Raw genomic sequence first — 57671 nt, 5'->3', positions numbered from 1 at the left:
CCGAATGGTTTCCAGGGCAAGGTTCAGGGTTCAATCGTCGTTTTCATCAATCAAAATGATATCAATGGGTTATTTCAGCGTTTGGTTATCAAAAACAAAGGATTTGCTTATATTTTAGACACAAAAGGTCAATTGATCGCACCTACTTCGGTTGATGAGATTAAAATAGGTACACCAAGCGCGGAAGCGACAGCATCAAGTTCCGGATCTTCCTTTGAAACCATTAATGGGAACAAGATGCTTGTTTCACACGCGCGCTCAGATCAAAACGGCTGGAATTACATCGCCGCTCTTCCGACGAGTGTCGTACTTGCCAAAGCGGACTATATCAAGCGAATGATCGTCATTATAACCATCATCACGTTAATTCTTGGAATCGTTGTTGCCATCCTAATGGCTTACCGCAACAGTAAACCGGTGTCCGAACTGATGGAAAGTAATCGCATGTTGAACACCCGCATGGAGCAGCAGCTGCCACTTATTCAGCTCTCGATGATTGAGCGATTAATGAAAGGTTATTACAAGAACGAAGCGGATAGCAGGGAAGCTCTGTCACAAGCCAAAGTCACACTTCAAGGTGACCGTTTCTACGCGATTGCTATTTCAATCTCGTTGGGAGATGGCTATACGATTGCGCCTAATGGTGCGAAAGGGATTCAGGATTATATTCTGATGCATCTGCATGAGCTTGTTGACGGGTACGATTACTTGATCAGTTTAAATGGTGACAGGGCTGACATGGTTGTTTCACTGGAAGCTTATAAAGCGGAAACGCATGTAGAACGAATTCGATACGATTGGAAAAAAGGAAGAAACGACGTGCTCGCGGATAATGAAATCCGCCTCTCTATCGGAATCGGTCGCATATACAGTCATATGCATGAGGTATGGCGATCACATAATGAAGCCAGGCAAGCCGTGGATTATGCGGTTTTTGGAGGTCAAAATGTCGTCATCTGGTATGAGGACATCGCGCAAGGATCTAACTTTTATTATTATCCATTGGATTTGGAAATGAAATTAGCCCATACGATTAAGAACGGCGATGTGGAATCATTAGAGCAAATTCTCTATCAATTAGAAGAGCAGAATCATACGGAACGACAGCTGAGTGCAACGACTAGGAAGCAGTTGGTAAGTGAAATTCAAGGTACCTTATATAAATTGATGGAACAGCTGCAATTCGGATACGCAACTTATAGTGAGTTGAATGCTAAACTTGAATTTATGCAAAATAATTCCGAACAACATTGGGCGACCGTGAAGTCTGCTCTACAAATCGTATGTCACCATATTAACGATAATAAGAAACAAAAACATCATAAAATGGCAGATGACATGATGGAAATAGTGCATACACAGTATTTGGATGCCAACTTCGGGCTGGCCAATCTCGCTGATCATTTTAAATGTTCGGAGAGTTTTATCTCGGTGCAGTTTAAGGAATATGCAGGAGCAAGCTTCTCTGAATATGTGGAGAAGATGCGCTTGGACAAAGCATGTAATCTGCTCCGCGACACGGAGAAAAGCATTAACGATATTGCCCTTGAGGTCGGATACAATAGTGACAAAAGTTTTAGACGTGCATTCAAGAGAACACTCGGTACGCAGCCGACATCTTATCGAGATTCACTTACATAGAAGTAACAAGTGTAAAGCGCTGATGGCGCTTTTTTTTTTGCGGCGAAGAACATCTGTAAGCGCTACCACCAAGAGTGTGTGATCAAAAAGTATTGTTCCATGCCTAAATGGGGGAATAGCCCTCTATGTAAGCGCTTAAAACACTCGCCGTCACAAGGTTCTTGCTGCATTTGGATTTATGCCATTGTTATTAGGAAATGTGTGGTGCCGCATGAACTGTTCCTTTACGATGTTTCCTTTTGGCGCTACAGTTGAGCCTATAAAGCGCTACCATTACAAACCGAGACATCCTGATATTCAAGAAAGCTGGTGAGGCGATACCTATGAATGCAAGCGATAATGCCACGGTCGTGATGAATGTACCAACCAAGCCGGTGCCAGCAAGAAACGTCTTCTGGCATAGAGTTAAGCAGCAGAAAATCCTGCTGTTGTTATTAATACCAGGGCTCGTATACTTCTTCGTTTTTTCTTATATCCCCATGTACGGTGTCTTAATTGCTTTCAAAAATTTCAAAATGCAAGCAGGGGAATCTTTTTTTAACAGTGTTCTGACCGCTCCGTGGGCTGGAACTCTTGGATTAAACCATTTCAAAACCTTTATACACGGTCCTTATTTTTGGATGCTGCTTCGTAATACATTTTTGCTAGGACTATATGCGATTATTTTTGGATTTCCAATGCCGATCCTTTTTGCATTGTTACTGAACGAGCTTCGCAATCGGTATTACAAAAGTTTTGTGCAGACAGTCAGCTATCTGCCTTATTTTTTATCCATCGTAGCGATTGTCGGAATGATGAAATTGATGCTTGCGCCAGAGACCGGTGTCGTGAATTTGATCCTTGTAAAATTAGGCATGGAACCGATTTACTTTTTCGGTATGCCAAGCTGGTTCAGAACTTTGTTCATTTCATCGCATATTTGGAAAGATCTTGGCATGGGAGCTGTTATTTACTTGGCAGCCTTGTCCAAGGTTGATGCGGAACAGTATGAATCCGCCGTCCTGGATGGGGCAACACGCATCAAGCAAATTTGGCACATCACGCTCCCGGCTATTAAACCAGTCATTGTCATAACGCTCATATTAAGTCTCTCGGGTGTATTAAGCGTGGGTGCGGAGAAGGTCATTTTAATGTACTCCCCGTTAACCTACGACACAGCGGATGTTTTCTCCACTTATGTTTACAGGCAAGGGTTGATTGACATGAATTTTAGCTTCGGTGCAGCTGTCGATTTGTTTAATTCAGTGATTAACGTGATTTTCTTGGTTAGCGCCAACTATTTGGCGAAGAAAGTATCGGGTGAAAGCCTGTGGTAGGCAAGCAATAGGAGAGGAGGGATTCGCATGGTTAAAGACAGGACATTAAGTTCCAAAGTGCTGGACGGCATCGTTCATCTTGTGATGATTATCGTGGTCATTGTGACATTGTTTCCGGTATTAAATATTATTGCAGTTTCGTTCAGCTCCCCGGAGAATATTTCGAACGGTTCGGTCGTTCTGTTCCCAAAAGGTTTTAATTTGAGCGCTTACCGAACGATTTTGTTCGAAGATGTTCATATTCCAAAGTCATTTCTCAATTCCATCTTTATTACGTTTGTGGGTACGATTGCGAATGTCATCATTACAACGATCACAGCATACTCGCTTTCTAAAAAGTATTTGGTGATGCGGGGTTATTTCATCACCTTCGTCGTCATCCCCATGTTTTTCGGTGGTGGCATTATTCCGCTGTTTCTGGTTGTAAAATCACTTGGCATGGTGAATTCCTATTCCTCTTTAATTATTCCGTCCCTGATGAGCTCTTGGTGGTTAATCATTATGATCTCTTTCTTCCGGACATTTCCTGTAGAGATTGAAGAGGCTGCCAAAATCGATGGCTGCAGTGATTTCGGAGCACTTATCCGGATCGTGCTGCCCTTATCAACAGCGGCGGTCGCAACCATTTCCTTGTTTTATGCCGTAGCGCATTGGAACTCATTTTTCTCAGCCATGATGTACTTGAATAATTACAATATGTATCCATTACAGCTCATTCTTAGGGATATCGTGCTGCAGAACTCGCTAGCTGAGCAGCTTGCGGCATCTGGCAACGTAGCGCTGGCGAACGAGGTGCAATCCAGTCTTACACCACAAAGCGTTCAATATGCTACGCTCGTTATTTCCATCGTTCCGATGTTGATTGTATATCCATTCATTCAGAAGTATTTTGTCAAGGGGATCATGATTGGTTCATTAAAAGGCTAGCACATCGATTTCATCGAGAGGGGGTTCTGAAAAGGTTGAGAGTAAGCGGTTTCAGAGCGAATTGTCATTGTTACAAACTTTCATGATGAAAAGGGGTTTTGAGTATGTTGAAAAAGAAATGGATTGTTTCCGCCGTTGTTGTAGGCATGTCTTCCACTGCTCTTTTGTCAGGATGTTCAACAAATGCGAATAAAACAGACGTAGCGGCAACAACCTCGACCGATACTACGAAAGCCGCAACAGATCCGAATAGCATGGACAAAACCGTTAATTTAAAGGTTGTAAGTCAGACGAAATACGCGCCCAATGCGGTGCCGAATGAATACACGAAGCAAACCGAGCAGAAATTCAACATGAAATGGGACTATCAGGCGATACCTCTCTCCGCAGGCATGGATAAGTATAACGTGATGTTTGCTTCAGGAGATTACCCGGATTTCATTCCGAATATGAATAACTGGAGTGCAGTAAAGAAGTGGGCCTCCGCTGGCTATTTGCTTCCTATTGGGGACTATTTCGACAAAATGCCAAACTATCGGAAGCTCTATACGGATGAACAATGGAAAATGCTTCAAGACTTTACGTCTGTGAATGGAAAAATATACATGCTGCCATCGATTACAACGACTTACGATCCGATGGCCTGGATTTATAGAAAAGACGTTTTCGATAAAGCAGGTATTTCTTCTTTTCCGAAAACAACGGACGAATTGATGGCTGCTTTACAGAAAATTAAAGAGTCGAATCCAAGTTTCATCGGAATTGGCATACGCGGTGGCTCAGGCAATACGGGTGTTAAAGCCTTGCTTAACAGCTTCGCTAACACGTTCCGTGTGCCTGCAGACTTCGCCGGATCGACAGGCTGGACCAGCTTCTGGAAAGATCCAGATATGAACAATCAGGTCGTCTTCTCTCCGGCAACGACGAAGCAGCGCGACATGCTGAAATATCTGGCGAAATTATATAAAGCTGGATTGATTCAAAAAGATTTCGCTACTGGCACGGAAGATCAATTCAATCAGAATCGTATAAACGGCAAAGATGTGATCGACTTTCAATGGGTAAGCCAAATCGTGAGCCTGGAGAAGCAAAACAAAAATGCAGATTGGGAATACGCACACACGTATATCGAAGACACGGCCAGCGGCAAAGAGCCTGTTATGTTTAAAGGTCCAGACTTCGCCTTGTTCGGCTCCATTCTAAGCAACAAACTGGCGAATGAGCCAGACAAGTTAAACCGATTGCTGAAGTACTTGGATTGGTCCTCAACGCCAGAAGGTCAACTTTTCAATCAGTTAGGTGTAGAAAACATGACATACGTCATGAAAGACGGCGTTCCTGTGTATAAAGATGATTTGGATCGTAAAAAAGTGCTTGAGCAGTTTGGCTTTGATTACTTCATTACAAAAAGCGATGCTGCTCAAAAAGCAGACCCAACTTATGCGATTACGACGGAAGCTGCACCAGCTTTCAAACAGATGACGACGTTCTTGGCACCATATGCAACGCTTTCGGAAGACGATAGCAATACGGTGAATTCCACGATGACGGGTGTATGGAACGAGGTTTACCAATTCGCGACGAAAGCGGTCATGGGTCTTGTTAATATCGAAGATGACAAAGTGTGGAACGATCACTTGGCCAACCTGAACAAAGTTGGATTAGACAAAGCGTTAGCCATTTATCAAAAATCCATGAAATAGGGAAATTGGCAGGGGCATGCATCCGATAAGAGGCATGCTCCGGCCTCATGTAAGGAGGGCTGGAACGCATGTCGGACAGTCATGAGATGCTTGATCCATTTGCTGAGATTGCACGGAGGGAACACCCTCTTGCCAAAGAGGGGATGTCAGAGACATTGCCCTTAGTTTGTGAGAAAAGATGGATTGGTGCTGCGAACCAAACCGTTAACCGACTGACACCGCCAAGCTTTGAAAGTGAACTGGCTGACTTTCACAATCAGCTATCGAAACTCAGAGAGAAGTACCAACCCTATTTGCAGAATCTTGTCCCACCTAGGGAGCTAATGAGACCCCTACTCGAATTGAAGTCGTTTCATTTTCGGTATAGGGAGGAACAGGATCGTTTATTTACTCGTGTGTTAAGCGGTGAGGGTCCTTGGGAAGAGGTATCGATTCCTGACTTCCGTGGTCCGACGAAAGAAAACGGCCGGTGGACCGGCTATTATCGAACCGAATTCCAGTTTCCTAAGCCAGGTAAAGGCAAGAGATTATTTCTCTTATTTCAGGGAGTGGACTATAAGGCTGTTATTTATGTCAATCAGAAATGCGTTGGGGTTCATGAGGGTTTCTTTGCCCCATTTGAGTTCGATATGACGGATGTTTGGCAAGAGACCAACGTTCTTGTCGTCGAGGTGCACAATGATTACCCAATGATGGGCGTGGGCAGTACACGGCTTGACGGCGATAAGATGTATGCGGCTACTGGACCAGGTTGGGACGATCCTAAGGATGGCTGGCACCACTGTCCATCAGGTGGAGGCATTCATCATCGCGTTACCATCGAAGAACGCTCCGAGCTCTTTGTTCAAGATATTTTCATTCGACCGATCCCGGAGGAACAAGGTTTTGAAGCATGGATTGACGTCGTTAATACAACTAGTAACTTGATTGAACATGCGGAGCTGGGGCTAGATGTGTTCACTCGAAATTTCGAAGGAGAAGGTCTTCGAAATTTGCAATTTTCAATCGCATATGCAGGACCGGGAATGAATAATTACCGCTATAGGATTACTTTTGCGAATTACCGGATGTGGGAATTGAATCACCCCTACCTATATACATTGAGGGCTAGCCTCTCCTATAACGATGAATGTATCGATCAGAAAGATAGAAATTTCGGAATGAGAAGCTTTCATATGGATGAACAGTCGCTTCCAAAAGGGAGGCTTTACTTGAATAATCAACCGATTATTCTCCGTGGAGCGAACGAAATGGGGCATCTGCAGCAGTGCGTTATGCAGGAGAACTGGGACCAGTTAATTGACGATATCTTGATTGCGAAGCTGGCGAATCTTAATTTCTACCGGATCACACAACGTCCTGTGCAAGAAGAGATTTACGACTATATGGATATGCTCGGGATGTTAAATCAGTGCGATCTTCCGGCATTCGGATTCATCCGTCGCAACCAGTTTTCCGAGGCGATTCGTCAATCGGCAGAGATGGAAAGACTCGTCCGCAGTCATCCTTCCGTTGTGATGGTGTCCCTGATCAACGAGCCTTCACGGCCAGCAAAAAGAGGAAAGGGACATCGCCATTTATTCCGGGATGAATTAGAGGCGTTCTTCACTGCAGCCCGAAAAGCCATATATATTGAGAATCCGGACCGTGTTGTGAAAAATGCAGATGGCGATTATGATCCGCCAACCGAGACGGGGTTATCTGATTTTCACTGTTATACCATGTGGTACACGAATCATGCGCTAAACTTTGGTCATTTGTATAAAGGACACTTACCACCGCTCAAAACCGATTGGCTTACTGGGTGTGGCGAATATGGCTCCGAAGGCTTGGATCATCTTGCAGTCATGCTGAACCGTTATCCGAAGGCGTGGCTGCCGGCTCAACTAGATGAAATGTGGATGCCTAACCGGATTGTTGATGCACAAACCTACAGCCTGCACGGTGATTGGTTCCCTGAACAAGACACGATGCAAGATTGGATCCGTGAAAGCCAGTGTCATCAAGCTCAAGTTACGCGTCTGATGACAGATGCCATTCGGAGGCGCTCCGATAACATTATTTCATCCGCGATTCATCTGCTCATTGATGCTTGGCCTTCCGGTTGGATGAAAACGCTAGTCGGTGTGGATCGCATCCCGAAACCAGCGTATTTTGCTTATCGAAGAAGCCTGGTACCTCTCCGCGTCAATCTGAGGAGCGACCGCTGGAGGGCTTATGCCGGGGAGCAGGTGGAAGTGGAAGCATGGCTGCTCAACGATATGGCGCAATCTTACCGCAACTGCAAAGTACGTGTAACTTTCCGTGATGATCAAATGGATTTTGGCTCATTTGAAATAAATGCGCAGGCGAAAGCCGTATCTCCGAGCTATGCGGGTACAGTTCGGCTAACGATGCCTCAAGTGTCGGAGAGGCGTAAGTTATACGCTGACGCCTGTCTACTAGATGAAACAGGCACTCTTCGCAACGAAGAAAGGTTCGAAATCGAAGTGTTTCCATCCTTGGAGCCTTTGCATATAAACGGCGAGGTCGCCTTTTTGGGAACCTTTGCGGAAACCGTACTCACCGAGCTAGGCATAAGCTGCAGACCTTACAAGTCTGATCATTCTTTTCAGACAATTGTGATTTCGTCGCTCGATGCATTTGAAGGCTGTCAGAGTGAAATTGAACAACAGATACATCATGGAGCGCATGCTGTATTTCTGCAGGACGAGAATGCTCGGATGGAGTGGTCTATTGGCGGGCATCATGTTCAGGAATTTGAGATGACGGAGTTGTTTATGGTAGCACATGCTACAGATGGTAACATGCTTGCACAGGCACGCCCTCTTGATTTCTCTTACTGTTATAACGGGGAGACAAATCGTATTGATCCGATTGCGCAGCGTTATTTTCAATTAGAGGGGCTTGAACCTTTGCTTTATACCTACGAGAAGCCATCACGTGCAGAAACCATGAACGGAGGAAAGAAGAAGAGAGCTGTAGTTGGTTTGAAAAAAATAGGCAGCGGCCAGATCATCATTGTTCGGCTGCTCCTGAATGGACGTGTTGGCTTCAATCCGACCATCGATCACTTTATACGGTCATGCCTTAAGTGAGGCATTCGAAGGGAGAACGATTACATGAAAGCAATAGCAATCAGGCCGAATTACGTCATCCCGTGGGAGTTGGAGACAGAATTCTGCCATCACGGAATCCCGATTTCAAACGGGGTGTACGGTGCCTTAATCTGGTTTCAAGAGCAAACCATTATGATAACCGTCAATCGGGCCGATTATTGGGATCATCGTGGAGGTATCGTAAAGACCGATGCCTGCACGTATCCGAATCTCAAGGAACTGCTGACGCAAGGAGACTTTGAAGGCGCTAGACAGTTGTACCCTGTTCAATTGGTGAACGGTAAAGAAAAGCGCCCGACACGACTCCCGATGGGAAGATTCGAACTGAAATTGAAGCCGGGTGTCATGATCGAATCGGCTTCGCTGCATCTACAAACCGCGGAAGCATCAATCGTTTGCCGAATAAACGAAGAGAAGCACGTTATGAAGCTGACGATTTTAATCGATCGGCCCGTCCTTCAGATTTCTGGAAATCGTGAGTTGCTAGATGACATAATTCCGAGGCCATCCTATGAGTTTCCAAAGGTAAAGGCGTATTATGATGATTTTGGAATTAATCCCCATATACCGCTTCGTACGCCAAATGCGGTCGGATGGGTGCAGGAATTGCCAGCAGATCCAGCCTGTGCCGTATTCGCTGAATGGAGTGATTCTGTGCTGAGTATTGCTGCTGAGTTCGGCTCTACGGCTTCCGAAGCCGAAGCAGCAGCTGCCAGGCATGTGGCTGTGACTCGAGGAGTGTTCTATGAGAAGTCTACGGAGGAAACAAAGCAAAGTTGGAAGGAACTCTGGGAGCAGACGGCCGATATTTCACTGCCAGACGAAGAAATTGAGCGAATGTATTACATGGGTATTTATCGGATGCTGGGCAATTCAATGCCTGGCCGTATTGCACCAACACTTCAGGGACCTTGGGCGGAGGAATACCGTATCCCGCCTTGGAGCTGCGATTATCATTTCAACATTAATGTTCAGGAATGCTTATGGCCTGCGTATGGAGCTAATCTGCTTCCGTGTCTGCAACCGCTGTTTACAATGATCGACCAGTGGAAGCCTCTATTAGCCCATAATGCCAAACGTTTTGTTGGTATTGATAATGGGTATATGCTGGGTCACTCTGTCGATGACCGCGGACTTCCTGTAGGAGGGATGTGGACAGGGACGATCGATCAGGCAAATACCTCTTGGGTTGCCCAGATGATGTGGCAATATGCACGGTATGCCGGCGACCAAACGTTTCTACTGGAGGAAGTATATCCCTTTATGAAGGGGGCACTCCGGGTATTTGCGGCGATGATGGAATGGGAAGACGACACTTACTCGCTGCCTATTTCCGTATCCCCCGAGTTCGGCGGTTCGTCCGCTAAAGGGCTAGGCCGCAATTCCACTTTTTTCTTAGTTAACGTTCATTTCCTCTGCGAGAAGTTGATCGAGACTGCGGAAACTTACGGGATCAAGGATGATGAAATAGATATGATCCGCGACATTCGGAGCAAATTACCTGCGTTCACAGCAGGTCCGCGGCAATATCAAGAATTCGGCAATAAGCCAGGCGACGAAATCTATTTATGGGAGGGACAGCCGTTAACGGAATGTCACCGCCATCATTCCCACTTGGCCGGTATTTATCCGTTCGACACGTTGGATATGACGGATGTTTATACCCGAGAAGCCCTTGAAAATGCCTATCGTTCTTGGGTGGATAAAGGAATGGGTCGCTGGGCAGGCTGGTCTTTGCCATGGGCTTCCATACTCCATAACAGACTTGGGAAACCGGATATGGCACTTTTCTCCCTTCATATTTTAAAAGAGATCTACATGATGCCAGGTTATGCAACCGCACATAATGGGAAGTATGCCGGTTTTACGCAATTCGTCGGCGCCGATGTCATGCAAGTGGAGGCAGCGATTGCGACATCTGCTGCTGTGCTTGAGATGTATGTGCAGTGCGTGAGAGGAACAATACGAATATTTACGGGTCTTTCCAAGCGGTTTAAAGAGGCGACATTTTCAGGCATACGTGCGGAAGGAGCTTTCTTACTATCGGGTGTCAAATCGCAGGGTCAAGTTCGTGAGGTAACCGTCTATGCCGAGCGGGACGAGTGGCTGCGGTTGGTCAACCCATTCTCTGGGAAAGTGCTAATTGCTCGGGGAGGCGACAGGTTGGAATCAGAGGAGACTTCGATTGCCATGCGGCTGAATGCTGGAGAAACAGTTGTTTTCACAGCAGCAGCATCCGCATCTGTAAGTGAAACAGTAACGAAAGCATGAATAGGGAGGAATGGATATGAAGACGATTTATCTAGCGATTCAAGATGATGCAGCACCGAGAATTCGGTATGGTGCGCAACTGCTCACCAAGGCACTAGAAGATCAAGGTTATCGTGTTGAAGCATCTAATCCATGGTTAATAACGAACTATCGAGAGAAAGAGGGAACTAAAATATTCATCGGCAACCGTCAGGAGGCCGAGTTTATCCGTACATTGGAAGAGCAGGAAGTCCTCTGTTATCATACGCTGGCTCCTGAGGAAGAAGGCTTTTACTTGGCTACGCTTCCCGGTAACTTGACCGTCATCTCCGGCGGCAGCGATACCGGAACCCTGTATGGATGTCAGGAGTTGGCAGCTATTGTTCGTGAAGAGCAGGTGCTTCCCGATCGTTTGGCCTTTGGCGATGCACCGTCATTTGTATTGCGTGGACCAGCGCTTGGTCTCCAGAAAACAAAGGTAGAGCCTCCACGACGCACCTATGAATATCCGGTTACACCTGCAAGATTCCCTTGGTTTTATGATAAAGCGCTTTGGCTTGATTTCCTTGATATGCTCTTAGAGCAGCGCTGCAATGTCATCTACATCTGGACGGGGCATCCTTTCTCCTCCTTCGTTAAGCTTGACGATTACCCGGAAGCGCTTGAAGTGACCGAAGACGAGTTTCATCTGAACGTAGAAACCTTCCATTGGCTGGCAGAGGAAGGAAATAAACGCGGCATTTGGATCGTTCTTAATTTTTACAACATTCACATCCCGCTGCCGTTTGCTCAGAAGCATGGTCTGGAGCTGCATCAGCCAAAACCGACGCCACTTACTAGGGATTATTACAAAAAGAGTATTTCGGCATTTGTCCGAACATTCCCCAATGTAGGCTTAATGGTTTGCCTAGGAGAGGCGCTTCAGGGACAACTCTATGGAGCAGAATGGTTGACTGAAACCATTCTCGAAGGCGTTAATGATGGATTGAAGGATTTGCAGCTGAAAGAAAAGCCGCCGATCATCATCCGTTCACACGCCATTAATGCGGAAAGCGTTATGGCTGCTGCACTCCCGCATTATCCGAACCTCTATACAGAAGCTAAATTCAACGGAGAGTCCCTGACTACATTTACACCAAGGGGGCGCTGGCAGAACATTCATAACCATCTGAGTTCGCTAGAGACGATTCATATAATCAATGTGCATATTTTGGCCAATTTGGAGCCGTTCCGTTGGGGCAGTCCCTCTTTCATTCAAAAGAGTATGCAGGCCGCTACCTATAGGCTCGGCGCGAACGGTCTTCATTTGTACCCGTTGTTCTTCTGGGATTGGCCGTACTCGCCGGATCAAGCGACACCGCGGTTGCGACAATTCGATCGTGATTGGATTTGGTTTGCCTCTTGGTTTCGATATGCTTGGAATCCAGATAGAGATCCGAAACAGGAGAGACGTTATTGGGTTGATCTTCTTGCGAAGCGTTACGGAAGTAGGGAAGCTGGTGAGTTGATCCTTACGGCGTACGAAGAATCGGGGGAATGTGCGCCCAAAATTCTTCGCCGTTTCGGTATTACCGAGGGAAATCGGCAGACGATGAGTCTAGGTATGACACTCAGTCAACTGACCAACCCTGATCGTTATATGCCTTGGAAAGAGTTGTGGGAATGCCAAGCTCCTCAAGGAGAGCGACTGGAGGATTACGTCTTAAAGGAAATTCAAGGTAAACCACATGTGGGAGAGACGCCAGCGGACATTATCGCGGAAGTCGAGCGTGACACGGAAAAGGCGGTTCAAGCGATTCGGAATGCGGGCAGATCAGTGAGCAGAGATAAGGAAGAGTTCGACCGGATTGCAAATGATGTCGAAGCGATTCGGCTTATGACTTACTCCTACACCTATAAAGTTAGGGCTGCAATCAACATTTTAACTTACAAGCATACGGTCGGAGGACGTTATTTGGAAAGGACCGACTTGCTGGAAAGCGCACAGACACATGCGGAGGAGAGCCTGAGGAATTACCGAGAACTTACGGCTTTGACGGATAAAACGTACTTATACGCGAACAGCATGCAAACGCCTCAGCGTAAGGTGCCTTTCCCGAACGGAGAAACTTATGGCCATTGGAGGGATTGCTTGCCGCTTTATGAGCAAGAGTTTGAGAATTTGACTAACCAGGTACAGCGCCTCAAAGAAGGCCATTTACCAGCAGCGTTAAGGGATGCGGGTGGTAAAATTGAGCCTTATAAAGCTGCGCCATTCATCCTGCATTCCAAGAATGCTGAGACGTATACGATCGAGAAGCAGCAGTATATTTTCAATGACGGCGATGTATTTATTCAGAATTATGCCGAAGAGCTTGCAGGTTTAACAGGTATTCGCTTCAGTCAGCGGGAAGCATCGAAAGAAGGCGTGAATCTTGACATCGAGTTGTCCGAGAAGTCTCTTATCTTAGTTGGTTACTTCAATTCACCGGACTCCCAGTGGCTGAAGGCACCCAATCTGGAGGAGAATACTCATGCAGATGACCGCGGAGGACTGGTGCCGATATTGAAAAACGGCATGAAGGTCTATTTTTATCCAAGCTTAAATATTCATGCTTATACCTATGAAGCTGGCCGGCATACCCTGGTTTTCGGCAAAGGAGCTTACCTGGTTGTAGGCATCATTTCTGGTGAACAAAGACCCGTGGCACGGGATGTGTCTCACGAAGGCGTGAGTCCAGATACGATGGATTGGCTTTATAGCGCAGAGAATACGCAGTCTGAAAGGACAGTCCAACCTACAGGGGGTGTTTAAAAATGAGTGAAAACGAGGGCCACCGACCTAAATTAGGACTCCAAGGACCTGTGCTCGCTTGGCAGGATCCGTGGGCAAAAGAAGCGTCCGATCGATTAATGCGAACAGGAACAGGGATGGTAACGCCATCTCAAGACCCCTTGCCAGACTCGGAATCGTATACGGCTATCCTGAAGGAGCTAGGCACAGAGTTTTATGTGCATCATATGTTCCCAGATTTGTCCGGACAAGCGGAAATGCTAAACGACATGGTCCGATCTGGGATCGAAGTATGTCTGGGAAATGAATATGGCAACATTAATGGCCCGTTCGTCCAAGGAACGAATCGCTATGATGTCCCGGATGAGGCGATAATCACAGCGGCAAGCAGCGGGAAATTAATTGGTCTAGTATATGACGAGCCAGAGCACCTGCAAATCAATGCCGGGCAGTATAGAAAGGATGGATGGTTCCCTCATTGGGGGGAAACAGAGGGTCTGAGCTTGTCTCAATCGGAGCAGCGGGTCATTACTGCTGTTTCCGATCAAGTGAACCATGTGCGTGACTTGCTGAAAGTTAACGGGTTTGACGGGGATTCCGTGCCATTGATCTCGGAGCATGTTTTCCCCGTCATGTTTCATACAATGGCAAGAGCAGGGATGACGCTTTGTCCTAAAATTATGAAGGAATCGTTCCAATCCCTGCAGCTATCGACGGCACTTGGGGCTGCGAAGCAGTATGGACGTTCCATGTGGATTTGTGCCGACTTATGGGGACCTGATATCGGAACCTGGTTTACCCGGACATCCGGTTTTCCGGGACATTCCCCTGAAGAATACGAATCCTCTCTGAAAATGGGTTACTACATGGCCCCTACACACCTGTTCACGGAAAATGTGGATGCCTTGCTTGCTTATAATGGCAGCCAGTTCAGTAAGACCGAATTTGGCGAGATTTGGGAGAGATTCGTGAAGGATTTCGTCCCGAAACATCCGCTTTCATGGCGGCATTCCGATGCTGCTCCGGACATCGTCTTCATCCATTCTGATGACAGCAATTACGGACAGAACGCCCGTTTGTATGGAAACCGCAGCGAGAAGAGTCCTGAGGCAGCAACAAGCATATTTGAAGCGTGGCATCTGCTTAGTCATGGCTCGATGCCATCCCATGGCAGCTGCATGCACATTCCTGGCTATCATTTCCCGCGTCATGAGCTAAAGCTAAGGGTTCCATTTGAGCAGTTTCCGCTAAAGCAAGGCGCAGACTTTATAGCTACGGAAACTATACATCCCTTATTTTATCCGGTTAATAACGTTCTCGTATTTGATGATACCGTGCGAGCTGAGCAGATTGGCGACCCGAAACTAATCCTAGTGGCAGGATCACGAGTGACGGAAGAAACTCTCCAAGCCGTCCGTACAAAAGCAGAAGGCGGCGCGACCGTAATTATAGGAGAGTGGCTGCTAGCCGACAAATGGCGTGATTCCTGCACTTATGGGAATGGTGGTATATGGCTTCCTGTGAATAGCTTCTTGAATGAGAATGCATATGAGACTGCGACGCCTTTCCTTGGGAGCAAGGAGTGCTGGGTTCAGAAATTTGGTCGTACAGAGCTTAGAATGTATAAGAAAGACTCTGGTGGATTCACCTTAGATTTTGAAATCAACAACAGAACTTAGCAGTTAAAAGGAGAGGTTACAATGACCCCATTTTTACCCTACGAGGTACCGGAAAGCAAACGAATTCGCTTGATTATTAATACGGATGCCAAGAACGAAGCGGATGATCAATTTGCAATTGTTCATGCGCTTCTGACTCCGCGATTTGCTAACAAAGGCATCATTGCAGCTCACTTTGGGACAGAACGAACGCAAACCTCAATGGAAGATAGTTATGAAGAATGTGAGAAAATCCTATCTTTGATGGATATGAAGGGGGTTATTCCTCTCTATCGGGGGGCACAGCGGGCAATGACAGATGAAAGGACACCGGCCCTTTCCGAAGGGGCTGAGTTCATCATCCGTGAGGCGATGAAAGAAGATGCGATGCCGCTTTATGTGATCTCGCTAGGAGCTATTACGGATTTGGCGAGCGCTTTATTGATCGAACCGCGAATCGCCGATCGGTTGACGGCCATTTGGATCGGAGGCGGCCAATGGCCGGAAGGAGAGAGGGAATTTAACTTAAGTAATGACATCAATGCTGCCAACGTCGTTATGGCTTCCTCTGTACCACTTTGGGTTGTACCCCGCAATGTGTATTCGACGATTCGCGTCAGCTTGGCGGAATTGGCGCTTAAGGTTCGGCCTTATGGGCCAATAGGCAACTATTTGTTTCAACAAATGGTCGATTTCAACCACGCTGCCGCAGGAAATCCGCGTTTCCCGAAAGGAGAAATGTGGTCCCTAGGGGACTCACCGGCGGTCAGTTTGCTTTTGGATAGTCACGAGTATGCCTACGAAATGAAGCCTGCACCACGTATTACACAGGACATGCGTTATGTCCATTATCAGAAGGAGCGCTTCATTCGTTGGTACAACGAGGTGGATGCCCGATTTACGCTAGAGGATATGTTCGCCAAAATCGCTTTGTACGATGCTTATAGGAAATAATGCTCCATCTAACGACGAAACCCTTCTTTCCTAATTTCGGAAGGGTTTTTTCCTCTTACTTTTTTGAACTGTCTACTGAAAAAAGACAAATCTTTATAACCCAAAGCTTCCGCGACTTCTGAGGCATTCATCCCGTTATAGCGCAGCAGTTGTTCAGCCCGTTCAATGCGAGTCTGGATAATGTATCGTTCTAAGGGAATTCCCATAATTTCCTTGAATTTGAGTGAGAAATAACGGGGGGATAAGTTAGCATTCTCCGCCAAAGATTCAAGGGAATGAGGAATGCCCGGTGTCTGACGAATACGGTGAGCTAACATTCGTATGAGCGAAGTTAAATGATTGGCAGGATGTAAAGCCGGCTGCTCTTCCTCGCGTTTTAACTGCATCAGCATCAATGCCAACAACATTTTTCCCTCTACAGCGGAATCTTTCGTGTTCTCCAACATCGTTTCGACATAACGATTCAGATACGTTTCGAAGACGAGTCGATCCTTCACGGTGTGATAACCGGATGACATAGACGACAGTAATTGTTTATGGTCAGCCAAAGAAAAGTGAATATAGGTGACCGTTAGTGGCTGCTGCGGATCATGAGTTGCAGCCGTCGTGTCTCCCGGCAGAAATACGAAACATGTTCCACCTCCAATCGGATAAGTGATCTTGTTTCGAAGCATCGTGCCTGTACCGTTCCATGCATACCAGAGATCGAAATCTGCCAGTGGCTGCTGCCGGGTATCCCATTTCCATGTCCGCTCGCAGGTGACTTTGCCGAAGTTGCCATTTAAGCCTACTTGAGTGATAAATTCCACGCTCATGTGTCTCCTTTATGTAGAAAAGTACAAACATTTCGTCCTGTAGTGAATTCATTTTACAACGATTTCTCCGTAATATGAAGTTATTCACGATAGGTATAGTACAAATATTTGAAGGAGATGTTTCAATATGCTGCATCCTTTTATGGGGATCGAACATTGGGATCGAGTAGGTTTGTCCGTCGAGGAATCGGCTAAGCGTCTTCAACGCATTGCCTATGCAGATCGGCGCTGCATGAGACTGGAAGCGGGCCACATGACGGCACGGCCTGAATATGAGGTGAAGGGAGCATTAGCTCGTTTCACATGGCAAGATGCCGAATTCTATAACCAGTTCCGCAACCGCTGCAAGCAGCTCCGGATGGGCGTAAGAGCATTTGAGAAGTGCCCAGATGATGCTTTAGATAGGCTGATGACTAAAATATTGGAATCGTCCAATACGCTGAACCTGTTGGTTGCTTTGTTTGAGGTGCTGAAACCCGCGATGATCGAGGCTGTCAATAGGTATCTATCTGAAGCTCAGCCGCTCGTTGATGAACCGACGATACATCTTTTGCAGCATCAGCTCATGGATCGCAAAGGGCAAATGGTGTGGGGCGAGCAGGCGATTGCTCACTTTATGGAATCCGCTAGTAGGGAGGAGAAAGTGAACGCACAGCGCTGGAAGCAGTATATCCAAGCGCTGCTGCATGCAGCTGGAGGTATTGACGGATGTGAGGATAAAGTAACGGTGGATCCGAGTTTAATGGTGAGCACCGAACCCTTTCAGCTTCCTTTCAAGAGCACCAGAGATGACCGGTTCCAGACGTCAGTCGTCAAAATGAAGGGAATGACATTCGAAGACAATGAGGAAGGACGTTTTCTTCAAATGATGCTTTCCCGATACTTCGAGATGTCGCCAGCCGAAGGAGTTGCTTATGTACACTTCTCTACGGAAGGGAAGCCGTGGTCCTTTTACCACGATACCGCGAGACATCTATGGGATGAGGTCAGGCACTGCTGGTTCGGAGAAGCGGCGCTGCGGAGCAAGGGCTATGATGTCCATGCCATTCCGAACTGGACCGGCTGGTATGATATGACAAGTCAATTGTTTAATGACGATGAAGCCTATACCCATTTAACGATTGCCATTGAGAAAGCTGCGATGAAATATCCGCCAGGTAAAAGAGAGGAATGGGAATTCTGCCGGGATGTCGTCCAAGACCCTTTAATGACAACGTTCCAGGATTTCGATTGGGCTGATGAGGTCGTTCATGCGGGATTCGGTCAGAAATGGATTATTGACGAACTGTTTCATGGCGACAATGTGAAAGCTTTGGATGCTGCGGAGGCTACCGTGGCTAAGCGTGCTGTGTACATGGACAGCTTCGACAAGGAAGGGAATGTGCCGCCGCCAAGCCGCTTTGCTGGCAATTATTAAATATAGGCTGCTGATAGACTTCGGAAAGGGTTTCCCTTACGGATTAGATCGGCAGCCTTTATCTTTGATATTCCTTGGGAGTGAAGCCTGTCATCTGCTTAAATATGCGGCTGAAGTAAAACTGATCGAGGTAGCCGACACGTTCGCCAACTTCTTTGATCGTTAAATTGCGGTAATGTGTCAACAAGTATTTGGCCTCATTCATGCGTAGTGTCATCAGGTAGCGGGAGGGAGGTTCTGAGGTATATTTGATAAAAATTTTGCTTAGATAAGAAGCTGTGAAGTTAAAATGCCGGGCAATTTGCTCAAGGCTCAATTCTTTTGTAAAGTTATCGCGCATAAATTCACGCACAAGTTGAACGATATCCTCTGGATTCTGTGCTGTATGCGGGTTCAAGCCCCTTAAATGATCCTCAAACTGAGCCCGCTCATTCTCAATAAGCGTAATAATTCGCGAGAGAACGCGATGCAGCTCTTCCGTTGAAACAGGTTTGAGCAGGTAGTCTTTCACATTGTACTGCATAGCTTCCTTGGCATAGGAGAAATCGGCAAAGCCGCTAGCGATGATTTTGCGGATGCGAGGAAAGTAACTGTCTAGTGACTTGATAAGCTCTAGCCCATCCATAACAGGCATGCGAATATCTGTCACGATGAGATCAGGTTGGTCTTGGTGCACAAGTTCAAGCGCTTCCTTGCCATCTTGCGCTGACCCTATGACTTTTACTGTATCGGAGAGGTTCTCGATTCTCTTAACAAGATTATTTCGGATCAAATCTTCATCTTCTACGACTATGATCTTAACTAACTGCCGTTCCTCCATGACCATGATGTTCGTTGATACCTCCTTGCGTAAGCGTTCCGCCAATGATGACAGTTGCGCCTCGCCCGTTTACAATTCGGAAAATGGTTTCATTACCATACATTAGCTTCATGCGGATATAAATATTTAGCAGTCCCATACCGTTTAGTTGGAGTAAAGGTAGTACGTTCGTCTTGTCGATCTCCTTGATTTTCCGATCCAGATTCGCCAAACTTTCTTCACTAAATCCATCACCGGTATCAGCGACCTCGACTTGCCAATGACTAGCTGAAATTGTCCCTGTTACGCGGATCGTCCATGGAGGCTGATGTTTGGTAGCAAATTTGAGTGCGTTTTCCACTAATGGCTGGATGATAAGCTTTGGTATTCGTAGTTCTGTGAGTTGTTCATCGATGTCAAATTCGAAATGCAGCTTGCGTCCGAAGCGGATTTGGTTGATTTCCAAATATTTTCGGGTATGCAGAACTTCCTCCTTGAGAGCAACCAGAGAACCGTCTGCTGAGAAATAGCGGAGAAAGTCGGACATATTTTCTGTCATGGCGACGATTTCAGTGTTCATATTTTCTTGCGCCATCACTTGGATTGTTGTGAGTGTATTATACAGAAAATGCGGATTCATTTGCGTTTGGAGGGCAATCAGTTTAGCTTGAAGCTCTTGGTGTTGCGACATTAGCAAATCCTCCATGGATTGCTTCAGCCGAGAGCTCATCTTCACGAACGACCAATACAGCTGGTCTAGTTCGTTTAGTCCGCTATTCAGCTGAGGCGTAGCAACACGTTCAGTGCCTAAATCTTCCAGCCGCATGGCTCGCACGGAACGATGAATCTTTTGAATCGGCATCGTAATGCGTTTGGCCGCGAGGAACGAAAGTAAAATAGCAAGCAGCAGAATTATCAGGGCTATAAGCACCGTTCGCTTCGCAAATGTGAAAAGGGGCGAGAGCAATTTGCTTTCAGATACGATAATGACGGTACTGAGCCCAGTAAACTCGGAATAATGCAGCGATAGCAATGCTTTTTCCCCAGTATCCTGATTGTAAAACGATTGGTCTCCAGCAGTTCCATCCGCCCCTCTATACGTCATATAGGGCAAATATCGCTCTTTATCTGCCTTCGTTGGATAGATGATTTCGTTGGCATTATTGTAGACGAGAACTTTGGCTTGGTAGGGATTGCGCTCAGTAAAATCTATGGCACTTTTGAAGATGCGATTGAAGTACTGCTTAACTTCGATAATCCCCATAGGAGTATTGTAGTTATCGTAGAAAAGACGGAACAATGAAATCGAAAACTGCTTCTCGCTAGAGGAGATGAAACGCGACATTTCCTCATCTGGAACGGGAAGGGCTATGTATTTCCCAGCTGCATTATTTAGCACAGCATCAAACCATGGCTTATCTTGGGGGAGATACGTTCGTTCACCATTATCAAAGCCGTTGCCATATACTTTGCTTTTGAAATCATACAAATACAGCTGTTCAACAGGACGCGACGGTCCGATTGCTGCCGTGAGGATGTCTGTTAACTCTTTGGCGTTTTGCACCGAATTCTCAGCGCCAGTCGCATTGACGTTCACAGTTGGATGCGATCGCGAGTCGGTTGAGAGGGAAAGATAACGTTGAAAGTGATTTTTCACCAGGTTGGAGTACATGACATTCAGCGAAACATCGTTTAATTTATGAAACTCAGAATCAATGTTATCTTGCATGGACTGTCCCATGCTCTCCAATGAATCTGTGGCGTTCTTCCGCAAGAGATCAGAGGCCCATAGGTAGAACCAAGCAACCAGTACGGTGAACACGATCACGATGATTAACGAGTAGGTGGAGAATAGAATCGATCGTATGTTGCGGTTTTTAGTCCACATAACCTGCCTCCAAGCGGTCGGTGTAGCTTTGATGCTTTCATTTTCCATCTGGCCGATCAATTTGTCAAAGCTTTTCTTGAAAGCGTATGCAGGTCAAATTTGTGCATAAAAGGAGTCGGATTTCTCCATGTTAGATAGCGTGCTAGGCATCTATAATGAGGGCATATCCGAAATGTAAGCGGATTTATGAGGGTCAGAAACCAAGGGGAGTGGTGTTGTGAAAAAGCCGTTATGGACGTTGGCCGTATCAATTTTTACCGTTGCATTGGTTGGAGGGTGCAGTAGTGGATCCGGACCTAGTGCAACTAGTAGCGCTGCAGCGCCGGCAGTCAAGAGCGATACACCTGCAACTGAGAGCAAAACTCCCGCTAAGAAAGACGTGACGCTAACGTATATTGCCAGCCAAGGTTGGATCAAGGATACGGAAATGCAGCTGGCTAAGAAGTTTGAGAGTGAGACCGGCATACGCATCGATTATCAAATCATTCCAGCTGACCAATATTTCAATGTGCTTAAAACAAAACTTAATGCCAAGGAAGGTCCCGATATATTCGGTGGACAAAGCGGCAAAAGTGAGATCAGTTTAAATTACAACGTAGAGAAGAATGCCGTCGACCTGAGCGATCAGGAATGGACCAAGCGGGAGGATAAGCTAACACTAGAGCAGCTTTCCCTAAACGGTAAAGTGTATGCGCTTACGATTTGGGATACCGGCAACAGCTTTGTCATTGTATACAACAAGAAAATATATGAAAAACTCGGTATCAGCGTGCCCAAGACCTATGAAGAACTGAAGCAAGCCTCTATGAAAATTAAGCAGGCAGGTATAACGCCGATCTATGAACCAATCGCAGACGGTTGGCACCATGTGCTTTGGTTCGCAGAACCAGGACCGCGTTACGACGAAGCTACGCCTAATCTTTACAACGATTTAAATGCAAACAAAAAGAAATTTGTTGATGATCCAACCATGAAAGCTTCTTTGACTCAAATGAAGGAAATGTACGATCTTGGATTTTTTGGCGACAACACGTTCTCTGACACTGGAGCCGATACAGCTAACAAGTTAGCTAGCGGTACATATGCCATGTCCCTGTCTACGCAAAGCACACCAAGTGACGTCACTAAAATTAATCCCGAGCTGAAAGCCGAGGACTTCGGATTCTTCCCAATCCCGCTTGCGGATAACCAATTCTATTACATCAATCCAGGCGGTCCGAGTAAGTTCGTTTATTCCGGTTCGAAACATATTGAAGAGGCGAAGCAGTATCTAGCCTTTCTGGCCAAACCTGAAAATCTGCAATATATGGTCGACAACGACAAGACAGTATCCAATCTGAACTTCTCTGGACTTAAGGATAAGTACACCGATGAGCAGAAGAAGCTATTTACCGCCTATCCAAAGAGAGGAACTGACCTCCAGGATTATGTCAATTATGTTAATCCCCAATGGATGGATATGGGGAAAGATTTGGTTGCGATGTTCAGTAAGTCAATGGAGCCAATGGATGTGTTGAAAAGCATTGATAAACGAAGAGCAGACATGGCTGGGGTAGCCAAAGATCCAGCTTGGGCCAAATAAAGAGATTAGAATTCTATTCGGAGTGGGGAGCTTACCGCTATGAACAATAAGATCTATCCTTCCTATTTCAGTTGGGCTACACTCGGGCTATACTTGGTTTTTTTTATCGTCCCGGGCTTGATGGGCTTCTACTACTCATTCACGGATTGGAATATGTACTCTAGCGAGATTCAGCTGATCGGTTTCGATAATTTCAGTTCGCTATTCTCAGCTGATGAGAAATATATGAAATTTATTATTAATACACTTAATTTTACGCTATCAACGGTGATTCTGAAGACTCTCCTCGGTCTACTATTTGCCATTGCTCTTAATGAGGGCATTCGGATGAAAGGTTTTCACCGAGTGATGATTTTCATGCCTGCGATCGTCCCCATGCTCGTTGTCGGACTTATTTTCAAATCCGTGCTCAATCCTGCTACTGGCCTCCTGAATGAATCACTGCGAGCCATCGGGTTAGATGTTCTAACACAAAAATGGCTCGTCGATGTGAATTGGGCGTTTAAATCCATTATCGCTGTCGATACATGGAAGGGTGTAGGCTACATCATGATCATCCTGCTCGCCGGCTTGCAGTCCATCTCGAAAACCTACTATGAAGCAGCGCAGATCGACGGTGCGAATAGTTGGCAAAAATTCAAATATGTGACGGTGCCTCTTCTGATGCCTGCTCTCGTCGTTACCACAGTGCTCAATTTACTGCATGGTCTCAAAGTATTTGAGGTTGTGTATGTGTTGACTAATGGTGGTCCCGGCTACGCGACCGATGTGCTGTATACGACGATTTTCAAGGAGTTTTCACAAGGTCGGTACGGTGTTGGAACAGCCTTGTCAACCGTTCTGTTCTTGTTTATGACCATTGTCGGTTACTTCGTGATTCGGTTGATGGCCAAAGAGGAGGAGCATAGCGTATGAGAATGAACCCACTTATCTCACTGCTACGAAACGGTTTCGCTTGGGTACTCAGTCTACTTATGTTCATTCCTCTGCTGCTAATCGTCATCAATTCGCTTAAAACGCAACTGGAAGCGAACACCATGAGTATGGCACTCCCGAAAAGCTTGGCATGGAGCAATTATGCTGTCGTTATCGAGCAAGGTAAACTCATACAATCGTTTTTTAATAGCTTGTTATACGCTAGTCTCTCAACTGTGCTAGGTATTGCACTCGCTTCAATTGCAGCTTATGTGTTTGCTAGAAACCGTACGCGAATGAATCGTTTTCTTTATTTGTTCGTGATCATGGGTATCGCGATGCCCGTTAACTTTGTCACATTGACCAAAGTCATGCAAATGACGCATCTCATTAATACGCAGCTTGGCATTATCATTTTACTAGCTGTCGGCTCGATCCCGTTCAGCGTATTTCTCATCTACGGTTTCATTGGCTCTGTACCTAAAGAGTTAGATGAGGCAGGAATCGTGGACGGATGTCCGCCATTCAAGCTGTTTTACGCGATTGTTCTTCCACTTTTAACGCCAGTTATCGTAACAGTCGCTATTTTGAATTTTATGGGCGCTTGGAGCGATTTCGTGCTTCCCTTATATTATTTGAATTCATCGACCAAGTGGCCGATGACGTTAGCCGTTTATAATTTCTATGGACGTTTCCAAGTAAATTGGAATTTAGTTTCGGCGGATATTGTGCTTACAACGCTGCCCGTCATTGTCATTTACCTGATCGGCCAGAAATATATCATTTCTGGGATGACATCTGGATCGGTCAAAGGCTAGCAAGCTGAATTTTGATAAAAAGGAGTTGCGAACATCATGAATAAGCGCACATACAAACTAGGTGTTATCGGACTTGGGGAAGGACGCAGTATTATCTCGGCAGCGCTGCAAAGTGAGCGTTGGGATCTGGTTAATGTTTGCGATATTAATGAAGAGATGTGCAAGCTGCGCAGGGATGAATTCGGGTTTCAGCGATATACCCTGAGCTACGAGGAGATGCTGGGTGATCCGGAGATTGATGTCATTGCCATCTATACACCGGATCAGCTTCACGGTCGGCATATCCAAATGGCATTGGAAGCAGGCAAACATGTCATTGTAACCAAACCAATGCTTCATTCTTTGGAAGAAGCTAGCGGGCTGCTTCGGGTGTGGAAAGCTTCAGGCAAACACGTATTCGTGGGACAGAGCTCCCGATTTTTCGAGCCGATGCTCCACCAACGCGAGGATTTCTTAGCCGGCCGCCATGGCGAAGTGGATACGGTCGAAACCTTCTACATCGCGGATTCCCGCTGGTTTTTGCAGAAAGATTGGAGCAGGCAGCGGGGCTTCAGTTGGTTATATAATTTTATGATACATGCTGTTGATCTGGCCAAATGGTATTTGCCTGAGATCGAAGAAGTGTTCGGTTACGGACATTCCAGTAGAAATAATAAGGAATATGGGTTGACGGCACCAGATACAATGAGATTTGTGATGAAAGATAAGGAAGGGCGTATTGCTCAAGTGGCCGGTTCCTACACTAAGCCTACGCTGCAGCATATGGATCCGGGCATTAGCTGTACACTTAGGGGAACGAAAGGGACGAGTAGAGCGGTCTACTCCAATCTGTTGTATCATACTCATTTTCCGCCAGAGCAGCCTGTGACCCATTCGTTCGAAAAAAAGTTCCCGTACTATTTCCGCTTCGAGGGAACGAGTCATCATGCAGGTGAGTATCAAAACTACATTGAATATTTTGCAGAATGTCTGGATAATGGCGAAACGCCGAAGCCGGATCTGATGGAGGGCATTCACACCTTATCTATATTGACGGCAATGGAAAGAAGCATGGAAAGCGGTACCTCTGTGAAAGCGAACGATGTTTTGAAAGAGTTTGGCTTGGAATCGTGAACGCCGAATAGCATATATAAAGCGTAGACCCTCAGCCCGCAGCTGTGGGTCTATTTTTGGTGCGCCACATACCCAAGGGATACGAACATGACTGGGGATACGGTCATCGTTTAAATCAATTAGTCGCTTTTTCGGAAGATTCACTAATATTCGAATGATTCGTAATTATGTGCAAAATTCGTAGTACTGCTGATTTATTTTCATTAAAAATGCTACTAATATTAAGATTAACGTGAGCTGCATGAACAGACAGCACAAGGAGGAGGGACAACAGGTATGAAGCTAGCAGTAATGGGCGCAGGGGCTATAGGTGCACAACATTTAGAGGCAGCTAGGCATATTGACGGATTAGAACCAGTCGCAGTTGCTGAGATTAATGAATCTCTTGCCATGGAGACGGCTATGAAATATGGAATTAGGGCTTATAGAGATTACCAAGAAATGCTGCAGAAAGAAAAACCAGATATTACAGTCATTGCGCTGCCGCATTTCTTGCACAAGGAAGTTTCTATTCGCTGTGCCGAACATGGATCGCATATTTTACTTGAAAAGCCGATGGCCATAAATACAGCGGAATGTGATGAGATAATTGCTGCTGCTGAGCGTTATGAAGTCAAGCTGATGGTTGGTCATACCCAACACTATTTTGCAGAAAATATGGAGGCTAGACGGATTATTGAGAGTGGTGAGCTAGGAAAGCTTGTCATGATTCATGATACGCGGCACGTAAACTATTATAGAGCAGATCGGCCTGGGTGGTTCTTCGAGAAGAGTAAAGCAGGAGGAGGCATCATGACGAATCTGGGAGCTCATTCGATTGATAAAATTCAATGGATGACACAAAGCAGGATTACCAAGGTGAAGGCATCTGTAAGCTTCCAAGGAGAACGGGGTGATGTTGAAGGCAGTGGAGCTATATTTGTGGAAACCTCCTCAGGTGTTCCGGCCATGATTATGCAATCTGGCTATCCAGGAGTTTCCCGTAATGAAACGGAGTTAATTTTTACAAAGGGGATGCTCAAGCTGGAGACAGGTAGGGGCTTGTCGATAAGCCTTAACGGAACTTATGAGCCAGTACCGCTGAAGCCAACTGAGCAGCCATTGGTCAAGCAATTGTTGGATCTTATGGATGCGATAACAAACAATAGCATGCTGGATTGCTCTGGTGCGTATTCCAAAACTGTCGTCTCTGTCATCGAGAGTGTATATGCATCAAGTGAGACCGGAAACGAGCAGGTAGTAAAGTAAAAGCGAAGAAGCGAGGAGGAAAAAAGATATGAGTGAAAAAATGAGATTTGCTGTCATAGGAGCCGGTGTTATTGCTCCATCTCATGTGAAAGCCATTATGGGTAACTCTCAGGCGGAGCTGGTTGGCATCGCAGATGTAGAAGTGGAAAAGGCTGGGAAAATAGCCGCAGATTTTTCGATTCCACATGTGTATCAGGACTATCAGGAGCTACTGAAGCGTGAAGATATTGATGTTGTTACGGTAGCAGTACCAAGCGGTTATCATGCGGAAGTTGTCATTGCGGCAGCACAAGCAGGCAAACATGTGCTGTGTGAAAAGCCACTTGATATCACTTCAGATAATATGACTCGTATGATAGATGCTTGCCGCAAAGCAAATGTGAAACTCGGCTGCGTATTCCAACGCCGTGTGACTGAGGCGTCTATTGTCGCGAAAAAAGCCATTGAGGCTGGCAGGCTGGGTAAGCTGGTGCTGGGCGATGCTTACCAGAAAAGCTATCGCAGCCCACAGTATTACAAAAGCGCCGGCTGGCGCGGCACTTGGGCTATCGATGGCGGAGGTGCCCTGATGAACCAAGGTGTACATGGCATCGACTTGATTCAATGGCTCATGGGAGATGTCGAGTCCGTCTTTGCTTATTCGTCCGCGTTGGTTCGTGAAATTGAAGTGGAAGATACGGCAGTTGCCGTTGTGAAATACAAGAATGGCGCATTCGGCGTAATTCAGGGAACTACGTCTGTTTACCCAGGGCAGGAGACACGTTTTGAAGTTCATGGTGAGAAAGGCACGATCATATTTGACGATACAGGGTTCAAGCAGTGGAAATTTGCTGATAGTGAGGAAGAAGCACCCAAAGTTGAACCAAGAGTAAGCGCTAAGAATGATCCTTCCGCTATCACCAATGACGGGCACTTTATATTGGTGGATGATTTAATTCAAGCGATTCGTGAAGATCGGGATCCGTTGGTATCGGGAGAAGAAGGAAGGAAAGCTGTTGATTTGATTCTAGCTATTTACGAATCGGCGCGCAGTGGGAAAGAGATTATATTGAAATCGTCCTCAGCTAATATCATTACATAAGTAAACGTAGAGGGGGAGCGGCTTACTAGATGATAAGGAACGAACAAGTTGAAGGTAAGACGTGTCTTACGGGTAGACATTACCGTACAGGAGTGCCGATACACGTAACCATAACCGACGGCCGTATTGAAGAGATTCGCTTGCTACAAGCTGAGCTTCAGGAGCAGCTGCCTTGGATCGGGCCAGGTCTGGTCGATTTGCAAATCAACGGTTACGCCGGAAGGGATTTCAACCAAGCTCCGTTGGCGAAGGAAACGGTAGTGGAGCTGACGCGTGATCTTTGGAAGAAAGGTGTCACCGCCTATTATCCGACGGTAATTACGAACAGTGAGGACAAGATTAGTCAGGTACTCAGCGCCATTTCGGAAGCTTGTCGAGAGGATTCCCTTACCAGCAGCTGCATTCGTGGTATTCATCTGGAAGGGCCGTTCCTCTCCTCGGAGGATGGACCGCGGGGCGCTCATAGTAAATCATATATTACAGCTCCGAATTGGGCTTTGTTCCAGCGCTGGCAGGAAGCTGCGGAAGGCCGTATCGCCTTTGTAACCATGTCTCCGGAATGGCCGGAAGCTGATAGGTTTATTGAGCGCTGTACAGAAAGCGGCGTTACGGTATCTATTGGGCATACCAATGCTTCGCCCGAACAGATCCGTTCAGCGATAACCGCCGGGGCTAGGGTGTCCACGCATCTCGGCAACGCAGCACACCTCATGCTGCCAAGGCATCCGAATTATATTTGGGAGCAGTTGGCGGCAGATGAGCTTTGGGCGTGTATGATCGCCGACGGCTTCCATTTACCAGACTCGGTGTTGAAAGTATTTATGAAGGTAAAGGGTGATAAAGCGATTCTCGTCAGTGATGCTGTCTTCTTGAGTGGACTTGAACCGGGACGCTACACAACGCATATTGGCGGCGAAGTCGTGTTGGCTCCCAGCGGTAAGCTGCATCTGGCTGAAAATGCCAACTTGCTGGCTGGATCCGCACAAATGCTGCTATGGGGCATTCAGCATCTGGTGAAGAAAGGCTTAAGCAGCTTGGCCGATGCATGGGATATGGCATCCATCAGGCCGTCAGAGCTAATGGGCTTGCCGACAGCTAAAGGACTTCAACAAAATGCTCCGGCGGATTTGGTGTTATTTGATTATAAGGACGACCTTTCGCTGAACATTCTGAGCACGTATAAAGAGGGAAAGCTCGTATTGTAAGCACAAGAATAGCCAAAAAGTATAGAAAGGGCTGACTGTAATGACTACTACCCCAAAATCGTTAATTATCGGTATGATCGGACTTGACACTTCTCACTGTACGGCTTTCACTAAGCTATTAAACGAGCAAGATAATGAGTATCATGTTCGCGGGGGGACGGTTACCTATGCTTTTCCCGGCGGATCACCTGATTTTGAACTCAGTTACTCGAGGCTGGAGAGATTCACAAGTGTGATTCGGGATGAGTATGGTGTGCAGTTGCTTGATTCTCCCGAGGCCGTAGCGGAACGTTCCGATGCAGTCCTGCTAACTTCTGTGGACGGACGCGTTCATTTGGAGCAGTTCCGCCGAATTGTTCCCTTTCGCAAGCCGGTGTTCATCGATAAACCGTTTGCCGTTTCGACTGCGGATGCCAACGAAATGATACGGCTGGCGGCCGAATATAACGTGCCGTTGATGAGTGCATCATCGCTGCGTTATGAACAAGGATTGGTTGATGCCCTTTCAGAGGGAACAACAGATATTATTGGCGCTGATTGCTACGGACCAGCGGAGCTTCAGCCAACACAGCCCGGCCTGTTCTGGTACGGGATTCATTCTGCAGAAATGTTGTATCGCATTTTAGGGCAAGGTTGTGTGCAGGTGACAGCTAGCACGAGCGAGCTCCATGAGCTGGTCGTTGGTGTTTGGCAGGATGGTCGAATGGGGACAATCCGGGGCAACCGGCAGGGAAATAAATCGTTTGGGGCCGTCATCCACCGCGCGAATAAAACGGAATTCATCGATGGCGACAAACATCCGAAACCGAAATATGCCGGTCTAGTCGAGGCGGCTGTTGCCATGTTTCAATCAGGAACTCCATCTATTGCTCCTGAAGAAACCGTTGAAATCATTCGCTTCCTGGAAGCTGCGAATGAGAGTAGGGCAACTGGAAAAACGGTAAGGCTCTAACATATTTTCTGCAAAGCATAGAATCTGCACTTTTGAAGGAGCGTATGACTTATGATAGAGGACCGACTTGGCGTCATTAGCGATGAAGTAAGTAATGATTTCATAGAAGCTCTGGATTGGATACAAGCCGAAGGCTTGAAGTATGTGGAAATTCGAATGGTGGATGGCATTAATGTTGCTAATCTCTCTGATGAGCAGGTGGAGCGGGTACGTATGGAAGTCGTTAATCGAGGCTTGTCCATATCTGCGTTGGCTTCACCCTTATTTAAATGTGCACTTGATCCATCTCGGCCTGTTGAAGCGGGGGATAGGTTTGGGCAAGCGGAGGAAAGCGTTGATGCGCATTTTGCCAAGCTTGATCGAACGATAGAGATTGCACAGAAACTCAGGACGAGTCTTATTCGGATATTTTCCTTTTGGAGAGAGAGGGAACCGGTAGAGTATGCAGATGTGGTCGCAGCCCATTTGAGAAAAGCAGCGGACATTGCTGCACAGCACAACGTTACCTTGCTCTTAGAGAATGAAGCCTCCTGCAACGGAGGATATGCCTTCGAAGTAGCTTCGCTAATTCGCGAGGTCAACTCCCCAAGCTTAAAAGCCTTATGGGATCCCGGCAATGAAGCTTTGGGAGAGCACTGGTCTTATCCTCAAGTTTATAACGAAGTCAAAGATCTGCTAGCCCACGTGCATCTGAAGGATGCTTATATCGAGAGCGGCGGCAAGCCCTCCTGCGTGCCGATCGGTTCCGGCAGAGTTCCATTTGTGCAGCAAATTCTTGATTTGGAGCGTGAGGGATACCAAGGACTATATGTCATTGAGACTCACTACATTCCACCTGGCGGCAGTAAAATGGAGGGGACCAAGCAATCGTTAGAGGGAATAAGAAAGCTGTTTAGCCATCCTTCGTTGACAGAAGAGAAGGCTGAGCTGCTTAAAGTGAAGGTATTTGAGAATCGTCAGGCCATGGGAGCTGCAGCTGCCATAGCGGCAGCAACGAAGATCAAAGAGCTGCTGTCTCAAAAGGACAAACTGAGAATCGTTTTTGCAGCAGCCCCTTCTCAGAATGAATTTTTGGCTGAACTCGTGAAGCAAGAAGGCATCGATTGGTCGCGTATCACCGCATTCCATATGGATGAATATATCGGTCTTTCCGATGATGCACCGCAAAAATTCGGCAAGTTTTTATATGACAGGTTGTTCAAGATAGTTAAACCCGGGGAGCTTCACTTGATTCAGAGCTCAACTACAATTGAACAGGAATGCCAACGCTATAGTGATCTAATTGCGGATGCACCCATTGATATTATCTGCCTCGGTATCGGGGAAAACGGTCATATTGCTTTTAATGATCCTCCTGTTGCCGATTTTGCAGACAGCCGCATCATTAAGCCAGTTGAACTGGATGCTGCTTGCCGGCAACAGCAGGTCAACGACGGCTGCTTTCCAGACTTTGCTGCTGTTCCTACCCATGCCCTGACTTTGACCATCCCGACGATGATGTCTGGCACGCACTTATTCTGCATCGTTCCTGGATCTACCAAACGCGCTGCTGTTGAACAAACACTTCACGGACCTATAACTACTTCCTGTCCGGCATCCATCTTGCGCACACATCCGGATTGCACTTTGTATGTGGATCGAGATTCCTATGGACTGCTACAGCCACTACAAGTATCAACACAAGGAGAGGGTCACGCATGATCAGATCTATCGAAGAGTTGGAAGCCAAACTTGCTGAGCCGTCAGAAGCATTAATTCAGGATCTCACTGCGGTGGACGGGGATATTATGCTGCTCGGCATTGGCGGGAAGATGGGGCCAAGCTTAGCTAGACTTGCTATGAACGCGTTGAAGAAAGCAGGTGTGAATAAAACAATATGGGGCGTATCTCGTTTTTCTGAGGCTGGCTTGAAGGAGCAGTTGGAGCAGGAAGGCATCCGCACAATAACGTGCGATTTGTTGGATGATGAGCAATTGCAGGAACTTCCTGATGTGAAAAATATCATCTATATGGCTGGCAATAAATTTGGGACAACGGGACGCGAGCATTTTACTTGGGCAATGAACGCGTACTTGCCAGGACGAGTAGCGGAAAAATTTAAAAACTCCCGCATTGTGGTCTTTTCATCTGGAAATATTTATCCGTTTACCCCAGTGTTCCAAGGCGGTGCAACAGAATCGCAGGCTCCATCTCCACTTGGCGAATACGGTCAATCAACGCTTGGGCGTGAACGTATATTTGAATATTTTTCTCGGAAATATGATATTCCCATGGTCATCTATCGTCTGAATTATGCGATTGATCTTCGTTATGGCGTGCTGCTGGAAGTTGCCAAAGCGGTAAAATCCGGAAAGCCAATCGATGTGACCATGGGGCATGCGAATTGCATTTGGCAGGGAGATGCCAATGAAATTGCACTTAGGAGTCTAAACATCTGCTCAAGTCCTCCGAATATATTAAATGTAACAGGACCGGAAACAATGTCTATGCGCTGGATCGCTCATGAATTCGGTAAACGGCTGGGCGCGCAGCCTGTCATTGTTGGACAGGAAGCTGAGGATGCGCTCTTAAATAACGCTTCAAAAGCCTTTCAATTATTTGGGTATCCGCGAGTGGCGCTACTCCAAATGGTAGATTGGATTGCCGAATGGTTGGCAGGTGATGGCGCAACCTGGAATAAAGAAACTCATTTCCAGGAAAGAGAGGGGAAATTCTAATGCCTTCCCATATACGCAGAGACTTGTCAAAGTCAAAGCTGCAAGCGCTGCATGAAGGACTTGTGATTCCTGCTCATCCTTTAGCCTTGGATGAAAACCTTCAGCTTGATGAACAACACCAGCGTGCATTAACCCGTTATTATATAGCAGCGGGCGCTGGAGGGGTTGCGGTTGGCGTACACTCGACCCAATTTGAAATTCGAAATAAAGACATCAATCTACTGGAACCGGTGCTGCGGATGGCTTCAGAGGAAGTAGACAAGGCGGACTTACAACGTCCCTTTATTAAGGTGGCCGGTATTTGCGGTCCTACGCAGCAGGCGCTAGAAGAGTCAGAGTTGGCGCTTAAGCTAGGGTATGATGCAGGGCTACTTAGTATGGGCGGACTGAGGGATTGGACGGAAGCGGATATTTTAGAGCGAACTAGAGCGGTGGCCGGTCAGATCCCGGTCATCGGCTTCTATCTACAGCCATCGGTAGGCGGGCGTATATTCAGCTTTGATTTTTGGCGGCAGTTTGCCGAAATTCCAGGACTTGTAGCGATCAAAATGGCGCCTTTTAATCGGTACCAAACCATTGATGTTGTGCGGGCCGTATGCTATTCAAGCCGTTGTGATGAGATTGCTTTGTATACGGGCAATGATGATAATATTGTTAACGATTTGTTGACTACCTATCGCTTTCAAGTCAATGGGGTTTCTGTGGAAAAAAGCATTGTCGGTGGTCTGCTAGGACATTGGGCGGTTTGGACACGAAAAGCTGTCGAGCTGCTTGAAGAAATCAAGCAGGCAAGAAATGCTAGACAGATCGACATAGAGTGGCTGACTCGAAATATTGAGGTAACGGAGGCTAATGCTGCGTTTTTTGACTCAGCTCACCATTTTGAAGGCTGCATCCCGGGGATTCATGAAGTTCTGCGCCGTCAAGGACTGTTAAAAGGGACATGGTGCTTGAATCCTAATGAGGTACTAACTCCAGGACAAGCAGAGGAGATTGACCGGATTTACATTGATTATCCGCATCTAAACGATGATGAGTTTGTCACAAAACATTTGAAGCAATGGCTTATGAACAAATAGGTATAGGAAAAGAGGCTGTCCCAAGTCATCCAATGACCGCGGGACAGCCTCTCTTTTGAACTTTTGGGACTGCGTAATCTGTTCGAATAGCTAACTAGTAGGAATCATCGACCTTATAGAAGTACTGTATTTTGTGTAGTGGGTATATTCCCCGCTCATCCAGAAGAGGATGGCTTGCCCGTCATGGTTCCCTCGTGTTAAGTATGGCCGTACCTGGTGGCATGTTGAGTTTGTAGTAATAGATTCTGATGACCAGGTGACTCCAAGATTGGTGGTATACCACCGTTCGATCTCGAACGTCCCATTTACTCCCCGAGATAAATACACGACTGATGGATTAGAGTGATCCAGAATAATTCCGCCTGAATAAAAGGGCTCAGTCTCTACAACGCCGTCAGGGGTTTGAGGGAACCAGCGCCCTGCAGCTGTGATCTCATTCGTCACCCATCGTGCGCCATTCCAGCGGCTGTAGTAGTATCGATGATCCTCCAAAGACTCAAATACCACGTAGGCGATGACGGGATGTCCTTGTTCATCTTCGGATACATCCCAAATCCAGGCATTGTGTTTTGCTTCTGTGCCGTCGAACACGACATCTATTTCGGATAGTTCAATTGGCAAATCTACAAATGGCTTGATTAACGAGCCGTCTGCTCGATAAATAGCTCCTTCCCGATAACGGGCATAATAAATACTATTGTAAGGTTCGATGTTCGGATGCCCGTCGGTACAAGAGAAATGTATCGTGTCTTTCCCATTTGAAGCATAACGGATATAAGGCCGTTGTCCGCTGTCCATGATCAGAGTGCGCGCAGAGGACCATTCACCGAGATCCAAATCAGCGCAGACGCTGAAATTAGGCTTGAAATTGCCTCCACGCCAGAACAAATAGAGTCGATTTTCCTCTGATAGATAGATCGGATTGGGGTAAGTGTAGCCGTAATGCCCATCGGTATTCGCAGGGAGCTGCATCTCCGCTCCGAAAGAGGAGAGGTCCTCCGGCAATCGTGTTGTTCGATAATACATCTTGGACCCATTATGAGCGGAATAAAAAATTGTAATATGTCCCGATTCATCCATGTAAAGAGAGGGGTTGGCGTGATCATCCTGCTGAAGAGCAGAACGAATCAAGATAGAATCAAAGGCACCCAGTAGGTGATCGTAATAGCCAATCCATACATCTCCTGCGCTATTCAACCAGCCGACATACGTTCTACGATGCTGACCCTGGTAGTAGAGTGAACGCGGGTCGGCGAAAAAGCACCATGCCCCGTCTGATGTGAGTTCGTGATTCATGCTTATTTGTGGATTCATCTGCCATTCTCCTTATCTTGATCAAACAGAACGCCATACAGGGAAGAGATAGCTCCCGATAGGGCGTTCTGTGATTCCCATTTTTTACAGAGAAGAATATTATTTGAGTCGATCGTAAGCGGTTTGAGTAATTTTCATCAGTTCGTCTACACCAATCTTCTTAGCTTCGGATACATATTGATCCCACTCATCCATGCTACGTTGACCCAGTATGAATTTGGTGATTTGCTCGTTGCGATGCTTGTCTACGGCAGCTTGCAGCAAGGTAACATTGGACAGCTCGCTTTCAATGTACTGTGGTCTCACATGGTAAACACTGTCATGCTTGCGTGCCAAATCATAGGCATTACGCTGCTCTTGTGTAGCAGGAATGAGATGAGCGTCATAATCAAACCAAGTATAGGTACCGTTAGTCGCTAATCCGGTCTTCTTACGAACATCCGTTATATCCAGATATTCAGGGCGTAATTTCTTTTTCCCATTTTCAGTCGTATATACTTCGTCACCTTTACCCCAGCTTAGAAGTTCTTTACCTTCCTCACTATAGAACCAATCAAAGGCTTGGAGCGCTTCCTTGACTTTCTTGGATTTTGAAGAGAAGGTCATGCCTGTTTCAAGAATGTGGGTATAAGGGTTTACACTAAATCCAGGTACTCCCTCAGGAGGAGGCATGAACGCGAGATTGAAGGTAGGATTCGTCTTTTTCATAGGAATGTTGAACAAATCGAGACGACCAATATAATCGAGTATCATGAACGTTTGGTCATTAGATACAGCATTTTGCCATTGTTGTACGTTGAAAGTCAGCCAGTCCGGAGGAATAAGTCCTTCTTTTTGCATACGTTGGAAAAACTCGATCATTTTCTTGTATTCATTCTCAATAGGACCATAGCGAACCTTGCCCGTTTTCTCATCCTGGAACAAACCATTCATTGTGCCGAACTGTGCAGTGGCAAAGTTAAGGATACCCAGATTAGCTCCGCTTCTGAAGGAGAACGGATAGCTGTTTGGATATAGTTCCTTCAGCTTCTTGCCCACTGTAATAAGTTCCTCATAATTGGTAGGAGGGTTAAGTCCGTGTTTCTTAAAAATATCTTCGCGATACATCCAGATGACACGGTTCGTTTCACCGAAACCTTCATTTGGAAGCATGTACATTTTTCCATCAGCGGCTAAAGCGGCTTTCGCAATGTCTGGATATTTCTTCAGCCATGCTGTTAAATTCGGCATTACATCTTTATAATCCAGAATATTGGTGAGAACGCCTTGCTGCCCGAACTTATCGGCATCCGCCCTAGGGTTGAAGAAGGTAATGTCAGGCATATTACCAGAGGCAACATTCAGATTAATGGTATCTTTCAGTTCACCTGATGGAAGCTGAACATTGAAAGTGGCACCGGTTTTCTCCTCAATCCACTTCCAGACAACCCAGTCCTTGTTATACGGCCAATTCGGGTGAACCTCTAACAACATAGTAAACGTATTTTTGGGCTTTTCTGTCGTGACTGCAGACTTTGTTGAACTGCTTGCGTCAGGTGCTGTTGGTTGGGATTCTGTTCCTGAGCAGCCAACCAACATGGAGGCGCTGATTAAGAGTGTTCCAAGTGTCGTAGTCCATTTCTTCATGCGTTAACCTCTCCTTTTCGTTTTTCTGCTTTCTCCCAGAGCATTAATGCGCTATTGCTCCGTATAGCTACGACTTGACCGCCCCGATCATTACGCCTTTGACAAAATACTTCTGCAGGAAAGGGTAGGCGAAGAGGATGGGAACTGTGGAAACCATGATTGTTGCGAACTTAAGCGGCTCCTCCAGGACAACATTGGCATCGCCAACTGCAGCAATGTCCGCTTGGTTCGTTTGACCGGCTAGGACGATGTTCCGCAAGATGACCTGCAAGGGGAAAAGCTCCTGGTCTCGCAAATATAGCAGCGGCAGCAGGAAATTGTTCCATAATCCTACCGCGTAGAACAAACCAATTGTGGCGAATACCGCTTGCGACAAAGGGACAACGATCCGGAAGAAAACGCCGAAATCGCTGAGTCCGTCCATTTGCCCCGATTCCTCCAGTTCTGCCGGAATATTGGAGAAGAATGTACGCATAATGAGCAAGTTCCATGTGCTTACAGCTCCAGGAAGCACCATTCCCCAGACGGTGTCGATAACGCCAAGTTCTTTTACAACTAGAAATGTGGGGATCATCCCACCGCTGAAGAAGAGGGTAAATATAATAATCATTGTGAACGCACGCCCAAATATCATATTTTTTTTGGCAAGAGCGTAGGCACCTAACGAAGTTATAACAAGTGAAATTGTAGTCCCCAACACGACGTAAATAATGGTATTCCAGTAAGCAGTGCCAATGCGTGGATCCTTTAAAACGACCTTATACATGTCAAGAGTGAAGCCTTTTGGATACCAACTGATTTCTCCTTTGAGCACATGTACGTTACTGCTTAGGGAAACAGCTGCCATGTAAATGAAAGGATACAACGTAACCAACACGACTCCTAGAAGGATGACGATGTTAACGACTGAAAACAAAGTTAGTTTTGAACGTGTCATTTTGAAGAATCCTCCTCCCTCACAAATCGACTAAGCAACTTTGCATAGCAAGATCAAGGTTTACCACAGACTCGTTTGTGATAAACGCCGGCTTAATGCATTCGTGCTATAGATGAAGAAGAAACATACAATTCCAGTGAACATATCTATAGCAGCAGCGTAACTGAAATTACCGCTAACGAGCCCTGTTCGATACACATAGGTGCTTAGAATATCGGCAGTAGAATATGTGGCCGGGTTATACAGCAGGAACACTTTCTCAAATCCTATTTCCAGCACCCGACCGACATTAAGGATGAACAATATGATGATAGTCGTGGAAATTCCCGGCAATGTGACGTTCCAAAGTTTCCTCCAGCGGCTGGCGCCGTCTATATCAGCAGCCTCATAGAGCGAAGGATCAATGGAAGAAAGTGCGGCTAGATAAATGATTGCCTCCCAACCAATATGCTGCCATACCTCCGAACCGACATATATGAAGCGGAACAGCTCAGGTTTAATCATGAAATGGATGGGTTCAAAGCCAAAGGATTGAATCATGTGATTAACAAAACCTTGAGAAGGGGAAAGGAACATAACGACCATTCCTGCAACAACGACATTAGAGATGAAGTGAGGTAAATAACTAACCGTTTGAACAAAACGTTTGAATACCATATTCTTGACCTCATTAAGAAGCAAGGCCAATATAATAGGGGCAGGGAATCCGAAAATAAGTTTATTAATACCAAGTAAAAATGTATTGCGTAATATGATCCAGAAATCCGGACTATTGAAAAACATCTTATAGTACTTAAGTCCAACCCAGTCACTGGCCCATATGCCTTTGTACAAGTTATAATCCTTGAAGGAAATGACAATTCCAAACATGGGTAAATACTTAAATATGAAATAATACAGCAAGCATGGTAAGAACATTAGAAGCAAACTCTTGCTTTTTACGATCTTCCTCCACATAAGCCCAGTTCGACCGGGAACACCCGATAAGGAAGTATCCGGATTTGCTTCAGCTGCGTCTAACTTATGCATTTGTATATCCCCCCCGATCATGAGTGCGACTTGATAGTGTTGGTGTTATTGTTATTTCGAAATTAGCATAGCACCGTTCGTTTAGAATGTAATCCATAATAATTCCGAATTTTCCCCATTTCTATGAAATCCGTAAATTTGTTAAGTTTTCGTGAAAAAGTGAATTTGCAAAATATGCCTTTTGTTCGTATTATTTAAGTGAGACTTATCGTGTATGGATAAGTGCATGGAGATAGGAAAGACCATAAAAAACAGGTATGGAGGGGAGTAGGATACGTTTAATCTCGCAGGTTCAATCTAGAACGTCTTCCTTGCTCATTCGTTTGCTGCTAGGCTTTCTCACTATCATTGTGCTGCTCATGTCTTTTAATTACTTGTCTTTTACGTTTTTCCAGAACAATATTAGAAATGAAATCATTCGTTATAATGCGCAGAACATCAGATTCACCTCAGAGAGATATGAGGAGCATTTCCAACTCGTTCAAAAGCAAATGTATGCACTCTATTTTAACGATGATGTGGATCGTCTCCAGAAGGCCAGCGGAAATGCTCGCTTCGCTCTGCTGGATAGGGTCAAGCAGGAGATTATCAAGGTCGTTGGTAACCCTCTGATCTACGTAGACAATGCCATTATTGTATTCAAAGAAGGGTCACTAACGTTAAGTAGAATTGGAACCAATGACAGGGTATCTATGTTCGAAAAGTTCTATGCCAGCAACGATTATCCGGATTCTTTTTGGCAAAATCAATTCAAAGAAACGTATAGTGCCAAGATGTTTCCCATGTCCAAGTTTTATGAATATTCTTTTCATAAATCAGGCGATGTGACAACCAAAGGATTATTCATCCCCTATGTGCTTAAGCACTGGCAAAATGATGACTTCTACCTGGTTGCGATGATGGATGCTAATCAACTATTCGATGCATTTCATCGTTCTGTCAATGCCAATTTCATTATTTTGGACAAGCAGGGTTTGCCCCTGTTTGCAACGGGAGGATTGGCTAATCGAGAGGAACTTCCAGAACTGCCAGCTGACAAAACCTATTTGCTGCGAGACAATACCTATTACTTTTATCAGATCGGACAGAACAGCGGGTACACGTATCTCAATATCATACCAAGTGCTAGTATTTCCAAGCAGATTTCAAAACTTAATCTGACATTATTATTTTTACTCATACTTACTTTGATAGTGAGTGTTATTATTTCAGTGTTGTTCAGTGTTCGCTTTAACCGCCCGGTTAAGCAATTGGTTTCTTCCTTGCAGATGTCAAGAGGTGAGGATGTTCGATTTAAAAGTAATATTCGCGAGTTTGAGTTAATCGGTCAGAAGATGGATGATATGCTGCAGACAAATGCAAGGATACAGTCGGATCTTGCTCAAAAGAATATCCAGCTCCTATCTTACGGTTACTTGAATAAACTGAAGAAAATATATAGTGGCTCTCCAGGAGCGCTTGATATGATCTCCACGCAGGAATATCGTTTCGTCGTGTATGAGGTTACTTACAAGGATAGGTTCTGGGAGGAAATGAAAGAAGAGCCAGGCCCCCTAACTTACAGCATTTATACCTTTATCAATTATAGCTTGCTACAGGCATTCCCCGCTTCATTAACCATTCAGATAGAGAGTCGACAAATGTTATCCGTCATTAATGAGATTGACGAGTCCCGTATGAATACCTATATGTCAGAGTTGCTGCAGGTCGTAGCTCATGATGCTGATTTCTATTTCCTAACCATTGCGATCTCACCAGCATTTCCTCAGTTGTTTGATTTCACAGAGGCCTATGAGCAGACGGTTAAGCTGTTGCAAGAACGCAAGCTTAACGAGGATACCCAAATTGTACGTCAGCTTGCTGGTCGTCAATCCGTGCATTTGCTTACACCTGCTCAAGAACAGCAATTCGACTGCAATCTGGCTGCAGGTAATACACAGGAGTTGCTTCATCTGCTTGATCGCCAGCTTGCTCTTATGGAACGTAAGTGTGAAACGGTGCTGCAATATCAAGAATTTCTAATTGATATTGTCCAGAAGGTACGTAAAGCGTTCCATGTGTTACGTTTAGATGAACGAGCTATACAACCAGTTATTGCTGGATTGAGCACGAGTCAAAGTTTCTATTCGGGGCGGCATTATCGTAAATTTTTCAGCCAACTGCTTGTTGCAGCCTGCGAGGAGATTCGAAGTAATCAGAAAGCTGAAGATCCTGTCATTGATTTTGTTGTGGACTATGTGAATAAACATTTCGCTCAAGATATTACACTGGATATCGTAGCTGAGCATCTTCATATTACAGGAGGCTATTTGTCCACGTATTTCAAGGAAAAGACGGGGGAGAACTTCATTGATTATATTAATGGCGTACGAATCCGAGTGGCACAGCAAATGCTGCTGGAAACCGATCTGAGAATACAGGATGTCGCTAGCAGTTCAGGCTACCACAACATTAATTCCTTCAACCGGATGTTCAAGAAATTCACGGGGATGCCACCACGTGAATTTCGTAGAGAGAAGCGCACGGATGACGAATTAAGTTAACCTATGGGAGATTGATTGTAGACCCTCAGCCTGAAGCTGTGGGTCTATTTTTTAGCATATTGAAAATTCATTTGCGATATAGTATGAAGTAAGCGATTACATGAATCTATTTAATGGAAGGAGAGCAGGAGAATGGAACGCAACGCTGGACTCGATATCGTACGCAGCACCGCTATTTTACTAGTCTTATTCTGTCACGGACTAGGGTTCTTTTTCATGAAGTACCATGACTTTAACCCGCTCAATTATGTGACGGGATATGTGGCGGTTGAAATGTTTTTTGTATTAAGCGGTTTTTTAATTGGCCGCATTTTGTTACATGACATCGTGGACAACGGTTCTTTATCAGGGCTGAAAAATTTCTATCTCCGTCGTTGGTTCCGGACGCTGCCTCTTTACTATTTTGCACTGCTTACTACCTACTTGTTTTTTAATCACCAAATGGATGCTACGAACCTGATCTTTCTGCAAAACTTCAAAGAACAGGACCTATCCTTTTTGCCGATTTCATGGAGTTTGTCGATAGAAGAGTGGTTCTACCTCCTGATCCCGCTGCCACTCCTTTTCACAGGAAAATTCCGGAATAAATCCGCTGCCTTCTTCGTCATTACGTCTTTCATCCTTATCATCCCGCTCCTTCTTCGCATATATCAAGTATCGCACAGTCAGCCTGTTTGGGATTTCGGGGTGCGTAAGCAAATTCCGCTTCGGCTCGACAGCCTCATGTTTGGGGTTATTCTGGCGGGTATCAAAACGTACCATACCAATGTCTACCATAAATTTATCGCTGGAAAAGCTTCCTTGCTGCTTGCATTAGGTGGGCTCATCTTTTTTAGCGGTTACTTGGTCTACACCGGTATACAAAATCAAACGATGGATCATTCCTGGTTTAACCGGACGCTGCTGTTCACTTTCGTTTCTTTATTTATTGCGATGTTGATCGCCTATCTGGAAGTACATATTCCACGAATGGATCATTTTCCTAAAATACGTACTTTTTTCAGCTTCATCAGTTCCCAAAGCTATGGCTACTATTTGTTTCATTGGAATATATTTGTCTGGTTCAGCCGGGAAAATACGACAACTAGTATCGGCCACAGCTTATATTTACTGGTGTTTGCTCTAATTCTAATGATTTCGTTTACTTATCTGATGCATAGGTATTACGAAGTGCCGATCATGAAGGTAAGGGACCGGTTTACGACAAGAAGAAAAGTGAAATGGATGGATTCAAACCAGGCAGGTTAATGAAAAAGAAAGGCGAACTAGTACATGGAGATGTTCGGGAGATGTTCCTTATTTGGTTAGAAAGTGACATGGCATGTTAAGAATGGAGATGTTCTACATTGCGAGATAACAATGTCAGAGAAGTTAGGATAGCAGATTATCCGGATATTTATGTCTTGAACCAACACTTTAATCCGAATCTATCTGTATTTACAGAAGAGAAAGTAAAAGAGAAGTTAGTCACTCTTACAACGAAAACCAAAGATCTCATTTTTGTTTATGAGCAAAACAACGACGTGATCGGATATATTCATGGAAGTCCTTATGAACTGCTTTTTTCTGACTCCCTAGTAAACGTCCTAGGATTTGTTGTGAAGAAGGAATATCGAAGTCAAGGCATAGGCCGTATTTTAATTGAAAGTCTTGAACAGTGGGCAAAGACTGCCGGATATTCGGGGATAAAACTGCTATCGCATCCATCACGGGTACAGGCTCACAATTTCTACGAACGACGTGGCTACAAGTTTACCAAGGATCAGAAAAATTTCCTTAAGACATTCAGTGAAAACTAAAAAAACAGGCTGCCAACAAATGTGGCAACCTGTCGTTCGATTCATTTAGACAACACCTTGCGCAATCATAGCATCTGCGACTTTAGTGAAACCTGCAATATTGGCGCCTACGACTAGATTACCCGGATGGCCGTATTCATCTGCCGCCATAACAGCGCTTTTGTAAATATTTTTCATAATGGCATGGAGCTTATCGTCTACCTCATGGAATTGCCAGGAATAGCGCATGCTGTTTTGAGACATTTCAAGCGCTGATACGGCAACACCACCAGCATTCGCTGCCTTGGCCGGTCCGAAGAGCACGCCTGCCTGTAAGAATACGTCAATCGCTTCCAAAGTGGATGGCATATTCGCGCCTTCGCCAACCGCTTGTACACCGTTTCTTACAAGGATTTTCGCCGATTCCGCATTAATCTCGTTTTGCGTCGCGCTTGGCAGGGCGATATCGCATGGAATCGTCCAAATGCCGTCACAACCCTCGTGATAAGTTGCAGTTGGATGCTCGTTGACATACTCACTGATCCGCTTTCTATCTTCTTCCTTCAATCGACGTACCGTGTCTAGGTTAATCCCATTTTTATCATAAATATAACCATTGGAGTCGCTGCAAGCAACGACTGTAGCGCCTAGCTGCATGGCCTTTTGCATGGAATAGATGGCCACGTTACCTGAACCGGAAACAACGACAGTACTGCCGTTAAAGCTAAGGCCTTTGGACTGAAGCATTTCATTTACAAAGTAAACGCAACCATACCCAGTCGCTTCTGTACGTCCCAGACTGCCGCCGTAGATGATTCCTTTGCCAGTCAAAACACCAGCCTCATGAGCTCCTCGAATTCGCTTGTATTGACCGAACATGAAGCCGATTTCCCGCGCGCCTACACCAATATCTCCAGCTGGCACATCCGTATCTTGCCCCATATATTTATAAAGCTCTGTCATGAAACTTTGCGTAAAACGCATGATTTCATTATCGGACTTGCCTTTAGGATCGAAATCGGAGCCGCCTTTACCGCCGCCAATTGGCTGTCCTGTAAGGGAGTTTTTGAATGTTTGTTCAAACCCAAGAAACTTGATGATGCTTGCATTAACGGAGGGATGAAACCGCAAGCCACCCTTGTAGGGGCCAATCGCACTGTTAAATTGAACACGAAAACCGCGATTTACATGTGTATTCCCTTGATCATCTACCCAAGGTACGCGGAAAGTAATTAAGCGCTCTGGCTCAACGATCCGTTCAAGGATACCATGTTTCATATATTTCGGATGTTTGGAGAGAACAGGAATCAAGGACTCAAGAATCTCCTTCACTGCTTGATGGAATTCATTCTCATGAGGATTACGTCTTACCACTGTCTCGTATACGCCGTGCACGTATTCTCTTGCAACTGTTTCATTGTCGACCTGTACTATCACAATCTCATCCGCCTTCGCAATCAAGTGTAGTTAAAAAAGTTTATTATAATAGTTTTACCTTATCCTTGGCATTTGAGCAATCAAAATTTACATGTCATGTAAGCTTACTCCGATGAGTCAATGAAGTGCCCATTCAAGGTTAAAAAAAGCCGCGAAGAAATGATTCCTCGCGGGCATTACTATTGTATTTTACGAAATGTCTTGCGAAAGTCACTTGGTCTCACATTCGTTTTGCTGTGGAAGAGGTTCGAAAAATAATGGGGATCGGCATAGCCCAGTTTGTAACCAATTTCACTAATGGTCAATTCAGTGTCTAGCAGCATGTGTTTAGCGGATTCTATCTTTTTGGCGATGACATAGTTATAGATGGTAGTCCCTACTTCTCTTTTAAATAAGCGATTGAGGTGCCTATTAGAAACGCCAATGTGTGTGGAGAGTTGTGCCCCGTCGAAAGGCGAGAGGACACTGTTATCCAGAAATTGTTTGATAGACTGAACTTTTGCTGTTAAAGCATCGCCTTTTTTACGTAAAGACTCAGATAAGCCAACAATGATTCGCATAAGGATGATCTGAAGCTCAGAATGCAGTTCCTGAGCTGATTTATGCGCAGCATTGTCGATAGCCTCTTGAAAAAGTGATTCTAACCCGCTATTCTGAACGACAATATGGGGAAGCAATTGATAAGCTTCAAGCATCTTAAGAATCCAGTTGCCGCTAATGTTAAGCCATATATAACTCCATTGTTCCTCGTTCTTAGGATCAGAGACAACTTCATGGTAGCAGCCCGCAGGGAGGAGGAATACATCTCCCTTGCGAGCTATCGAGCTTTGTGAACCAACCTTAACAGTTCCTTGACCTGAACGAACAAAGCCGAAAACGGTCACCTTCGCAAGCATTCGAATGTTGCAATAATCCGATTCGCAGTAATTCACGCCCAAGAACTGTACGCTCAGTGGAGGAGGTTCTCCTACCTGCGGCAGGTGATAGATAGGGCCTTGCTTCCCGAGGTTATTCAATATCTTCATCCTTGTTAGGCATGCCATACTCGGGGCATCGCCATAGACTCTTTGCCTAGTTCCGCCCATGCATATTTCAACAAAAGCTCCGATTTAAGGGATTGGTATTCGGGAAGATGCCATAAGTTACGGATTTCACCCGGATCTTCTTGTAAATCAAAAACTTCACCATAAGTTTGGTTATAGTACACGGTAATTTTATATCTTTCATCCACATACGTTTTTTGATGAATCGTCGTTGGGGTATGACGAAATTCGCAGATAGCATGATCCCTGGCTTGACTTTTCTGACCGCGCCAAACTTGTGACTGATCTATACCTGTCATATGGTGAGGAATCGTAATGCCGCATAGAGAGAGAAACGTAGGTGCCAAATCTACCAATGACTGAATGGCAGGTGATGTTACTCCAGCAGGAACTTGATCTGGATACCGAACAATAAAAGGAATCTTGATAAGGTCTTCGTAGTGAAAGCCGCCTTTGGCCTGGAGGCCATGTTGACCATAGAAATGCCCATGGTCCGTTGTAAATACCACGATTGTATTGTCCGCAAGTCCTAATTCATCAAGCTTGTCCAGGATATTCCCAATGTATTTGTCCATCAGACTGATCATGCCGTAGTAGGTTGCTACTAGTTGTTTACGGTCATGCTCAGCATATAAATTTGAGTGGGAATGATAGCCGTGTATCCCATAGTCACCCTCTTTCCAAGGTTTGAAATCGGGATTTTCCAATTGCGTTAACTGAAAGTGAGGCGGATTCTGCTCATGCTCACCAGGAGTGACGGTGGGAATGGTCAGATCACTAGGATCATACATTGTATCCCAAGGTTCAGGAGCCAAATAATCCGGGTGAGGGTCAAAGAAACTGGACCAAAGGAAAAAGCTTTGATCTTCTTCTTGATATTGCTCCAGAAGTGCGTTGGTTCTTTCCGCAATCCAGGTATTGTAGTGATATTTCTCCGGAATTGGCCATTTGTGTAGAATGGAGCGATCCATCGTGCCCGTTGGCGGCAAGAAATAGTCACGCCAGTTCAAACAACCTTTTTCTTCCATCCAAATGGCGTAATGTTGGCCGACGTGCGCTTCATTCGTATGATTACGTGCCAGTTCTACATGATCAAAGCCGTAGAATGGTCCGTTATTCTTTTTCCAGAAATCAAGATCTTGTAAGATCGGATAGGATTCGAGAGAGGGATATTGTTCGGTTGAAACTAAAGGTTGAAAATGAGCTTTACCTATCAGCGCAGAATTGTAACCGGCTTCACGGAAATCTTCACCGACCGTATGCACTTTCTCTAACAGCTTCGTGCCCAGTGTCCATGCTCCGTGCTGACTTGGATACATGCCTGTAATGATGGAGGCCCTAGTCGGTGTACAGGTGGGGTTTGGACAATAGGAACGTGTAAATGTCGTTCCTTCTTTCACCAGCCGATCCAGATTGGGTGTCTTAATTTCCGAATTAAAAGCACCTAGTGTATTCCAATGCTGCTGATCACTTGTAATTAACAAAATATTAGGTTTCTTCATCCAATAATACCTCCAAGTATCATACTTATATATTAAGAATAAGGGTAATTTGCAGAATTGGGAATATCACGGTTTCGTATTTATTTAACATTTTGTTAGGTTTGATGAGCTTGAAGTAGTAAAATATAAAGCATAAGATGAGTCAAAGTGCACGAAATGATCTATCAAGACACGAGGAGAAAATACGATGCAGGAATTTACGCATGAATACGCACAGCACTATTATTTGAATCCTAATGAGTTTATCAAGATGAGTGGCTTATGGTGTATCCGCATAGGGCATAACGTGGCCAAACCGAACTATCAGGTCGGTCCGAAAAGAATCGAGTGCTACAGCCTGCATTTCGTGGTTAAGGGTCAACTCCTTCTTCAACATGAAGACAGAGAAGTGATTCTGCAAGCGGATGATATCTGCTGCTTCTTCCCGGATGAATCGTATTCCTACCGCATTAATCAACCAGAGGAGGCCTTAAAGCTTGTTTGGGTAGCATTTCAGGGCCCTCAAGCTCTATCGCTGCTTCATGCGCTAGGATTAACTCAGACAAATCCAATTCTACGTACAAGGTGCAGTAGGGAAGTTTGGGCAAAACTATATGCTCTACTTCAGTTCATTTCAGATCAACCAGATGGAAATGAAGATATAGGATTTTCAGCGGAACTGCAGGAAAAGTTGTATGGTATCTTCGCCGTTCTTATGAAAGAGGGAAGGACTTTAAACGAGGCTAAAAGTAACATAGATGATATCCCTTGGCTGAAGCGTTCGCTTGATTTTATGCTACTGCATGCGATGGAAGGAATCAGCATCAAAGAGGTTGCGGAAGAGGCAGGGGTACATAGATCATACTTCTCTGATATCTTCAAGAAGCGGATAGGCGTATCGCCAAACCGTTACTTATATCGTCTCAAAATGGAAAAGGCTTCAGCGCTAATCTCCTTAAAGGATCGTAGTATAACAGAGGTCGCTTATAGTGTCGGTTATCCGAGTCTATATTCGTTCTCAAGAGCTTTTCGCAATTATTATGGTTATTCTCCTGAAAATAAGCCCTGATATCGATCCATCCTGTACACGAGCGAGTGGATTAATGTCCGTATTCCTCACCTAACGAGCAGCTTTCTATATTAAGAGTTTCTACAAAGCACGATATACTTATCTTATGAACTCGGTGATTATGAAAGGATGGATTCAATGAAAAGCAATTTTATCGTACAGCCTCCACATCCCGAAACGGAATGGGCTGCCTGTACAAGCTATTCTAAGACTGCTGTAAGGATCGAGCGAGTGATCAATGTTTCACTGAAAGATGTGAGTATTTGCAAAGGACCGGATCACTTGTATTATTTGACTGGAACGACGGATGGCAAGGCCGTACAGGTGTGGACTTCGACGGACTTACAGTCATGGACAGAACCAGTAACCATATGGAGCTTGGAGCAAGAGGGTACATGGCAAAAGGAGAGTACAGGCCCAACGGGCATTTGTGCGCCGGAAATACGCTATATAAGAGGGACGTTCTGGGTTGCTTACGGGTTAATTCAAGGCGGTACCGGCTTGCTGAGAAGCACTTCGAATTCCGTAAAAGGGCCTTACGAGGACATGGGCAGGATGACAACGGATGGGCAGGATGCCTCTTTATTTGAGGATGAGGACGGAGCTGTCTATTGGGTTTACAGGAATGGTCAAATTGCTCGTATGAATGAGGAAATGACCAGACTTGCAGAAATTCCTAGAATGGTCGAGGTGCAGCCTTGGAAAGTAGCCGGACGTGAGGATGATCCATCTTACACTATCAATCTGCAAGTTGGGGCGTACGGCGCTTTTTTATACAAACGAGATGAATATTACTATATGTTTTGTGCCGATCATTTTACTCGGATGAACAGCGAGGCTGCGGATACGTTCGTTGCTGTGAGTCAATCGATCTATGGCCCCTATAGCCGGCGGTATTTGGCCCTTCCCCATGGAGGGCAAATAAGTCTATTCGATGGACCTGAACAACAGCTCTATGCCTCCTTTACAGGTAGTGGCAGTTATTCATTGGTTGAGGATTATCCGGCCGTCGTTCCAATGACTTTGGCTAGTCCTGGTTTCATAAGACCGACGGAGGAAGTGGTGCTGGAGAAAGGAGCCGTAGGAATTCTCAAACCTATCGCGGATTTTCCTATCCGAGATCCTCATATAAGCACTGGCCCTGATGGCACCTATTATATGACGGGGACTTCCGATAAGCCGCATCGTAACTTTTGGGACCGGAATAATCAGTTACACGTGTGGAGTTCGTCTGATTTGCAGGAATGGCAGCATGTAGCGAAAGTATGGGATCTATTCGAGAACGGTACATGGGAGAACAACATCTATCAGAACCCGTGTCTCTGGGCACCTGAGATGATTTATTTATATGAGACCTACTGGATCACATATTCACTTCAAGGCGGGGGTACAGGATTAATCAAAAGCGTGTCTGGACTCTCGGAAGGTCCTTATATCGATATGGGCCGCATGACGAATACGGATATTGATTCAAGCTTTTTCCTAGATGAGGATGGCGAAGTGTATTTTGTATGGCAGGACGGGAAGATTGCCCGCATGAAAAAGAATATGACGGGATTCGCGGAAGAACCTCGTAAACTGCTGTGCTCAAACGGAAAGCGCGTCGGGTATGAGGGCGCTTTTATCGTGAAGTACAAAGGGAAGTATATCCTCGGTGCGGCGGAATGGAATGGAGACAAACGGGTAGACGGCACTTATGATTTGATGTATGCCGTAGCAGAGAACATATACGGCCCTTATACCCCTAGACGTGTGGGGGTCCCGCATGGAGGACACGGAACGATGTTCATTGATCGTGACGGCAGACTCTGGTCTACCTTTTTTGGAAACGATCGAACCGCACCTTATCGTACTCGACCGGGAATCGTTCTTCTTGAAGCAGAAGAAGATGGGCAAGGGCTATGCATAGCGCCTTGTTGTGAGTAATATAAAAGCATGAATCAAGCTCGGGCTTCCGGGCAGGGTTCATGTTTTTTTCTAATCTAAGCGCAGTAGAAAGGGGCACTTACCCATGAAGTTTTCCTCCTTGAAGAAGTTAATTTCACCCACGGTAAGCATTCAGGGGAAAATCTTCGTCGCCTTCAGTTTGGTTACACTGCTTGGCATCGTGGCGGTGACGAGCATTGTTTATTTGTTCATGAGAGAAACGGTCAAGAACAATGCGATTACATCCGTTACGGAAAGCATTCGTCAGGCAGATGAATCCCTGAATCTCCGATTAGAAGAAGTTAGCCGATTAAATACAGTGGTAGCTACCAATAAAACTGTGCTGGACACCCTGCTTAGCAAGACGGAGGAACCAAGCTATGAGTGGTTCCAAGAACAAAAACGGATCGAGGAGTTTTTATCCGCCCTAATTGCCTATAAGCCGTACATATCGCGTGTAGCCGTTATTGGCTTGAACGAGAAGGTATTTTTCGTTGGCTCTCCATGGCTCGACAAGAACATTTTATTCACACCGATGATGGACGCTTTGCTTCAAAATGGATCAGGCCATGCCTATTTTCATCAAACCGGCTTTAACAATTCCATTGTGACAGGTCGCGAACTGCGCTATAACCGGAATTTAATCGGTATGGTCATGTTCGATCTGAATGATGAGATCGTTAAGAAAATATATGATGTGAAACCTACTTCGGATAGTATGTTATATGTCGTAGACAGGAAGAACGAGTTCATCTATCAACCAAGTACAAGCGTTCTTGATGAAGAAACGATTATTAAGCTGAATGAGGAGCTTGGCGGTACAGACGGTTCGGTTGAGAAGATCATTAACCAAACCTCATATCTAGTCGTCATGCGGAAATCGGAGTATACGGGATGGTCCACACTAGCGCTCGTTCCAATGAAATCGCTTTTAACAGAAACAGCCCGGATTCGTAAAATTTTAGCCACTGTAGCCATTATTGTGTTTATCATCATAGTCATAGCCACCTTACAGGTGTCTTCTAGAATGACGAGGAATATTCGCAGATTGAGATCGATGATGATGCATGTCATGGAAGGCAATATGTCGCTGCCAACGGTGGAAATTCATTCCAAGGATGAAATCGGTCAGTTATATCAAGTTTTCAAGAGTATGGTGGAACAATTAAAACGGTCCCTTGAGGGTATCGTGACCAAAGAGAAAGAGAAGCGTGAAGCGGAATTGGCTGTTTTGCAGGCGCAAATTCGCCCTCATTTTCTATATAACACACTGAATACGGTTAAATATTTAGCTAAGCTAAACGGGGTGCCGAACATTGTTGAGGTATCCGAATCTTTGATTGAGCTTATGCGCGGTGTACTTGGAAATACAAATGAATTTCTCACCCTGCAAGAAGAATTACAGTATGTACGTAGTTACGTAACCATTGAAAAATATAAATATGTGGAACCTGTCCATTTGAATATTGAAGTTGAAAATGAGGAGCTTTTACAGCTTAGCGTGTTGAAGCTGATGCTGCAGCCTCTTGTGGAAAATGCCATTATTCACGGGCTTTCAGGCTCTGAGTGTGAAGGAGAAGTGCTGATTCACATCTACGTGGAAAGTAAGGAATTGAGAATCGATGTTCGGGATAACGGCAGAGGCATGTCGAAAGATCAGATCAATGCGCTCTTCGAAGCAAACACAAATACACGCTTCAGCGGCATGGGAGTACGCAATGTGCACGAGCGTATCGTTGGCCTTTTCGGGGAACCTTACGGTGTCTTTCTAGATAGTGAACCAGATGCGTATACGACTGTGCAGATCAGATTTCCATTAATAACTCGACTTGAAGAGGAGGGGGATACACATGTTTGAGGTATTATTGGTTGACGATGAAGCCTTGGCACGTAACGATGTTAAGGGGATGTTGAACTGGGAAAAGCATGGTTTCACCATTTGCGGAGAAGCGCAGAACGGGGTTATAGCCCTCTCAATGATGGAGCAGCATCCTCCACACATTGCGATTCTGGATGTGAGTATGCCAACGATGAATGGGGTAGAGCTCAGTCGTAGGATCAAAGACAAATTTCCAAAAGTTAAAATGATCATGTTGAGCAGCTTTGACGATTTCGATTATGTTCGCACTTGTCTCATGAATGGGGCCATGGATTATTTGCTCAAACATCGTTTGAACGCGAGCGCACTCTTGGCACTTCTGGATCAAGCAGTCGTGGAGCTGCAGAGCGAAGCAAGGGAGCATAAAGCTCGCAGCGCTCAAACCCAAATCATCGAGAGCCTAAGTCCGGTTATTCTTCGCGAACATGTGGCGAATTTGGCTAGAGATGTGGAGGGCGCCGAAGAATCGCTGCTGACATATGCAAAAGACAATGATCTCTACACGCATTCCGTCAATTATGGAACTGCAGCCGTTCAGATCGTACCCTTCTTATTATTGACGGAGTTATTGAATGACGTTCAAAAAAATAGGTTCGTGCAGCAAGTTACAGATGTGATGCAAATGGCAATAGGGGATGTACAGAAACGAACGGTAGGATATGTAGGGGAGGGACGATTTATTATCCTGTTTTCATCGGAGGAGCGAAGCGAGCTCGCCGTATCAACCCAAATTAATCAAGCCATGAGCGCACTTGCTCATTCTCTTGAGAAATTCCTTAACTTAAAATGTGTCTACATCGTTGGCCCGCGAAGTGGAAGTTTAAAACAGCTTGCCGCCAGTTATCGCAAGGCTGATCAAGATATAAATGATAGGTTATATCAAGGGATGCCCCCTTTGGCTTCTAGAGATTCTCTCTTTGTAGAAGAGAAGAAGCAATTGCTTCTTTATCTGGAGCAGCTTGATGGGGATAGGATTCACCAAGTCATTACAACTGTTTTTGCCACAGTAAGAAACCAACCTGTCTACGCTATGACGGTACAAATCATAGTCAGCGAAATGCTTCGACTCGTAGAGATGTTACTGGAACGGCAGTTTTCTCATATCCCCAGAGAGGACATGGCGTTAACCCCCACGCGAAATGAACTTAGGCGAATGAGTAGTAGTTCTGATCTTGAGATGTGGTTATTAGCTTATTACACACGGATCGTTGATCATATTAAGAAACAGCAAGTTGGAGGCTCATACTCCCGTCACATTGCTAAAGCGGTTCAATATATTTCGGACAACTACGCTGCTAACATTTCTTTGGAAAGTACGGCTAGTGCTCTTAATCTAAATCCATCCTACCTAAGCAGATTGTTCAAAGAGGAAACACAAATGACGTTCACGGAATATATCAATCGAGTGCGCATTAAAAAAAGCTGCATGCTCATGGAATCCGAAGCTTTTGCGTTGAAACAAATAAGCAGCGAGGTTGGCTTTTTGAGCTATACTTATTTTTTCAAAGTTTTTAAGAGCATGACGGGGATGACGCCGCAAGCTTATATCGATCATTTGAAAACGTCAAAAAAGTAGAATGAAATGTCATATATGTTGAATCAGCGAGGAGAAGTCTTTATTTATAATGAGAACAACCCTTAGAAAACGCTTTCTTTAATAGGGTGAAAACAACATGATCGGAGGAAAGTTAGAATGAAAAGAAATTGGGGGACAGTACTGCTTTCTACTTTAGTTGTTTCTAGTATGACATTAGCGGCTTGCAGCTCGGATACGCCAAGCACAGAGAAAGAAGGCAATTCCAAAGGTGAAGCTTCAAGCAATACGTCTGCAGATGGATTTCCGATTGTCAAAGAACCATTGAAGCTGAAAATGTTCACACGAATTGCGCCTGTCAATGGGCCATTCAAAGACATGCCGGTGTTCCAAGACTATGAGAAAATGAGCAACGTTCAAGTTGAATTCATTGAGGCGCCAACAGATGGTTTTAATGAGAAAAAAAACCTGCTTTTTGCATCCAATGAGCTTCCGGATGCCTTGTACCGCTCAGGTCTCACACCTTTAGAGGCAATCCGTTATGGTTCGGGCGGGCAATTGATTCCTCTCGAAAGTATGATTGATAAGTATGCGCCTAATATTAAAAAGCTTATGGATACTTATCCAGAAATTCGCTCAGCGATCACGACACCTGAAGGCCACATCTATGCCTTGCCTGGTATTGTTACTGTAAACGCTGCCAGAACCGATAAACGTTGGATAAATCAAGTCTGGCTGAAGAAACTGAACCTGAAAGAACCTGAAACGACGGACGATCTATACGAGGTTCTGAAAGCTTTCCGTGATAAAGACCCGAACGGGAATGGTAAACAAGATGAGATTCCAATGACAGCGCGCAATGGGTTGAGTATCGTACCTATCATGGCAGGGTCATTTGGTTTGGATTTTCAGCTAGGATATAACATTAATTTGGACAATGATAAAGTTAACATTTGGATGGGAAGCGACCGGAATAAAGAGTTATTGGTGTACTTAAATAAGCTGTATTCGGAGAAATTGCTTGATTCTGAGCTTTTCACACAGAAAGAAGCTCAGTATTTGGCTAAGCAAGGGTCAGCCAATACCGGTTTCTTCTTTGATCAGACGAACAATCCGATGCTAGATACGAAAGTCGCGGATCAATACATAGGTATAGCGCCAGTGAAAGGACCGCATGGTGACAGATTGCAATTGGCATCTCCGGTTCCAAGGGATTTCGGTGCTTTCGCGATCACTTCGGTGAACAAGAATCCAGAAGCAACGCTGCGTTGGGTTGATTATTTCTATGGGGATGAAGGATCGACTCTGCTGCGCTTCGGTCGCAAGGGAGAGAATTATGAATTGCGTGATGGGATTCCATTTTATACGGATGCCTTCTTGACGTCTGGTAATCAAGGTAAAATCACACCTTACGCTGGAGGAGGAGCGCCGCATCTGATCAGTGAGAAGGTTGCTTCTTACATCAATCCGCCTCAGGTACAGGAAGCTCAAAAGAAACTGGATCCGTACATGCCGAAGATTCGCTATGCATCACCGATGTTTGATGAGCAAACGGCGCAACAAATTAATATTTTACGAAATGATATTGATAAATATTACGAGGAACAAAGCACGAAATTTATCGCAGGTGCCCTAAGTTTCGATAAGTGGGGCGAGTTTCAGAACACACTCAAGAAAATGAAAATCGATGAGCTTCAGAAACTGTATCAGGATGCTTACGATAAACTCAAACAGCAAAAATAAGTTTTGACGGCTGGAGGGCTACAGATGAACAGTTCGGCAAATACAGCGGGCACTGCGTCTCGATCCAAATCGAGGCGCTCCAGCCTCTTGAAATCGGTGAGTAGTCGGTATGATCTCTACCTTATGCTGCTCATTCCAATTGTATGGTATCTTGTGTTCCATTACGGGCCATTGTACGGTCTGCAAATCGCTTTCAAAAACTTCAGTCCTGCGAAGGGCATCAATGGCAGCGCATGGGTAGGACTTGACCATTTCAAACGTTTTGTTGAGTCTTATTATTTCTGGAGACTGCTGTGGAACACGATTTCTATCAACTTGTTTTCCTTATTATTTGCGTTTCCGATCCCGATCCTGCTTGCTTTGCTAGTTACTGAAATCCGCAATAAAGCATTCAGTAAAATCGTGCAAAACATTACGTATATCCCGCATTTTATTTCTATCGTCGTTATGGTTGGGATGATTATGCTCTTTTTATCTCCACGAGGCGGTCCTGTGAATACGATCATAGAGGCTGTTGGCGGAGAACCTGTTCGATTTCTCGATTCCGCGAGCTGGTTTAAGTCGATTTTTATTAGCTCCAATATCTGGCAAAACATGGGGTGGCAATCGATTATTTATATTGCAGCCTTGAGCGGAGTCAATCCACAGCTGTATGAAGCCGCTAAAATGGATGGCGCAAGCCGGCTGCGACGCATCTGGCATGTATCTATACCGGGCATTCTGCCGGTCATCGTTATTTTGTTGATTCTTGATGTCGGGCATTTCATGAATGTTGGGTTTGAGAAAATTTTGCTCATGCAAAATAATTTGAATTTGGAGTCCAGTGATGTGATCTCTACGTTCGTCTACTCGGCAGGTATTTTGAAAGGCGAGTATAGTTATACAGCCGCCATAGGATTGTTTAATTCTCTTATCAACCTTGGACTGCTGATCCTCGTGAATCGCTTTGCCCGTAAAAAAGCGGAAACAAGTTTATGGTAGGAGGGCCGAGTGATGCAGAAGCAAACGCTCAATAAGAGGAGCTCGGATGAAAAAGTTTTTGATGCTGTCGTAAACGGATTGGCTGCCATTCTCGTGATTGTCGTGCTGTATCCGCTCATCTTTATCGTTAGCGCCTCATTCAGTGATCCAGCACTAGTGCTGAATGGTGATGTCATTTTGCTGCCAAAGCAAATAACTTTAGAAGCATACCGGAACGTCTTTCATAACGATCAAATCTGGAACGGCTATGGAAATACCATTCTATATACGTTAATCGGAACGGCAATCAACCTCATAATGACGACACTTGCCGCTTACCCGCTGTCAAGATCGGATTTACCTGGACGTGGGGGGATTATGTTTTTCGTTACGCTTACGATGTTTTTCAGCGGGGGGCTCATTCCGTCTTATCTTCTAGTGAAAAATTTGGGTATGGTAGATACGATGTGGGCATTAGTGATCCCAGGCGCAATTGCCACTTATAATTTGATTGTCATGAGAACGTATTTTCAAACTAGTATCCCTTGGGAAATTCAGGAAGCCGCAAATATCGATGGATGTTCGAACTGGAAACTGTTGACTCATGTGATTCTACCACTTTCGAAGCCGATCTTGGCTGTCATGATCCTGTTTTACGCGGTAGGGCATTGGAACTCATACTTTAATGCTCTAATCTATATTCGCAGTAAGGATTTGTACCCGTTACAGCTCGTGCTGCGTGAAGTGCTCATGGTCAGTTCGTCAGATGCAGCCGACAGCAACGTGGGGTTGGAATCCAAAGTGCTGCTCGCTGAAAGCATCAAATATGTCGTTATCATCATGTCCAGTTTGCCGGTATTGTTGATGTATCCATTCGTTCAGCGGCATTTTGTAAAGGGCGTTATGATTGGTTCATTAAAAGGATAGATAGTGAAAGGAAGCGTTGTGTTTATGGTGCAAACTAGAGCTAGAATTCAAGTGAATACAAATCAAGTCAGTACTACCAAAATTAATCCTTATCTATTCGGACATTTTGTGGAGGATATTCGTGATCATATGGACGCGATGTTAGCTTATCCGCTGAGAGATATGGATTTTGAAAGTATGGATGAAGCGTATAGGGGGCTTTCCGGAAGCTGGCGTCCTTTTACAAATGGTAAAAGCACAAGTTATGGACTTGAACCTGCGGCTACACGTCATTCCGGTCATAGTCAGCGAATTAGAATTTATAGCGATGACGAGGGATACGCAGGAATTAGCCAAGCGATAGCTGTGAAACAAGATCAAGTTGGTTACTCGCTCGCGCTATATGCAAGAGCTTCTATAGAGATCGAATTTGTTGCGGTGGAAATTGTAGATAAGAAGAGCGGCGAAGTACTGGGGCATGTGCGAATCGAGATTG

The 57671-nt window shown here is 45.3% G+C and carries 42 protein-coding genes (2 of these 42 running past the window's edge); 32 read left to right on the top strand and 10 right to left on the bottom strand.

Going from position 1 to position 57671, the window contains the following annotated elements; all coding sequences use genetic code 11:
* From AC58VC_RS21255 to AC58VC_RS21215, 9 genes are all read left to right on the top strand, one after another.
* Positions 1-1641, top strand: the 3' portion of a protein-coding gene (locus AC58VC_RS21255) for a helix-turn-helix domain-containing protein (RefSeq protein ID WP_497371035.1). The gene continues 573 nt to the left of window position 1, outside the view; only the last 1641 of its 2214 coding nucleotides appear in the window; the start codon falls outside the window, past its left edge; it ends in the stop codon at positions 1639-1641.
* A gap of 323 nt (positions 1642-1964) precedes the next feature.
* On the top strand, positions 1965-2957 hold the full coding sequence (locus AC58VC_RS21250) for an ABC transporter permease (RefSeq protein WP_497371033.1): 993 nt from the start codon (positions 1965-1967) through the stop codon (positions 2955-2957).
* A gap of 27 nt (positions 2958-2984) precedes the next feature.
* On the top strand, positions 2985-3884 hold the full coding sequence (locus AC58VC_RS21245; protein WP_497371031.1) for a carbohydrate ABC transporter permease: 900 nt from the start codon (positions 2985-2987) through the stop codon (positions 3882-3884).
* 104 nt (positions 3885-3988) lie between these two features.
* The gene (locus AC58VC_RS21240; protein ID WP_497371029.1) at positions 3989-5587 is read left to right on the top strand and encodes an extracellular solute-binding protein; all 1599 of its coding nucleotides are present in this window, start codon (positions 3989-3991) and stop codon (positions 5585-5587) included.
* Positions 5588-5655: 68 nt separating this feature from the next.
* Positions 5656-8685: a glycoside hydrolase family 2 TIM barrel-domain containing protein gene (locus AC58VC_RS21235; protein WP_497371027.1), complete on the top strand. Its 3030-nt coding sequence runs from the start codon at positions 5656-5658 to the stop codon at positions 8683-8685.
* A gap of 24 nt (positions 8686-8709) precedes the next feature.
* Positions 8710-10977, top strand: a complete 2268-nt coding sequence (locus AC58VC_RS21230) for a glycosyl hydrolase family 95 catalytic domain-containing protein (RefSeq protein ID WP_497371025.1) — start codon at positions 8710-8712, stop codon at positions 10975-10977.
* A gap of 16 nt (positions 10978-10993) precedes the next feature.
* Positions 10994-13750, top strand: a complete 2757-nt coding sequence (locus AC58VC_RS21225) for a hypothetical protein (RefSeq protein ID WP_497371023.1) — start codon at positions 10994-10996, stop codon at positions 13748-13750.
* A gap of 2 nt (positions 13751-13752) precedes the next feature.
* A complete protein-coding gene (locus AC58VC_RS21220; protein WP_497371021.1) occupies positions 13753-15408 on the top strand; it encodes a hypothetical protein in 1656 nt (551 codons plus the stop codon).
* Between the two features lie 21 nt (positions 15409-15429).
* On the top strand, positions 15430-16341 hold the full coding sequence (locus AC58VC_RS21215) for a nucleoside hydrolase (protein ID WP_497371019.1): 912 nt from the start codon (positions 15430-15432) through the stop codon (positions 16339-16341).
* Positions 16342-16349: 8 nt separating this feature from the next.
* Here AC58VC_RS21215 and AC58VC_RS21210 read toward each other — a convergent pair whose 3' ends face one another.
* Positions 16350-17150: an AraC family transcriptional regulator gene (locus AC58VC_RS21210; protein WP_497371017.1), complete on the bottom strand. Its 801-nt coding sequence runs from the start codon at positions 17148-17150 to the stop codon at positions 16350-16352.
* A gap of 133 nt (positions 17151-17283) precedes the next feature.
* Between AC58VC_RS21210 and AC58VC_RS21205 the strand changes: the two genes are divergently transcribed.
* Positions 17284-18573 (top strand): hypothetical protein, encoded by a 1290-nt coding sequence (locus AC58VC_RS21205; RefSeq protein ID WP_497371015.1) that lies wholly within the window; start codon positions 17284-17286, stop codon positions 18571-18573.
* Positions 18574-18631: 58 nt separating this feature from the next.
* Here AC58VC_RS21205 and AC58VC_RS21200 read toward each other — a convergent pair whose 3' ends face one another.
* Together AC58VC_RS21200 and AC58VC_RS21195 are read right to left on the bottom strand one after the other, a co-directional pair.
* Positions 18632-19399, bottom strand: coding sequence for a response regulator transcription factor (locus tag AC58VC_RS21200; protein ID WP_497371013.1), 768 nt, complete (start codon positions 19397-19399; stop codon positions 18632-18634).
* On the bottom strand, positions 19371-21260 hold the full coding sequence (locus tag AC58VC_RS21195; RefSeq protein WP_497371011.1) for a sensor histidine kinase: 1890 nt from the start codon (positions 21258-21260) through the stop codon (positions 19371-19373). The genes AC58VC_RS21200 and AC58VC_RS21195 overlap by 29 nt, the downstream gene beginning before the upstream one ends.
* A gap of 217 nt (positions 21261-21477) precedes the next feature.
* On the opposite strand from AC58VC_RS21195, the gene AC58VC_RS21190 reads away from it, so the two are divergent.
* The 11 genes from AC58VC_RS21190 to AC58VC_RS21140 all read left to right on the top strand — a co-directional run bounded on the left by AC58VC_RS21190 (position 21478) and on the right by AC58VC_RS21140 (position 33970).
* On the top strand, positions 21478-22842 hold the full coding sequence (locus AC58VC_RS21190) for an ABC transporter substrate-binding protein (RefSeq protein WP_497371009.1): 1365 nt from the start codon (positions 21478-21480) through the stop codon (positions 22840-22842).
* Between the two features lie 39 nt (positions 22843-22881).
* Positions 22882-23757: a carbohydrate ABC transporter permease gene (locus AC58VC_RS21185; protein WP_497371007.1), complete on the top strand. Its 876-nt coding sequence runs from the start codon at positions 22882-22884 to the stop codon at positions 23755-23757.
* Positions 23754-24575, top strand: a complete 822-nt coding sequence (locus AC58VC_RS21180; RefSeq protein ID WP_497371005.1) for a carbohydrate ABC transporter permease — start codon at positions 23754-23756, stop codon at positions 24573-24575. The genes AC58VC_RS21185 and AC58VC_RS21180 overlap by 4 nt, the downstream gene beginning before the upstream one ends.
* 36 nt (positions 24576-24611) lie before the next feature.
* A complete protein-coding gene (locus AC58VC_RS21175) occupies positions 24612-25688 on the top strand; it encodes a Gfo/Idh/MocA family protein (protein ID WP_497371003.1) in 1077 nt (358 codons plus the stop codon).
* A gap of 276 nt (positions 25689-25964) precedes the next feature.
* Positions 25965-26936: a Gfo/Idh/MocA family protein gene (locus AC58VC_RS21170; protein ID WP_497371001.1), complete on the top strand. Its 972-nt coding sequence runs from the start codon at positions 25965-25967 to the stop codon at positions 26934-26936.
* A 28-nt stretch (positions 26937-26964) separates the two neighbouring features.
* Positions 26965-28017, top strand: coding sequence for a Gfo/Idh/MocA family protein (locus tag AC58VC_RS21165; RefSeq protein WP_497370999.1), 1053 nt, complete (start codon positions 26965-26967; stop codon positions 28015-28017).
* 29 nt (positions 28018-28046) lie between these two features.
* Positions 28047-29222, top strand: coding sequence for an N-acetylglucosamine-6-phosphate deacetylase (locus AC58VC_RS21160; RefSeq protein WP_497370997.1), 1176 nt, complete (start codon positions 28047-28049; stop codon positions 29220-29222).
* A gap of 40 nt (positions 29223-29262) precedes the next feature.
* The gene (locus AC58VC_RS21155) at positions 29263-30174 is read left to right on the top strand and encodes a Gfo/Idh/MocA family protein (protein ID WP_497370995.1); all 912 of its coding nucleotides are present in this window, start codon (positions 29263-29265) and stop codon (positions 30172-30174) included.
* A gap of 51 nt (positions 30175-30225) precedes the next feature.
* A complete protein-coding gene (locus AC58VC_RS21150; RefSeq protein WP_497370993.1) occupies positions 30226-31875 on the top strand; it encodes a TIM barrel protein in 1650 nt (549 codons plus the stop codon).
* Positions 31875-32891 carry an NAD-dependent epimerase/dehydratase family protein gene (locus AC58VC_RS21145; protein ID WP_497371368.1) on the top strand — a complete coding sequence of 339 codons (1017 nt, stop codon included), beginning with the start codon at positions 31875-31877 and terminating at the stop codon, positions 32889-32891. The genes AC58VC_RS21150 and AC58VC_RS21145 overlap by 1 nt, the downstream gene beginning before the upstream one ends.
* Positions 32891-33970 carry a dihydrodipicolinate synthase family protein gene (locus tag AC58VC_RS21140; protein WP_497370991.1) on the top strand — a complete coding sequence of 360 codons (1080 nt, stop codon included), beginning with the start codon at positions 32891-32893 and terminating at the stop codon, positions 33968-33970. The genes AC58VC_RS21145 and AC58VC_RS21140 overlap by 1 nt, the downstream gene beginning before the upstream one ends.
* 90 nt (positions 33971-34060) lie before the next feature.
* On the opposite strand, the gene AC58VC_RS21135 is transcribed toward AC58VC_RS21140, so the two are convergent.
* From AC58VC_RS21135 to AC58VC_RS21120, 4 genes are all read right to left on the bottom strand, one after another.
* The gene (locus AC58VC_RS21135) at positions 34061-35284 is read right to left on the bottom strand and encodes a BNR-4 repeat-containing protein (protein ID WP_497370989.1); all 1224 of its coding nucleotides are present in this window, start codon (positions 35282-35284) and stop codon (positions 34061-34063) included.
* 99 nt (positions 35285-35383) lie between these two features.
* Positions 35384-36910 carry an extracellular solute-binding protein gene (locus AC58VC_RS21130; RefSeq protein WP_497370987.1) on the bottom strand — a complete coding sequence of 509 codons (1527 nt, stop codon included), beginning with the start codon at positions 36908-36910 and terminating at the stop codon, positions 35384-35386.
* 67 nt (positions 36911-36977) lie between these two features.
* Positions 36978-37847 (bottom strand): carbohydrate ABC transporter permease, encoded by an 870-nt coding sequence (locus AC58VC_RS21125; protein WP_497370985.1) that lies wholly within the window; start codon positions 37845-37847, stop codon positions 36978-36980.
* Positions 37848-37907: 60 nt separating this feature from the next.
* Positions 37908-38804 carry an ABC transporter permease gene (locus AC58VC_RS21120; RefSeq protein WP_497371366.1) on the bottom strand — a complete coding sequence of 299 codons (897 nt, stop codon included), beginning with the start codon at positions 38802-38804 and terminating at the stop codon, positions 37908-37910.
* A gap of 383 nt (positions 38805-39187) precedes the next feature.
* On the opposite strand from AC58VC_RS21120, the gene AC58VC_RS21115 reads away from it, so the two are divergent.
* The 3 genes from AC58VC_RS21115 (at position 39188) to AC58VC_RS21105 (ending at position 43218) form a co-directional block, all read left to right on the top strand.
* Positions 39188-41419 carry a helix-turn-helix domain-containing protein gene (locus tag AC58VC_RS21115; protein WP_497370983.1) on the top strand — a complete coding sequence of 744 codons (2232 nt, stop codon included), beginning with the start codon at positions 39188-39190 and terminating at the stop codon, positions 41417-41419.
* Between the two features lie 132 nt (positions 41420-41551).
* Positions 41552-42667, top strand: coding sequence for an acyltransferase family protein (locus AC58VC_RS21110; RefSeq protein WP_497370981.1), 1116 nt, complete (start codon positions 41552-41554; stop codon positions 42665-42667).
* 98 nt (positions 42668-42765) lie between these two features.
* A complete protein-coding gene (locus tag AC58VC_RS21105; protein WP_497370979.1) occupies positions 42766-43218 on the top strand; it encodes a GNAT family N-acetyltransferase in 453 nt (150 codons plus the stop codon).
* A 45-nt stretch (positions 43219-43263) separates the two neighbouring features.
* On the opposite strand, the gene gdhA is transcribed toward AC58VC_RS21105, so the two are convergent.
* The 3 genes from gdhA to AC58VC_RS21090 form a co-directional block, all read right to left on the bottom strand.
* Entirely contained in the window at positions 43264-44634 is a 1371-nt protein-coding gene (gene gdhA / locus AC58VC_RS21100) for an NADP-specific glutamate dehydrogenase (RefSeq protein ID WP_497370977.1), read from the bottom strand.
* Between the two features lie 179 nt (positions 44635-44813).
* Positions 44814-45650 (bottom strand): AraC family transcriptional regulator, encoded by an 837-nt coding sequence (locus AC58VC_RS21095; RefSeq protein ID WP_497370975.1) that lies wholly within the window; start codon positions 45648-45650, stop codon positions 44814-44816.
* A gap of 14 nt (positions 45651-45664) precedes the next feature.
* Complete coding sequence (locus tag AC58VC_RS21090; protein ID WP_497370973.1) at positions 45665-47179, bottom strand: sulfatase family protein; 1515 nt, start codon at positions 47177-47179, stop codon at positions 45665-45667.
* A gap of 187 nt (positions 47180-47366) precedes the next feature.
* Between AC58VC_RS21090 and AC58VC_RS21085 the strand changes: the two genes are divergently transcribed.
* The 8 genes from AC58VC_RS21085 to AC58VC_RS21050 all read left to right on the top strand — a co-directional run.
* The gene (locus AC58VC_RS21085; RefSeq protein ID WP_497370971.1) at positions 47367-48227 is read left to right on the top strand and encodes an AraC family transcriptional regulator; all 861 of its coding nucleotides are present in this window, start codon (positions 47367-47369) and stop codon (positions 48225-48227) included.
* Positions 48228-48365: 138 nt separating this feature from the next.
* Positions 48366-50153 (top strand): family 43 glycosylhydrolase, encoded by a 1788-nt coding sequence (locus tag AC58VC_RS21080; protein WP_497370969.1) that lies wholly within the window; start codon positions 48366-48368, stop codon positions 50151-50153.
* Positions 50154-50238: 85 nt separating this feature from the next.
* Complete coding sequence (locus AC58VC_RS21075; protein WP_497370967.1) at positions 50239-52011, top strand: cache domain-containing sensor histidine kinase; 1773 nt, start codon at positions 50239-50241, stop codon at positions 52009-52011.
* On the top strand, positions 52004-53608 hold the full coding sequence (locus tag AC58VC_RS21070; protein WP_497370965.1) for a response regulator transcription factor: 1605 nt from the start codon (positions 52004-52006) through the stop codon (positions 53606-53608). Before AC58VC_RS21075 ends, AC58VC_RS21070 begins: the two co-directional genes overlap by 8 nt.
* A gap of 117 nt (positions 53609-53725) precedes the next feature.
* On the top strand, positions 53726-55309 hold the full coding sequence (locus AC58VC_RS21065) for an extracellular solute-binding protein (protein WP_497370963.1): 1584 nt from the start codon (positions 53726-53728) through the stop codon (positions 55307-55309).
* Positions 55310-55333: 24 nt separating this feature from the next.
* On the top strand, positions 55334-56290 hold the full coding sequence (locus AC58VC_RS21060) for an ABC transporter permease (protein WP_497370961.1): 957 nt from the start codon (positions 55334-55336) through the stop codon (positions 56288-56290).
* A gap of 12 nt (positions 56291-56302) precedes the next feature.
* Positions 56303-57196, top strand: coding sequence for a carbohydrate ABC transporter permease (locus AC58VC_RS21055; protein WP_497370959.1), 894 nt, complete (start codon positions 56303-56305; stop codon positions 57194-57196).
* A gap of 24 nt (positions 57197-57220) precedes the next feature.
* Positions 57221-57671, top strand: the start of a protein-coding gene (locus tag AC58VC_RS21050) for an alpha-L-arabinofuranosidase family protein (protein ID WP_497370957.1). 1562 nt of this gene lie beyond the right edge of the window; the window shows 451 of its 2013 coding nt (coding positions 1-451); the start codon lies at positions 57221-57223; its stop codon lies off the right edge, out of view.

It is taken from the genome of Paenibacillus sp. J22R67 (genome assembly GCF_059692175.1).
The sequence above is the reverse complement of the archived record's forward strand: the minus strand, read 5'-3'. Positions and strand labels throughout refer to the sequence as shown.

What these genes read in the sequence shown, in the direction of transcription:
- AC58VC_RS21075 (WP_497370967.1), top strand. Translation starts at nt 50,239, where the DNA reads ATGAAGTTTTCCTCCTTGAAGAAGTTAATTTCACCCACGGTAAGCATT.
- AC58VC_RS21065 (WP_497370963.1), top strand. Translation starts at nt 53,726, where the DNA reads ATGAAAAGAAATTGGGGGACAGTACTGCTTTCTACTTTAGTTGTTTCT.
- AC58VC_RS21140 (WP_497370991.1), top strand. Translation starts at nt 32,891, where the DNA reads ATGCCTTCCCATATACGCAGAGACTTGTCAAAGTCAAAGCTGCAAGCG.
- AC58VC_RS21170 (WP_497371001.1), top strand. Translation starts at nt 25,965, where the DNA reads ATGAAGCTAGCAGTAATGGGCGCAGGGGCTATAGGTGCACAACATTTA.
- AC58VC_RS21205 (WP_497371015.1), top strand. Translation starts at nt 17,284, where the DNA reads ATGCTGCATCCTTTTATGGGGATCGAACATTGGGATCGAGTAGGTTTG.
- AC58VC_RS21200 (WP_497371013.1), bottom strand. Translation starts at nt 19,399, where the DNA reads ATGGTCATGGAGGAACGGCAGTTAGTTAAGATCATAGTCGTAGAAGAT.
- AC58VC_RS21155 (WP_497370995.1), top strand. Translation starts at nt 29,263, where the DNA reads ATGACTACTACCCCAAAATCGTTAATTATCGGTATGATCGGACTTGAC.
- AC58VC_RS21080 (WP_497370969.1), top strand. Translation starts at nt 48,366, where the DNA reads ATGAAAAGCAATTTTATCGTACAGCCTCCACATCCCGAAACGGAATGG.
- AC58VC_RS21160 (WP_497370997.1), top strand. Translation starts at nt 28,047, where the DNA reads ATGATAAGGAACGAACAAGTTGAAGGTAAGACGTGTCTTACGGGTAGA.
- AC58VC_RS21250 (WP_497371033.1), top strand. Translation starts at nt 1,965, where the DNA reads ATGAATGCAAGCGATAATGCCACGGTCGTGATGAATGTACCAACCAAG.
- AC58VC_RS21245 (WP_497371031.1), top strand. Translation starts at nt 2,985, where the DNA reads ATGGTTAAAGACAGGACATTAAGTTCCAAAGTGCTGGACGGCATCGTT.
- AC58VC_RS21185 (WP_497371007.1), top strand. Translation starts at nt 22,882, where the DNA reads ATGAACAATAAGATCTATCCTTCCTATTTCAGTTGGGCTACACTCGGG.
- AC58VC_RS21180 (WP_497371005.1), top strand. Translation starts at nt 23,754, where the DNA reads ATGAGAATGAACCCACTTATCTCACTGCTACGAAACGGTTTCGCTTGG.
- AC58VC_RS21225 (WP_497371023.1), top strand. Translation starts at nt 10,994, where the DNA reads ATGAAGACGATTTATCTAGCGATTCAAGATGATGCAGCACCGAGAATT.
- AC58VC_RS21055 (WP_497370959.1), top strand. Translation starts at nt 56,303, where the DNA reads ATGCAGAAGCAAACGCTCAATAAGAGGAGCTCGGATGAAAAAGTTTTT.
- AC58VC_RS21135 (WP_497370989.1), bottom strand. Translation starts at nt 35,284, where the DNA reads ATGAATCCACAAATAAGCATGAATCACGAACTCACATCAGACGGGGCA.
- AC58VC_RS21235 (WP_497371027.1), top strand. Translation starts at nt 5,656, where the DNA reads ATGTCGGACAGTCATGAGATGCTTGATCCATTTGCTGAGATTGCACGG.
- AC58VC_RS21130 (WP_497370987.1), bottom strand. Translation starts at nt 36,910, where the DNA reads ATGAAGAAATGGACTACGACACTTGGAACACTCTTAATCAGCGCCTCC.
- AC58VC_RS21125 (WP_497370985.1), bottom strand. Translation starts at nt 37,847, where the DNA reads ATGACACGTTCAAAACTAACTTTGTTTTCAGTCGTTAACATCGTCATC.
- AC58VC_RS21110 (WP_497370981.1), top strand. Translation starts at nt 41,552, where the DNA reads ATGGAACGCAACGCTGGACTCGATATCGTACGCAGCACCGCTATTTTA.
- AC58VC_RS21240 (WP_497371029.1), top strand. Translation starts at nt 3,989, where the DNA reads ATGTTGAAAAAGAAATGGATTGTTTCCGCCGTTGTTGTAGGCATGTCT.
- AC58VC_RS21195 (WP_497371011.1), bottom strand. Translation starts at nt 21,260, where the DNA reads ATGTGGACTAAAAACCGCAACATACGATCGATTCTATTCTCCACCTAC.
- AC58VC_RS21060 (WP_497370961.1), top strand. Translation starts at nt 55,334, where the DNA reads ATGAACAGTTCGGCAAATACAGCGGGCACTGCGTCTCGATCCAAATCG.
- AC58VC_RS21070 (WP_497370965.1), top strand. Translation starts at nt 52,004, where the DNA reads ATGTTTGAGGTATTATTGGTTGACGATGAAGCCTTGGCACGTAACGAT.
- AC58VC_RS21165 (WP_497370999.1), top strand. Translation starts at nt 26,965, where the DNA reads ATGAGTGAAAAAATGAGATTTGCTGTCATAGGAGCCGGTGTTATTGCT.
- AC58VC_RS21220 (WP_497371021.1), top strand. Translation starts at nt 13,753, where the DNA reads ATGAGTGAAAACGAGGGCCACCGACCTAAATTAGGACTCCAAGGACCT.
- AC58VC_RS21230 (WP_497371025.1), top strand. Translation starts at nt 8,710, where the DNA reads ATGAAAGCAATAGCAATCAGGCCGAATTACGTCATCCCGTGGGAGTTG.
- AC58VC_RS21085 (WP_497370971.1), top strand. Translation starts at nt 47,367, where the DNA reads ATGCAGGAATTTACGCATGAATACGCACAGCACTATTATTTGAATCCT.
- AC58VC_RS21215 (WP_497371019.1), top strand. Translation starts at nt 15,430, where the DNA reads ATGACCCCATTTTTACCCTACGAGGTACCGGAAAGCAAACGAATTCGC.
- AC58VC_RS21175 (WP_497371003.1), top strand. Translation starts at nt 24,612, where the DNA reads ATGAATAAGCGCACATACAAACTAGGTGTTATCGGACTTGGGGAAGGA.
- AC58VC_RS21150 (WP_497370993.1), top strand. Translation starts at nt 30,226, where the DNA reads ATGATAGAGGACCGACTTGGCGTCATTAGCGATGAAGTAAGTAATGAT.
- AC58VC_RS21120 (WP_497371366.1), bottom strand. Translation starts at nt 38,804, where the DNA reads ATGTGGAGGAAGATCGTAAAAAGCAAGAGTTTGCTTCTAATGTTCTTA.
- AC58VC_RS21090 (WP_497370973.1), bottom strand. Translation starts at nt 47,179, where the DNA reads ATGAAGAAACCTAATATTTTGTTAATTACAAGTGATCAGCAGCATTGG.